The organism is Pseudomonas sp. F8002, from assembly GCF_013385495.1.
In the GTDB taxonomy this organism is placed as follows: Bacteria; Pseudomonadota; Gammaproteobacteria; order Pseudomonadales; family Pseudomonadaceae; genus Aquipseudomonas.
This window is the reverse complement of record NZ_JACAPW010000051.1, coordinates 1-50012: the sequence shown is the minus strand read 5'-3', so window position 1 is coordinate 50012 and position 50012 is coordinate 1. Positions and strand designations below refer to the sequence as shown.

37 protein-coding genes are annotated in these 50012 nt (G+C 61.1%); 28 read left to right on the top strand and 9 right to left on the bottom strand.

All coding sequences use genetic code 11. From position 1 onward, the window contains the following. Window positions 1-160: 160 nt before the first annotated feature. The 5 genes from HX811_RS31075 (at window position 161) to HX811_RS31055 (ending at window position 9793) form a co-directional block, all read left to right on the top strand. Window positions 161-1051, top strand: a complete 891-nt coding sequence (locus tag HX811_RS31075) for a bestrophin family protein (protein WP_087693011.1) — start codon at window positions 161-163, stop codon at window positions 1049-1051. A gap of 75 nt (window positions 1052-1126) precedes the next feature. After that, window positions 1127-2185: a lipopolysaccharide assembly protein LapB gene (locus HX811_RS31070; RefSeq protein WP_003217597.1), complete on the top strand. Its 1059-nt coding sequence runs from the start codon at window positions 1127-1129 to the stop codon at window positions 2183-2185. A 111-nt stretch (window positions 2186-2296) separates the two neighbouring features. Then, complete coding sequence (locus HX811_RS31065; RefSeq protein WP_102369051.1) at window positions 2297-3799, top strand: ATPase domain-containing protein; 1503 nt, start codon at window positions 2297-2299, stop codon at window positions 3797-3799. After that, window positions 3796-5466 (top strand): response regulator, encoded by a 1671-nt coding sequence (locus HX811_RS31060; RefSeq protein ID WP_177048735.1) that lies wholly within the window; start codon window positions 3796-3798, stop codon window positions 5464-5466. The genes HX811_RS31065 and HX811_RS31060 overlap by 4 nt, the downstream gene beginning before the upstream one ends. A 142-nt stretch (window positions 5467-5608) precedes the next feature. Beyond that, window positions 5609-9793, top strand: a complete 4185-nt coding sequence (locus tag HX811_RS31055; protein WP_177048733.1) for a YopT-type cysteine protease domain-containing protein — start codon at window positions 5609-5611, stop codon at window positions 9791-9793. 157 nt (window positions 9794-9950) lie between these two features. On the opposite strand, the gene HX811_RS31050 is transcribed toward HX811_RS31055, so the two are convergent. The 5 genes from HX811_RS31050 to HX811_RS31030 form a co-directional block, all read right to left on the bottom strand. Beyond that, complete coding sequence (locus HX811_RS31050; RefSeq protein ID WP_010171103.1) at window positions 9951-10328, bottom strand: response regulator; 378 nt, start codon at window positions 10326-10328, stop codon at window positions 9951-9953. Between the two features lie 78 nt (window positions 10329-10406). Then, a complete protein-coding gene (locus tag HX811_RS31045; RefSeq protein WP_003217587.1) occupies window positions 10407-11600 on the bottom strand; it encodes a hybrid sensor histidine kinase/response regulator in 1194 nt (397 codons plus the stop codon). Beyond that, complete coding sequence (locus HX811_RS31040) at window positions 11594-12193, bottom strand: chemotaxis protein CheB (protein WP_008431027.1); 600 nt, start codon at window positions 12191-12193, stop codon at window positions 11594-11596. Before HX811_RS31040 ends, HX811_RS31045 begins: the two co-directional genes overlap by 7 nt. Further along, window positions 12190-13005 carry a protein-glutamate O-methyltransferase CheR gene (locus HX811_RS31035; RefSeq protein ID WP_003217583.1) on the bottom strand — a complete coding sequence of 272 codons (816 nt, stop codon included), beginning with the start codon at window positions 13003-13005 and terminating at the stop codon, window positions 12190-12192. The genes HX811_RS31040 and HX811_RS31035 overlap by 4 nt, the downstream gene beginning before the upstream one ends. After that, entirely contained in the window at window positions 13006-16503 is a 3498-nt protein-coding gene (locus HX811_RS31030; protein WP_008431024.1) for a response regulator, read from the bottom strand. It lies immediately after the preceding gene. 280 nt (window positions 16504-16783) lie between these two features. Between HX811_RS31030 and HX811_RS31025 the strand changes: the two genes are divergently transcribed. The 17 genes from HX811_RS31025 (at window position 16784) to HX811_RS30945 (ending at window position 38360) form a co-directional block, all read left to right on the top strand. Continuing rightward, on the top strand, window positions 16784-20347 hold the full coding sequence (locus HX811_RS31025) for a hypothetical protein (protein WP_256344490.1): 3564 nt from the start codon (window positions 16784-16786) through the stop codon (window positions 20345-20347). Between the two features lie 216 nt (window positions 20348-20563). Beyond that, window positions 20564-20929: a response regulator gene (locus HX811_RS31020; protein ID WP_177042100.1), complete on the top strand. Its 366-nt coding sequence runs from the start codon at window positions 20564-20566 to the stop codon at window positions 20927-20929. 237 nt (window positions 20930-21166) lie between these two features. Next, window positions 21167-21958 (top strand): hypothetical protein, encoded by a 792-nt coding sequence (locus HX811_RS31015; protein ID WP_177048731.1) that lies wholly within the window; start codon window positions 21167-21169, stop codon window positions 21956-21958. Between the two features lie 9 nt (window positions 21959-21967). Continuing rightward, window positions 21968-23413, top strand: coding sequence for a DUF1254 domain-containing protein (locus tag HX811_RS31010; protein WP_177048729.1), 1446 nt, complete (start codon window positions 21968-21970; stop codon window positions 23411-23413). Window positions 23414-23425: 12 nt separating this feature from the next. Then, on the top strand, window positions 23426-24826 hold the full coding sequence (locus tag HX811_RS31005; RefSeq protein WP_177042106.1) for a DUF1254 domain-containing protein: 1401 nt from the start codon (window positions 23426-23428) through the stop codon (window positions 24824-24826). 58 nt (window positions 24827-24884) lie between these two features. After that, on the top strand, window positions 24885-25790 hold the full coding sequence (locus tag HX811_RS31000; RefSeq protein WP_177042108.1) for a transporter: 906 nt from the start codon (window positions 24885-24887) through the stop codon (window positions 25788-25790). 32 nt (window positions 25791-25822) lie between these two features. After that, window positions 25823-26572, top strand: a complete 750-nt coding sequence (locus HX811_RS30995; protein ID WP_177042110.1) for a DUF2092 domain-containing protein — start codon at window positions 25823-25825, stop codon at window positions 26570-26572. After that, entirely contained in the window at window positions 26569-27096 is a 528-nt protein-coding gene (locus HX811_RS30990) for a hypothetical protein (RefSeq protein ID WP_177048727.1), read from the top strand. The genes HX811_RS30995 and HX811_RS30990 overlap by 4 nt, the downstream gene beginning before the upstream one ends. Window positions 27097-27120: 24 nt before the next feature. Further along, window positions 27121-28095 (top strand): MoxR family ATPase, encoded by a 975-nt coding sequence (locus HX811_RS30985; protein WP_177048721.1) that lies wholly within the window; start codon window positions 27121-27123, stop codon window positions 28093-28095. Next, complete coding sequence (locus HX811_RS30980; RefSeq protein WP_177048719.1) at window positions 28092-29027, top strand: DUF58 domain-containing protein; 936 nt, start codon at window positions 28092-28094, stop codon at window positions 29025-29027. Before HX811_RS30985 ends, HX811_RS30980 begins: the two co-directional genes overlap by 4 nt. Further along, a complete protein-coding gene (locus tag HX811_RS30975) occupies window positions 29024-29491 on the top strand; it encodes a DUF4381 domain-containing protein (RefSeq protein ID WP_177048717.1) in 468 nt (155 codons plus the stop codon). Before HX811_RS30980 ends, HX811_RS30975 begins: the two co-directional genes overlap by 4 nt. Further along, window positions 29478-30485 carry a VWA domain-containing protein gene (locus HX811_RS30970; protein WP_177048715.1) on the top strand — a complete coding sequence of 336 codons (1008 nt, stop codon included), beginning with the start codon at window positions 29478-29480 and terminating at the stop codon, window positions 30483-30485. Before HX811_RS30975 ends, HX811_RS30970 begins: the two co-directional genes overlap by 14 nt. Further along, a complete protein-coding gene (locus HX811_RS30965; protein WP_177048714.1) occupies window positions 30466-31965 on the top strand; it encodes a VWA domain-containing protein in 1500 nt (499 codons plus the stop codon). The genes HX811_RS30970 and HX811_RS30965 overlap by 20 nt, the downstream gene beginning before the upstream one ends. Further along, window positions 31962-33008, top strand: a complete 1047-nt coding sequence (locus HX811_RS30960) for a BatD family protein (RefSeq protein ID WP_177048711.1) — start codon at window positions 31962-31964, stop codon at window positions 33006-33008. Before HX811_RS30965 ends, HX811_RS30960 begins: the two co-directional genes overlap by 4 nt. Continuing rightward, on the top strand, window positions 33005-34006 hold the full coding sequence (locus HX811_RS30955) for an HAD family phosphatase (protein WP_177048710.1): 1002 nt from the start codon (window positions 33005-33007) through the stop codon (window positions 34004-34006). Before HX811_RS30960 ends, HX811_RS30955 begins: the two co-directional genes overlap by 4 nt. A gap of 76 nt (window positions 34007-34082) precedes the next feature. Then, complete coding sequence (locus HX811_RS30950; RefSeq protein WP_177048707.1) at window positions 34083-35669, top strand: arylsulfatase; 1587 nt, start codon at window positions 34083-34085, stop codon at window positions 35667-35669. Between the two features lie 198 nt (window positions 35670-35867). Next, window positions 35868-38360, top strand: coding sequence for a fused MFS/spermidine synthase (locus HX811_RS30945; RefSeq protein WP_177048705.1), 2493 nt, complete (start codon window positions 35868-35870; stop codon window positions 38358-38360). 45 nt (window positions 38361-38405) lie between these two features. On the opposite strand, the gene HX811_RS30940 is transcribed toward HX811_RS30945, so the two are convergent. Next, on the bottom strand, window positions 38406-39074 hold the full coding sequence (locus tag HX811_RS30940; RefSeq protein ID WP_177042132.1) for a DUF3313 domain-containing protein: 669 nt from the start codon (window positions 39072-39074) through the stop codon (window positions 38406-38408). Between the two features lie 195 nt (window positions 39075-39269). Between HX811_RS30940 and HX811_RS30935 the strand changes: the two genes are divergently transcribed. The 3 genes from HX811_RS30935 to HX811_RS30925 all read left to right on the top strand — a co-directional run bounded on the left by HX811_RS30935 (window position 39270) and on the right by HX811_RS30925 (window position 44276). After that, window positions 39270-41522, top strand: coding sequence for a tetratricopeptide repeat protein (locus HX811_RS30935; RefSeq protein ID WP_177048703.1), 2253 nt, complete (start codon window positions 39270-39272; stop codon window positions 41520-41522). 120 nt (window positions 41523-41642) lie between these two features. Beyond that, the gene (locus HX811_RS30930; protein ID WP_177048701.1) at window positions 41643-43466 is read left to right on the top strand and encodes a serine hydrolase; all 1824 of its coding nucleotides are present in this window, start codon (window positions 41643-41645) and stop codon (window positions 43464-43466) included. A gap of 6 nt (window positions 43467-43472) precedes the next feature. Next, the gene (locus HX811_RS30925) at window positions 43473-44276 is read left to right on the top strand and encodes a MipA/OmpV family protein (RefSeq protein WP_003217565.1); all 804 of its coding nucleotides are present in this window, start codon (window positions 43473-43475) and stop codon (window positions 44274-44276) included. Between the two features lie 135 nt (window positions 44277-44411). Here HX811_RS30925 and HX811_RS30920 read toward each other — a convergent pair whose 3' ends face one another. Then, on the bottom strand, window positions 44412-45689 hold the full coding sequence (locus HX811_RS30920) for an ATP-binding protein (RefSeq protein WP_177048698.1): 1278 nt from the start codon (window positions 45687-45689) through the stop codon (window positions 44412-44414). After that, the gene (locus tag HX811_RS30915; protein WP_003217561.1) at window positions 45690-46397 is read right to left on the bottom strand and encodes a winged helix-turn-helix domain-containing protein; all 708 of its coding nucleotides are present in this window, start codon (window positions 46395-46397) and stop codon (window positions 45690-45692) included. It abuts the gene before it with no gap. A 246-nt stretch (window positions 46398-46643) separates the two neighbouring features. Here HX811_RS30915 and HX811_RS30910 point away from each other — a divergent pair, with 246 nt between their 5' ends. Together HX811_RS30910 and HX811_RS30905 are read left to right on the top strand one after the other, a co-directional pair. Then, the gene (locus HX811_RS30910; protein ID WP_003217559.1) at window positions 46644-47030 is read left to right on the top strand and encodes an ectoine synthase; all 387 of its coding nucleotides are present in this window, start codon (window positions 46644-46646) and stop codon (window positions 47028-47030) included. 31 nt (window positions 47031-47061) lie between these two features. Then, window positions 47062-48261 carry an MFS transporter gene (locus HX811_RS30905; protein WP_177048696.1) on the top strand — a complete coding sequence of 400 codons (1200 nt, stop codon included), beginning with the start codon at window positions 47062-47064 and terminating at the stop codon, window positions 48259-48261. Here HX811_RS30905 and HX811_RS30900 read toward each other — a convergent pair. Next, window positions 48217-48819, bottom strand: a complete 603-nt coding sequence (locus HX811_RS30900; protein WP_008431008.1) for a tRNA-(ms[2]io[6]A)-hydroxylase — start codon at window positions 48817-48819, stop codon at window positions 48217-48219. The genes HX811_RS30905 and HX811_RS30900 overlap by 45 nt on opposite strands. Window positions 48820-48970: 151 nt before the next feature. Here HX811_RS30900 and HX811_RS30895 point away from each other — a divergent pair, with 151 nt between their 5' ends. Then, entirely contained in the window at window positions 48971-49831 is an 861-nt protein-coding gene (locus HX811_RS30895) for a universal stress protein (RefSeq protein ID WP_010171159.1), read from the top strand. Window positions 49832-50012: the final 181 nt, after the last annotated feature.

Below are 50012 nucleotides of genomic sequence, written 5' to 3'. Positions count from 1 at the left end.
TCCCACAGAAAAGCAGATCTGCTTTCGCTCTGGTCACCGAAAAAACGGATATGTACTCAATCCCGATAGACCCCACCAATCACCCAGTCAGCCCAAGCAATTGGACGCAACACAAACATGCTTCTAACCTGACAGCCTGCGCCACCCAAGAAGCCCGCCCATGATCGTCCGTCCCAAACCCAACCTGCTCGGCATCCTGTTCTCCCTCAAGGGCTCGATCGCCAAACGCATTGCGCTGCGCAGCCTGCTGGTCACCCTCCTGGCCTCAGTCATCGTGCTGGTAGAAACCCTGCACCCGGCCTATTTCTCCAAGGTCAACGCCACACCCTTCACACTGCTGGGGCTGTCACTGTCCATCTTCATGAGCTTTCGCAACAACGCCTGCTACGACCGCTGGTGGGAAGGCCGCAAACAACTGGGCCAGATGATCATCGAGATCCGCTCACTGATCCGCGAAACCCAGGTCCTCAACCCTGCCGAACGCAAACACGTCCTGCGCAGCCTGTGCGGTTTCGCCCATGGCCTGATCGCCCGCCTGCGCCTGGAAGACGAAAGCCAGGCGATCAAACCGTGGGCCAACCCAGAACCCGGCCACCCGAACCTGCCCGACAGCATCCTGCAAGACCTCGGCGCCCGCTGCTCGAACCTCGCCGAACAGGGCCACATCAGCGACTGGCGCTACACCCAACTGGAAACCCGGCTGTACGGCCTGAGCCAGGTCCAGGCCTCCTGTGAGCGGATCAAACACACCCCGCTGCCCTTCCCCTACACCTTGCTGCTGCACCGCACCATCTACCTGTTCTGTATCCTGCTGCCCTTCGCCATGGCCGAGCCGCTGGGCTGGCTGACCCCGGTGTTCACCGCCATCGTCAGCTACACCTTCTTCGGCCTGGACGAAATCGGCGACGACCTCGAAGACCCGTTCGGCTTCGACGAAAACGACCTGCCCTGCAACGCCATCGTGCGCACCCTGGAGCGCGAGATTCTCGCCGCCCTCGGCGAAACCACGCTGCCGCCGGCCCTTGAGCCGATTGAGTTCGTGCTGACGTGATGCGGGTTTGACACTCGCGATAACCTGACCGAAGCTGATGGCTTTGCACTAGCTGCCCAGCTTTCGGACGCCTGCATGTCAAAGTCACGCCGTTACTCCATCGTCGGCCTGTGCGCCCTGTTGTTTATTGTGCTGATCACCTGGTATTTCACCCGCACCACGCCGGTGGTGGTGCCCCCGGCCATCGCCCATGGTTACGCCAAGGCCTTGAAACAGGCGCACAACGGTGAACCCGGCGCTGCCCGGGTGCTGTATCAACAGTTGAGCCGCCCGGACCTCTCCGATGTGCGCCGCGCCGCCCTGCATGCCGAACTGCCCAACTACCCCAGCCCCCAGGCCCTCAAGCTGGCGGACAAGGACCTGGCCAACGACGCGCCAATGGTGCGCGAGGCGGCGATTCACAGCATTGTCGGCCTGGTGCCCAGCGGCCAGCGCACGCTGTTGCTCGGGCCACTGCTGGATGACCCGGAGCAAAGCGTCAGGTTTGCCGCGGCCAATGCCTTGCTCGGGCTGTCCCCGGATACCCTGGGCCTGTACTTCGGCCCGTTGCAGCAAGTGCTCGACGAATACGTAAAGCTGCTCAAGGGCCAACCCGAAAGCCCCGAAGGCTGGATCCAGCTGGCACGCCTGTACATTCACAGCGCGCTGCTGCCCGACGCACAAAACGCCCTGGAGCAGGCGATGCGCCTGCAACCGGACAACCTGCAAGCCGTGGTCGCGCAAATTGAACTGCTGGACAAGCAGGGCAAGGTCGACGAGTCCCGCCAACTCCTGGCCAAACAGTTGCAGGCCCACCCCGATTCGGCCTACCTGCAACATGCCCTGGGCATGTGGCTGCTGCACCATGGCGAGCGCGCCTTTGCCCTGCTCAGCCTGTCCCGAGCGGTGGAGCTCGAACCGAACAACCAGGATTACCGCTACGACCTGGCCACCACCCTGCACGCCCAGCAGGAACTGGAGGCCGCCCAGCGCCAGCTGGAAGAAATCATCCAGCGCAACCCGGCCAATCGCAAAGCCAGGGTGCTGCTGGTCAATTACTGGAAGGAAACCGGCCAGTTGCAGAATGTGCAGGTGCTGCTGGCACAGCTTGAACAGCAGAATCCGGACGACCCGGCGCTGCAACAGGGCCTGTAAAAGCGGTATTTGATACAAAACGTTGAACCGCCACACGGCGCCAAGGTCAAGTAAATATGGCGCGCCCCAGACGGCGCTGCCGACTACTTATTTGTGACCCGAGGGCACTTCTTGTCTACATCCAAAGAGCTGTTCACAGCAAAGGCGGCCACCGGTATTGAAGGTCTGGACGACATTCTTGCCGGAGGGCTTTCCCGTAGCCATTTGTTCCTGCTGGAAGGTGAACCCGGCACCGGTAAAACCACCGTGGCCCTGCATTTCCTCCAGGCCGGCGCAAAAAACGGCGAACGATCGCTGTACATCACCCTGTCGGAAACCGAGCGCGAGTTGCGCCAGGGTGCCAAGTCCCATGGTTGGGACCTGGACGAACACATTCACATCTTTGAACTGACTCCCCCCGAAAGCCTGCTCAACGCCGAGCACCAGCAAAGCCTCCTGTATTCCTCGGACCTTGAGCTGGGCGAAGCCACCCGGCAGATTTTCGAAGTGGTGGAACGGGTCAAGCCTACCCGCGTCGTGATCGACAGCCTTTCGGAAATCCGCCTGCTGGCGCAAAGCTCCCTGCGCTATCGTCGGCAGATCCTGGCGATCAAGCACTACTTCGTGCGCTACGACGCCACCGTGCTGCTGCTGGACGACCTGACCACCGAGTCCCTCGACAAGACCGTACACAGCGTGGCCCACGGTGTGATTCGTCTCGAAGAACTGACCCCCAACTACGGTGCCGAGCGCCGCCGCGTGCGGATCGTGAAGTACCGTGGCCAGAAATACCGCGGCGGTTTTCACGACTTCACCATCATGGAAGACGGCGTACATGTGTTCCCGCGCCTGGTGGCAGCCGAGCACCGTGGCGGCTACAACCGCCAGACCCTCACCAGCGGCATCCGCGAGATGGACGCCCTGTTGGGCGGCGGGATCGAGACCGGTTCCAGCACCTTGATCCTGGGCCCGGCCGGTACCGGCAAATCGCTGATCTCGATGATCTTTGCCGCGGCAGCCGTCTCCCGGGGCGAAAAAGCCGCGCTGTTCATTTTTGACGAAGAGCTGGGCCTGCTGTTCGAGCGCATGAAGAACATGGGTATCGACCTGGAGGCCCTGCAAGCCACCGGCAACCTGCTGATCGAACAGGTCGACGCCGCCGAGTTGTCCCCCGGCGAGTTCTCCCATCGGGTGCGCCGCTGTGTGGACGAACGCGGGATCAAGACCGTGGTGATCGACAGCGTCAATGGCTATCAGGCCGCGATGCCGGAAGAGAACGCGTTGATCCTGCACATGCACGAACTGCTGCTGTACCTCAACCGCCGTGGCGCTGCGACCTTCATGACCGTCGCCCAGCACGGGCTGGTGGGGGACATGCAGGCGCCGGTGGACATTACCTATCTGGCCGACACCGTGATCCTGCTGCGTTACTTCGAAGCGCTGGGCAAGGTGCGGCGTGCGATTTCGATCATCAAGAAACGCACCGGCAGCCACGAATCGACCATTCGCGAATACCGCATCGGCAGTCGTGGCATGACCATCGGCGAACCGCTTGATGCGTTCCAGGGTGTATTGCGCGGCGTACCGACCTACATGGGCACCGACAACCCGCTGCTCAAGGATGAAAGCTCATGAGTGGCCTGCCGGCCATTTTCGAACGGGCGATCATTCTGGCGCCCCTGGGTCGCGACAGCTCCCTGGCGTTGATGATGCTCAATGAGGCTGGTTTCAACGGCATCATCGCCAGCCATTTGCAGATGCTCTGCGAGGAGCTGGAGCACGGTGCCGGCTTGCTGGTCATTGCTGCCGAAGCCCTGCGCGGTATCGACCTGGAACCGCTGCTCACGTACCTGCATCAACAACCGGCGTGGTCAGACCTGCCGATTGTGCTGATGACGCACCACGGCGGCAGCGAACAGAATGGCTCGTCGCACCTGAGCACCTTGCTGGGCAACGTGACGTTCCTGGAGCGCCCGTTCCACCCGATCACCCTGATCAGCCTCGTGACCACGGCGCTGCGCGGACGTCGTCGGCAATACGAGGCCCGCGACCGGCTGATCGACCTGAGCCAGAGCGAGCAGCGCCTGCAAAGCACCCTGGAAACCCTTGAGCAACAGGTGGAAGAACGCACGGCGCAGTTGCGCAATAACGAAGAAGCGTTGCGCCAATCGCAGAAAATGGAAGCCGTCGGCCAATTGACCGGCGGCATCGCCCATGACTTCAACAACATGCTGACCGGCATCATCGGCAGCCTGGAACTGCTGCGCAGGCGCGTGGCTCGGGGCCGCACCGAAGACCTCGACAGCCTGATCGACCTGGGTGTCACGTCGGCCAACCGCGCAGCAGCCCTGACCCACCGCCTGCTGGCCTTCTCCCGCCGCCAGTCGCTGGATTCGAAACCGGTGCAGATCAATCAGCTGGTGAGCTCCATGGGTGAGCTGCTGCAACGCAGCCTGAATGAAAGCATTGCCCTGGATATCCGCCTGACCGAGCAACTCTGGACCGCCGAAGCCGACCCCAACCAGCTGGAAAGCGCCCTGCTCAACCTCGCCATCAATGCCCGGGATGCGATGCCCAACGGCGGCAAACTGGTGGTGGAAACCACCAACCGACACTTGGACAGTGTGTTTACCGCAGCCTACGGCACCCTCACCCCTGGCGACTATGTGGAACTGAGCGTCAGCGACACCGGCTGCGGCATGCCCGAGAGCGTGATCAGCCGTGCATTTGACCCGTTCTTCACCACCAAACCCATCGGCCAGGGCACCGGGCTGGGGTTGTCGATGATCTACGGGTTTGCGCGCCAATCCCACGGGCATGTGTCGATCCACAGTGTGGTGGGCCAAGGCACCACCGTCAGCCTGTTCCTGCCGAGGTATGTCGGCGAGGTCATTGCAGATGAACCGCTCAACCCGGCATTGCTGCCGTTCGCCAATGCCGGCGAGACCGTGCTGATCGTCGAGGACGACCCGGCCGTGCGGGTGCTGGTCAGCGCCGTGCTGAGTGAACTGGGCTATGCCTTCGTCGAAGCCGGTGATGCCGACAGTGCCATGCCGATCATCGAGTCCAGCCAGCGCATTGACCTGCTGATCAGCGACGTTGGCCTGCCCGGCATGAACGGCCGGCAACTGGCGGAAATCGGCCGGCAGGTGCGGCCCGAGTTGAAGGTGTTGTTTATTACCGGCTATGCAGAGCATGCGGCTGTACGGGGTGGTTTCCTCGACCCGGGCATGCAGATGATCACCAAGCCGTTTACCTTTGATTTGTTGACAGCGAAGGTACGCGAGATGATCCGGGCGTGAGGCCGGCATAGCAATATACGGCAACCATTTGTTGCTGGTCGCATTGGATCGTGACGGCGGATTTGGGTACGAAGGTCAACGTATGGGGTAGCGAAATTTTCCCCAGGCGTGTCCTACACTTACTCAATGAGCGAGCGATCCAATGTCCCTTGTCACGTCCCGTCTGACTCCCAATTTTCAACTACCCCTGAATTCCGAAGCCCAGCCGCCGTTGTCCCGCCGGACGCGCTCAGCGGAGCATCAGCCGCCGCCGGAACTCGCACACGCCAGCCCACAGGTTAAAGGCGACAGCGAGTTGGCCGGGCTTTTTGCGCAAATACTGCGCACGGCGCAAAGAACCGGCCAGATTGATGACATCGAAAACATTCCCCCCACTTCCACGTTCGGTCAATGGTGGTCACACCTGCACAATGTGATGAAGAACCCGCACTTTGTCAGTTGGGCAAAAAAACAGGGCATTGATCTTTCAAAGCCGATTGAGATCAATCACAGGGATAATTCCATCGCGGCCATGGTCGGCGGCCAACGCAGGGGGTTTTCTGGCTTCAACGAAGGCTATCTCTGGACTTCGATGATGGCGCCGATCATGCAGGCAGCCAAAGCACTGACGTCAGACTCTGCGTATATTCACTCCCCCACCAATACTGAGTCAGCGTCTTACCGGCAAGTCGCCGATTTTTATGGCGAAGGCCGCGGCGGGTTAAACAGAGAAGGCGCAGGGGCTCGAGCGGCGGAGCTTGAACGCTCTAAAACCTTTGACCTTGCACAGCCTGAAGACAAGCGATCCGAAGAGGCCCTGAAGTACCAAAAGTCCAAACTGGGCGAGACTCACGATCACCAACAAGTCGTCTCTCAACTGGTGAACATCATTGTCGAGGCCGAAAACCTCTCAGAAACGCTGACACCTCGTTTGAGCCTGCCTTTGCATGACCATCGTTATCTAACCCCGAGGGCACTCAACATCCAAAAAGAGCAATTCATTCGCAATAAATTGAGCAACGCCACCATCACGCTACATATCGACTCGCCCCACCGGCGGTTACAGGACGATGCCACCATCAGCCTCGTAAAATACCTGGGCGACAACGGTTGGGATATCCCTAATAACCACGATCAGCTGTACAACCTTGCCCGGTTACTGACCACACCTCCACTTTCCCAACCCACCCTGGGCAATCTCGGCGGAGCCTTGTCCTGGCCCACTCCATTGAGCGGTGAAGATCAGCAAGGTATAAAACATGCCCTGAGCCAAAACACCTTGGGTATCGACGGCCTGCAAACTTATGACGAGAGTAAAGGGGTGCTGGACTACCTGACGCGCAATCAACGTTATACATCCTACGAGCGGGACGATCCGCAGCGTTTTATTGAAAACCTTCTGTCTACACCCAAGGCTCAGGCACTGGGCCAGGCGCTGCTGCAACAATTCAACGGGGTGTCGACCCCGGAGAGCATCAACGATTGGACCCTGGGGGCTCTGGGCGCATCCCTTGAGGAAGGATCCGAGGCAGGGACCACCTCGAACCCGATCAGGACAGGCGTCGCCGGCTTTGACCTGGCGCGTTCTGAACACTGGGGCAAACACCCCTCAGCCGTGGCCAAGGGCTTGGCCGACCACCTGATTGCCGAGGGCCGTGCCAACGCCGAAATGGCGCCCATTGCGGCCCACTTGTTGCTGTCACGCCGTGCGCCCGCGTTTTTGGTCAAGAATATCCCCGACGGGGTCACCTACGGCTCTCATACCTGGGTGAGCTTCAGCACTGCCGTGGCACGCCTTGAGGCCCAGGCACCCGGTTCCACCGCGCGCATGAGCTTTGCGCAAGTCATGGAACGGGCCGATCTCGATCCCGTCACGGCCGTGGAACGCCAGGTTGAACAAATGGCTCAACGGGAGGCACTTAAAGATTGGGGGGTTGCCAACGGTATCATCCCGGTGGACCCACAGGATCAATACACCGGTGATCAGATGCGCACTGTCATTAGCGCATTCAATGCTCAGGTTGGCGAGTTGAGCGATGCCTCGCGGGCCCAATCGGCGCCTTTTCCCGACCGCAAGGAGATGGCTCTTCAGGAGCTCAAGCGTGTCTTTGGTGATCGGATTCCATTCGAGGAAAAAAGCATCACCATTGTCCCGGAATTGCGTGATTACCCCGGCCCTTATTCGGTGCTGGATCTTTACCTGGGAGGGTACTTCCATGCCCGGTCAAGTGAAGTCCACGATTGGAGTTCGTCAAGCACCAAGTTCCAGATTCGCGATATTCAGGGCCAAGCCTACCGCCTTCCCGATATCAATGAAAAGTTCAGGACGGAATTTCCCACGTATATTTCCTCTGCGGAAAAAGCGATGGGCACTCAGGTCAAAAACCTGATTGCAAAGCTTCCCCTTGAGGATAGAAAAAACATCGAACAGGGAAAAATCACCACTTTCAAAGAATATAACGTCAGTCAAAGCGGATTCAGCCAAACCGTCACTGAAACCAAAATCAACAATACGCTGTTGGTAAAAACGGAGCTCGACGGTGACTTAAATGTTTATGAAATCGACTTGCAAAAAAACAGCATTCGCAAACGTGATGAACTGAAAGACTATCCTTTGGGGCCACAGGTGTATGCCGATGGCCATAGCCGCCGCGGGACTATGCTGGAAGAAGTAACGCCTGACGGCAGCTACTCACCGGACGTCACCGAGGAAAAAAACCAGGCGGAGACACCAAACAGCTTTGCGAGCGAGAAGACCCGCTACATTGCAGATGCGATGATAAAAAATGTCGACATCGGCGCGCTGGAGGCCGAGGCCAAGGGCATCACGACGTTCGACACCGAAGTGCCTTTCTATAAGACTGCCAGGGAATTCCTGCTCAACCTGATCCCGCTACGCTCGGCCATCCAGAACTTTCAACAGGGCAATATTGCCGAGGGCATCACTGACCTGGCATTCGATGCGTTCGGGTTTGTCGTGGGCCTGGGCGCTGCGGCTCGGGGGACAAGGGCGCTGGCGACCGGTGCATCAGCGCTTTCAAGGGCGGCTCGCGTAGCGAAGATCATTGGACGGGCGGCTATCGGCGCTCTCAATCCAGCGGATGGGGCCACTGATCTCCTGAACGGCATTGCCTCGTTGGGGAAGACCGGAGTCAAAAAGGTCAAAACAACGTTTAAAACTCTGAGCTCCGCCAGTAGCTATGATCTCGTGGGTGCCAGCAAACGTTTCGATTCATCTTCATTGGGCACATTCAAGCAAGGCGGTGACATCGTGCAAGCGCCTGCTGTTCTTCAGAACGGCAAATGGCATCACTACGACCCCGTCTCTGGAAAAGCGTATGGCACTGCGCTGACAGACTTTGTTCCTTCTGCACAAATAGACGCCGAAGAGCTCGGAAAATGGGCCACCGCTGATGGTACTGTCAGGAAAGTGGATGAGGCCACCGTCAGTAACTGGAAAAAAACTGTTAACGCTCATCGAAACGGTCCGCAAAAAGACGCCTTTGAGCACGGTTACTCTTCTGGTGACCCTCAGACGATAAGTGGCTTCTCGGATAATATGAAAGTACCGGACATCATGAAACTTGTCGGTGGCAAGAACCTCACGGCAGAGCAAGTGGGGATGCTGGTCAGAAAATATGACGATCTTGTCTACGAACTGGGTCGGATTGGATCAGCCAGGTTTATCGATAATATCGAACCGCGCTTCGGGGAAGTCATACCGATGCCACAAATCGTCTACTTTTCCCAAACAGCGCAACTGAGTGACGGTCAGTGTGCGGCGCTTGCGCGCGTGATGGCAACTGCCATGGCGGAAGGCAAGGAAAAGATGTTAATCAAGAATATGCTGACCGCAGCAGCATTTCCAGATGACCCGGCCTCCAGGGATTTTATCGTCGGGCTCGCCAGGATCCAAAACCAGACGGGTGCACGAAGCGCCTTTCATGCAGGCCAATGCGTACGGCAGTTATCAGTTAAAAACATGGTCAATGAACTGGCCGATTCCACTGTTTCAAAGTCTGTCATGATTGACTCGCCACGCCACGCAATGGCGGCTGGCGTAAAAATCGATGGTGAAAGCAAAACCTACTATTTTTATGACCCCAACTTTGGTGTTGCCAATTTTTCGAGCGCAGACGCCATGGAAAAGGCGTTGGATAAACTTACCCGCGATAAAAAGCTGGTTCCACAATATAGAACCCACAGCACTGACTCGAACAAGTTGGAGTTCCAGATTTTTGACCATACCGATGATTGGCAGGAAAAGAACAGTGTTTTTGGTCCGGATGTTAAAAAGCTGTATGACGCGCCCATACCTGTCAAATCGACTGGCGCTGCAAGGACCTGACAGGCGGCGGAAAAGTTATTTTTCTGGGAGGAGACTTGACCAGGCCCCCGGTCGGAATAGGCAGTGCCCTGGGCCAAAGTTATAACGACCAAAGGGTACTGACGTATTCGTACTGACTGCACTCTGACGGTCAATCAGCCGCGGCAGAACCCGATGGTCAAGCCAACAGCCGCTGGATATGTTCCTGCAACGTATCCAGGTCAAACGGCTTGGCCAGGATCGGGGCGTTGCGGGTGATCGGGCTGTTGCAGTCGAGAATCTCCTGCGGGTAACCGCTGATGAAGATCACTTTCAATTCCGGTCGCAGCTTGATCGCAGGCTCGGCGATCTGCACCCCGGAAATGCCGCCAGGCAGGCGGTAGTCGGTCACCATCAGGTCCAGGTGCGGCTTGGTGGCCAGGATTTCAAACGCCTGCTCACCGTCAATCGCCTTCAACACCCGATACCCCAGGCCCGACAGGTACTCGCCCAACACAAACATAATCGATTCGTCATCTTCGACGATCAGTACAACATCTTGTGCATCTTCACTCATGGGAAGCCTTTGTCCGGTCAATTGCTGCTGATACGACCATGGGGTCACGCAGAGGTTGCGTCGGATTTGCGATTGATTTCATGCGCCGGCCTCCAGGGGCAGGCAGACGCGGAACAGCGCGCCCTCGCCTATCCGGCTTTCCACTTCAATGGTCCCGCCGTGGGCCGCGATAATCTGCTCGGAGATAAACAACCCCAGGCCCAGGCCCGCCACGGCATGGTTGGCCGACACGCGCTCGAACTGCTGGAAAATACGCTTCTGGTTGTCTTCGCTGATGCCGATCCCGTGGTCACGTACTTCTACCCGTGCTTCGCCATGCTCGGCGTACACCCGAACTTCCACCGGGCTCTTGGCCCCGTAGCGCAAGGCGTTGGTCAACAGGTTGGACACCACCTGTTCGATACGGAATTCATCCCAGTTGCCCACCACCGGCCCTTCCTGGACCCAGGCCACCGAAGACTCTGCCGCCGCTACCTGCGGCGCAAAATTTTCCAGCAGGTTGTGCACCAGTTGCGTGAGGTCAAAGCGACCGGGGCGAATCGACAGCTTGCCCGTGCGAATGCGCGACACGTCGAGCATGTCTTCGATCAGGCGGATCAGGCTCTGGATCTGCCGCTCATCGCGGTCGACCATGGCGTGCATCTTGTCCAGGGTAAACGCCGCGGCGTTGTCCCGGGCAAGGTGCATCTTGCGCAGCTGGGTTTCCAGGATCAGCCCGTTGAGGGGCGTGCGCACTTCGTGGGCGACGATCGACATGAAGTCATCGCGCATGCGCACGGCCTGCTCCAGTTCGGCCTGGGTGGCCTGCAAGCGCGTGAGCAAGGCTTCCTGCTCGCGCCGGCTTTGCTCCAGGGCTTCAACCTGCTGCTTCATCGCCTTGCTCTGGCGGTACAGGTCAACGAATACGTTGACCTTGCTCTTGACCGCGTGGATATCCAGCGGCTTGTGCAGGAAATCCACGGCGCCGCTTTCGTAGCCCTTGAACGCATAGTTGAGCTCACGGCCGGCAGCACTGACAAACACGATGGGAATGTTCTTGGTCTTTTCGGTGCCGCGCATCAGCTCGGCCAGCTCGAAGCCGTTCATGCCCGGCATCTGCACATCGAGAATGGCCATGGCGAACTCGTGCTCCAGCAGCAGCGACAAGGCCTCGTCGGCGCTCAATGCCTTATAGACCTGGCGGTCCTCGCGCTTGATCAGCGCTTCAAGGGCCAGCAGGTTTTCCGGCAGATCGTCGACGATCAGCAGTTTGGCCTGGACAGTACTTAACATGGGGAGGATTCCAGGGAAGCCAGCAAGGTGCCGATGCGGCTCAAGGTGAGGATATGGTCAGGTTCATGCAGCGCCAGGGCGGCCCGGGGCATCACGGCGACGCGGGCCTCCAAAGGGTCCTGCACCACCGTGGTACCGCCGCTCTGCTTGACGTGGGCCAGGCCCCGGGCGCCGTCCTGGTTGGCCCCCGTCAGCAAAATCGCCAGCAACCCCTTGCCGTAGACATCGGCGGCTGAATCAAACAGGTAGTCGATTGCCGGGCGGGAATGGTGCACGCGGTCCTCCTGGCTCAGTGACAGGCTGCGGTCGTGCTCCACCGACAGGTGATAACCGGGGCCGGCAAAATACAGGGTACCGGGCTGGATCACTTCCTTGTCCCGCGCTTCCACCACCTTCATCGATACGCGACGGTCAAACACTTCCGCCAACTGGCTGCGGCGCTCGTCGGGCAAATGCAGCACGGTAATGATCGGCAGGCCGAAGCTCGCCGGCAGCTCGCCAAAAATGCTCAGCAATGCCTCGACACCGCCTGCGGAAGCGCCGATCACAATGGCCTCGATCCCGGATACCGGGCTGGCAGTAGCTTCATTCATAATTTTCGGTAGATCCGTTCTTGCTTGACCAGGGGTTCGAACTGTTTGCTGTAGGCGGAAAAATCCAGGGTTTCCTTGCTGCCCAGCACCAGGAAGCCGCGATGACACAGCGACTCATGGAACAATCCAAACGCTCGATCCTGCAACTTTTTATTGAAGTAAATCAATACGTTGCGACATGAAATTAATTGAGTTTCGGAGAATACGCTGTCGGTCGCCAGGCTGTGATCGGCAAACGTCACGTTCTCCCGCAGGGTCTTGTCGAAGATCGCATGATCGTAAGCCGCCGTGTAGTAATCGGCAAACGAACGCTGGCCACCGGCCTGTTGGTAGTTGTGGGTATAGGCGCGGATGTTCTCGAGGGAAAAAATCCCCTGCTTGGCTTTTTCCAGGGACCGGGGATTGATGTCGGTGGCGTAGATGATGGTGCGTTCCAGCAGGCCTTCCTCACGCAACAGGATGGCCATGGAATACACCTCCTCCCCGGTACTGCAGCCCGCGATCCAGATCTTGATCGACGGGTAGGTCTTGAGCAGCGGCACCACTTCCTTGCGAATCGCCAGGAAGTGCGAGGGGTCGCGAAACATTTCGCTGACCGGAATCGTCAGGAACTGCAGCAACTGCATGAACGCCGTCGGGTCATGCAGCACCCGTTCCTGCAAGGCCGAGATGGTGGCGCAGTCGAACTGACGCAACGCATGAGCCACGCGGCGCTTGACCGAAGCGCCGGAGTAGTCGCGAAAGTCGTAGCTGTACTTGAGGTAAATCGCCTCAATCAACAAGCGCAGTTCGATGTCAGTGCTTCGTTCCAATTAAATCCGTTCCATCTTGGGTAGCCACACGCGAATCAATGAAAACAACCGGTCCAGGTCGATGGGCTTGGCCAGGTAATCGTTGGAGCCTGCCGCCAGGCAGCGCTCCTGATCGTCCTTCATGGCCTTGGCCGTCACCGCGATGATCGGCAGTTTGCGCCAGCGCGGGTCCTGGCGGATCAAGGCGGTGGCCTCGTACCCGTCCATCTCCGGCATCATCACGTCCATCAGTACCAGGTCGATGTCATCGACTTCATTGAGTTTCTCGATCGCCTCGCGGCCATTACGGCCGATCACGACAATCGCGCCCTTGTGCTCCAGGGCACTGGTCAGGGCGAAGATATTGCGTACATCGTCATCCACCAGCAGGATCTTGCGGCCCTCGAACACCTTGTCGCGGCTGCGGGCAGTCCTGAGCATTGTCTGGCGTTCATGGGACAACTGCGATTCGACTTTGTGCAGAAAGAGTGTCACCTCGTCCAGCAGGCGCTCGGGGGAACGCGCGCCCTTGATGATGATCGAGCGCGAATACTTGCGCAGTTCGGCCTCTTCATCGCGGGTCAGGTTGCGCCCGGTGTAGACGATCACCGGCGGGAACGAGCAGATGTCCTCGATGGACATGCGCTTGAGCAGCTCGTTGCCGAGCATGTCCGGCAGCTTGAGATCGATGATCATGCAGTCGTAGATGTGGGTGCGCAGCAGGTCGAGGGCCTCCTGGGCGAAGCCTACGGCGGTGATCTCGATATCATCGTCGCCGATCAGGCGGGCAATGCTGTCTCGCTGAAGGTCATCGTCTTCCACCAGCAGCACACGCTTGACCTTCTGCGTCAGCTTGGCTTCCAGGCGGGCGAACACATCCTTGAGCTCTTCGCGGGTGGTCGGCTTGACCGCATAGCCGACGGCGCCCATGTGCATCGCGGCTTCGACGCGGTCTTCCACGGAAATCACGTGCACCGGGATGTGGCGGGTGCCGGCATGTTCCTTGAGGCGTTGCAGCACCGTCAGCCCGGAATGGTCCGGCAGGCGCATGTCCAGCAGGATCGCGTCGGGAATGTATTGTTCCGCCAGCGCGTAGCCTTCGTCTGCGCCATGGGCCACCAGGCAGTGGTAACCCAGTTCATGGGCGAGGTCGAAGAGGATGCGGGCAAAGTTGGGCTCATCTTCCACCACCAGGATGCAACGCGTGGCGAACGGAGCCTTGTCGCGGTCATCGATAAAGCGCGGTATCTGCGCTTCGTGGGCGATCGGCATCGGCGACACCTTGATCGGCGCCGGTGCAGGCACAGGGACTACCGCGCGCGGCTGTTCCAGCGCCGGGGTGTCTTCGTCACGCTCTACATAGTGCTCGGGCACCACCAGGGTAAAGATACTGCCCTGGCCAGGTTCGCTGGTGACGCTGATATAGCCGCCCAGCAGGTTCGCCAGGTCCCGGGAAATCGACAGGCCCAGGCCGGTGCCGCCGTAACGACGGTTGGTGGTGCCATCGGCCTGGCGGAACGCCTCGAAGATGCTTTCCTGCTGGTCCGGGGCGATGCCAATCCCCGAGTCGCGTACGGTAAAGGCGATGCCCTCCCCCGGTGCCCGGGATACCGACAGGCTGACCTCACCTTTCTCGGTGAACTTGATGGCGTTGGACAGCAGGTTCTTCAGAATCTGCTCCAGGCGCTGGCGGTCGGTGAACAGCATGTGTGGCGAGCCTTCCTGCACCTCCACCTGGAACCCGAGCTTGCGGTCGGCCGCCAGCGGCTCGAACATGCCGCGCAGCCCATCCACCAGGCGCGCAACGCTGGTGTTCTCCGGGCGCATTTCCAGCTTGCCGGCCTCGACCTTGGAAATGTCGAGGATGTCATTGATCAGGTTGAGCAGGTCGTTGCCGGCCGAATAGATCGACTCGGCAAACTTGACCTGTTCGGCGCTGAGGTTTTCCTGGGGGTTCTCCGCCAGCAACTTGGCCAGGATCAACGAACTGTTCAGCGGCGTGCGCAGCTCGTGGGACATGTTGGCGAGGAATTCGGACTTGTACTTGCTGGAGCGCTGCAACTCGTCGGCGCGCTCTTCCAGCTCGATCTGTACGCGGTTGAGCTGGACGTTCTTCTGGTCCATGGCATCGCGCTGCTCGGCCAGGGTCTGGGTCTGTTCGGCGAGTTGCTCGTTGGTCTGTTCCAGTTCCGCCTGCTGGGTTTCCAGGTGGGCCTGGGACTCCTTGAGGATGCGCGACTGTTCTTCCAGCTCTTCGTTGGCCGTCTTGAGCTCTTCCTGCTGCACTTGCAGCTCTTCATTGAGCTGCTGGGTTTCGGCCAGCACTTCTTGCAGGCGCTGGCGATAACGCGCGGCTTCGATGGAGGTGCCGATATTGTCGGCAATCAACTCCAGCAGTTCGACATCACGGTCATCGAGTGCACGCAGGAAACCCAGTTCGATCACCCCGTTGACCCGGCCATCATCGCTGGTCGGTACCACCAGCACGCTGCGGGTCGCACCTTCGCCGAGGCCGGAACTGACCTTGAAGTAATCCACCGGCACATCGTCCAGGCGAATCAGGCGGTCCTGCCGGGCCGATTGGCCGACGATGCCTTCGTCGTTGTAGATCGACTGTTCCTGCTGCTCCTGCTCACGGGAGAAGCCATAGGTCGCCACGCGTGTGAGGCCGCCGTGCTCTTCACGCACGTACAACGCCGCCACCGCCGAGCCCATGTACTGGGCAAAGAACTGCAAAATGTTGCGCCCCAGCAGGTTCAGCGTCAGTTGGCCAAGGACCTGCTCGGCCAGCTCGGTCTGGCCGTTGCGCAACCAGGCTTGCTGCTCGAGGCGCTTGGCGATCCTCTGCTGCGACATCAGGTTTTCGCTGTAACTGTTTGAAAGTTCTAGAAGATTCTTTCGGCCGACATATGCCAGGAAGCCACTCAGGCCGAGCACAAACACCAGGTACAAGGTGACGCTGATGATCGTGGTGCGGGTAACGTCTTCATTGCGGGTGATGCGGAACTGTTGCTCCATCGCCACCGCCCGGTCGTACTCCTTGCGAATCTCGTCCGTCAGGCTCTTGCCACGCCCGGCTTTCACGGCGGTGCGGTAATCGCCGTTTTGCCGTTGCATGTCAATCATCGACTGGGCGTAGGTGTTCCACGCCTGTTGCAACGATTCCAGACGCTTGAGCCGGTCCACCTGCTCCGGATTGTCCGCCACCAGTGCCTGCAAGTTGCGCAAGTCGGAAATGATCCGCGGCTTGGCCACTTCGTACGGGTCGAGGAAATGCTCGTCACCGGTAATCAGGAAGCCGCGCATGCCGGTTTCCAGGTCCACGGTCAGTTTCGAGGTTTCGTTGAGATTGTTGATTACCCGGTCGGTGTGTTCGACCCACTGGATCACCGACAGCAGGTAGGTGATCAGAACGACGAAAAACACCGCGCTGAGCACGCCAACGCCCAACGGCAGTGCCACGTTGCGGCCCAGCAATTTACGGAAGCTTTTCTCATCGACAGACGACGCGGGAGTCATGGGCATGCCTTGGCCAATACGGAAAAACGAGGAGTTTGCCCCAAAGTTGCGCCTGAGCGCTATTTTTCTGCTACCCGTAGCGATATGGATTACATAACCCATTGATAAATAGACGAATGGATGTGTTTTTAACACTCAGCAATTGACTTTCCTTCTTACATGGGCACCGAAGTGAGCCTGGAACGTTGTGTGTGGGCCGCCCCACCCAAAGGGGTGCCGTGGGGAACAGGGAACCTCCTCGGAAAAGGCGCGTATCTCCTAATAAAACAGGTACCCACCGATGCAAAATGTCAGCAACCTCTCCGTGCAACAGCCTGCACCCCAATTCTTTTCCTCCCCTGCTTCCGGGGCATCGTCCCTGAGTCCCCAGCCAGCCACGCCCCCTGCCGTTGCAGCAGCGCCAGCATCAGCCGCCAGCCGCTCCGATGTGCTGAAACAGCCCATGGCCGACCGGCAGAACTGGCAGAACCTGCTGGACGCCATCAACCTCGCTGCCCCGGCCCTGCAAGACTACGACACCGCCTCCTATGTTCAGTCCGTCCTGAAGGTCACACAAATGGCCATTCATCCGGACTCGTCCCATCACAAGACCATGGACATGGGGACCAGGGTCAGCCAAAGCCTGGAGGCATTTCTGAATGCCAACGGGGTGCCTTTGCCAACCTCCAAGGCCGAGTTGCTCAAGCTGAAACTGGAAGCAGCCGTCAGGATCGCCGCCCACCCTTTCGCTGACCTGGGCGGTGCCTTGTCCTGGCCCACGCCGCTGGATCAGAAACAGCAAAATCAGTTGCGGCTGCTTGCGATGAACCACTCCCACCACCTCGGCGATAAGCCTCTGGTCATGCAGACAAAGAGCGTCCTGGACTTTCTCGCCTACCAGAACCCCATTCCTGCGGCTGCCATGAACGACCCGGCGAAGATCCTCGAGTTTCTTTTAAGCTCGCCCGAAGGCCAACTGATGGGCCAGGCCCTGCAGCGCGGCCTCAAGGGGATCGAGACCGAGAACAGCCATTACGACTACCTGCTGGCCGCCATCAGTGCACAGATGGATCACGAGTCAGTCCAGGCGCCTCAACGGAACAAGCTGGCCGGTTTCGACGTGGCCAGTAAAGAACATTGGGGCAAGCCGGCATCCACCATCGTCAACGGGCTGAGCGCACACCTGTCGAGCGAGGGCAGAACGAGCCCCGAGATGGCCCAGGCGGGTGCTTACGTCTTGCTGGCAAGAACAGCCCCGGAGTTCCTGATCAAAGACATCCCGGCCAGCGTGACCTATGGCAGCCCGGCCTGGGTCAACCTGGCGGTTGCGGCGGCGTCGATTGAAGCGCAGTCGCCGGGCTCGGTACCGAACATGACCTTCGCCCAAGTGATGCTCAAGGCCGAAAGCGCTGCACTCGCCGAGCCCGCCGTGACCCAAAGCGCACAGAGGGCAGCGCTGATTGATTGGGCAGTGGCCAACGGCGTTATTGGCAAACAACCCGACGATGCCTACAGTCCCGACCAGCTGGAAGCGATACGCGTCGAGTTCACTCAGCAGGTGGATGAACGCATGAAGGCCTCCACCTTGCTGGAGACCGATATCCCGAGCCGCAAGGCCATTGCACTGGCCCAGCTTAAAGAGCGATTTGGCGATGATGTGCCGTTTGAAAAAAAGGCCCTGACGGTGAAGGACACCCGCCAACAACAGTTTGGCGTACCGCTCTACGACCCAAACCGCGCACCTGCGGGCCTGCATTCGTTGCTGGACATCGCCATGAGTGGCTTGGGAGATTACCCCTGGGAATCCAAGGATCCAGGCATCACCCAGGCACTGGAAGGCAAGTCGCTCAAGTTCGACGTAAACGAGACATTTCAAAAGCAGTTTGAAGCGTCGATCAAGTCGCTGAACGACGGGGTTGCCACCACCGTAAAGCACCTGATTGCCAGGCTGCCGCTGGAAGATCGAAAAAACATCGAGCAGGGCAACCTCACTTTTTACCAGCCCTCTATTTATCAATTGGGCCCAAACCTGGTCACGCCACTTTTCAAACCGATTAAAAATGAGCTGTTGATACAGGTCGAGGGTGGCAAGGAACCCATTACCTATAAGCTGGACATAAAAAAAGGCAGTATCACAAAAGTAACGCCTCAGGGTTTCTCTGCGAGCACCTGGGAACTGGCGATCAAAGAAAACAGAATAAAGAAATTCGACGCTTCCGGCGCCAGCGAGCCCGAGCGTTCAGCCAATACAGGCACGAACCCACTGCCGCCCAACAGCTTTGCCAGCGCCCGCACTCAATACATCGCAGATGCATTTGCTGAAAACCTTGACTTGGGCAACGCGGAGGTTGTGAAGCAAGCCAAAGGTGCCACGACCTTCGACGAGCAAATGGAAACCGAGTGGAAGGTGACCAACTTCTTCCTGGACCTCATTCCCTTTCGGTCAGCGATTGCCAACTTTACCAAGGGTAATTACCTGGAGGGGGCGATTGACCTCCAGCTGGACCTGCTGGGCTTTGTCAGCCTGGGTTCGTCCAAAGCGGCACAGGCTGGCACAAAAGCCCTCAGTGCAGGCGCCAAGGCGCTGAATGTTGCCAAAAAGATCGGTGTCGCCACCATCGGCGCCTTGAACCCGGTGGGCGGCTTGGGCGATTTGCTTGTGGGAGGCGCAGGACTGATTAACCGGGGCGGCAAGTTTGTAGCCGAAAAAAGCATTAACGGGCTAAACAAACTCAAGGGGGCAGCCGGCAGCCATGACCTGTTGAAAGCCGCCGGCAAGGAGCATGGCGTCACGGCTATCGGCACCATCAAGCTGGCGGATCAAACCGTCGAAGCCTCCGCTGTATTGAACAAGGGCGAATGGTACGCGTACGACGCCCTCAAGAACCAACCCTATGGCCCACCGCTGAAGGGGTTCACGCCACAGACCGTGATCCAGGACAACGTTGAGAGCTTCTGGGATTACTTTGTCGGAGGGACGGCCGCCAAGGCAAACAATATCCCCTCCAAGCAATTGTCCGACGACTTCAAGGCCACGCAGGAGGGCGCAAGAAAAGCGGATATCGATGCGTATAAAAATGGCTACGACAAGGGGGTACTGAATGACATCCCGGGTTACTCGGACTCCATGGATATCGTAGACCTCATGGAACTGGCACTGACGCTGAAGGAAAAACCCGAAAAAATTGGCACCCTGGCACGTTCAATAGGCAAAAAACGATCAGAGGTCGGGCTTGAAAACTATGTGTTCTACAAAGCTGAAATTGAAAGCATCCCCGACACCAACCTCAGGGGCATGCCACAGAATTTCTATTTGAGCCAGGTGGATACGGTGACTGGAGGCGAGTGTGGCGTGTTAGCCAACGCAATGGCCTACGCCGCGTCAGTTGGAAAACAGGACGAGTACATCGACAAGCTTTTCATCGCGGCGGCGACCAAGGACACCAACCCAAAATCGGCGAAGTTCATCAAGGACATGAGCGAAGCCCAGGATCACTTCAGAAAGCGACCGCACTCAGCTGAAGTCGTGATTCAAAAGCCCTATCAGGCCATCATCGATGACCTGGCCAACGCGACGACGTCCAAGACACTCATCGTCGCCACGCCTGTCCACGCGGTGACAGCGGGAGTGATCGTGGAAGGCGGCACGCGAAAATGGTTCTATTTCGACCCCAATTTCGGATTGGTCAATTTTCTAACCGAGGACGCCATGAAGAAAGGAATGAAGGAATCGCTGGCCAACAGCAAGACGCCGCTCATCCCGGGAGCGCTTGGGACGCCGACAAACCCGGAATATACGGTCAGCACATTCAAGGCAAGCGAGAACCAGAGCCGGGTTCATGGGTTGGTGTACGGATCCCTTTAACCGATAAAACCGGCAGCTTGAGACCTTGCCCGGGGCCTGCTGGTTGTTCCAGCAAGCCCCGGGCAAGTGAGTGGCGGTGATACGCGACATTTGTAGCCGTTACCGGCACAATGTTTTGCTTATCTGGGGAACTTGCCGGGACCGACAATACTCAGGATGAAAACGGTCTTCCCATTGCCCAAGACCTGCCCCTTCCACTGTTCGGGAACCTCCACTATGTCAGCCGCCCCCTCCACCATCCTTGTAGTCGAAGACGACGCCATCGTGCGCATGTTGATCGTCGATGTCCTCGAAGAGCTGGAGTACCAAGTGCTTGAAGCGGCCGATGCCGAAGAAGCCTTGAAAATTGTTCAAGACACCGACCAGACCATCGACCTGATGATGACCGACGTCGGCCTGCCGGACATGGACGGCAAGCAACTGGCCCTCAAGGCCCGCGAAATACGCCCCGCCCTGCCCATCCTGTTCGCCAGCGGCTATGCCGAAAATATCGATTCGCCAGCCGATATGCAGGTGATCGGCAAGCCGTTCTCGATTGATCAGTTACGTGACAAGGTCAAGTCCATACTGCCCGTCTGCTGAAGCCCTCTATTCCCCAATGCCGTTACACAGTGACGGCATTCCAATGCAGTCTGCGCCCAGCGGACGCCTCCGTGATCGCGACCACACCCAACAACTAATTCTTTCGATTGACTAGCGAGTGCGGAATTTACTGCTAGCGTCAAACGACATGTCCTACACGCAATAGTGAATAAGGACAGCCCCCTAGCCTTCACAAACGCGCTATCGGGAACATCACCAGGGAATTGGGGAGTGGTCATGCTCAAGTCATCGTATATTCCGGCAGTTGTACTGGTGGCTTCAGTGTTGCCTGCAATTTCGGCTCAGGCCGACAATGCCGACACCGCCAACAAAAGTAATAACCCGTTGAACCTCGCACCGGGTGCAAACCTGCAGGACTATTACACCCCGAAGTTATTCGACACTAACGCCCATACCAACGACATGTTGTTGCGCGGCACACTGCCTGTTGCGCCCTCGGACTTCATTGGGGTGCCACAGTTGCTGCGCGCCACGTTGCCCATCAGCACACGCCCCGACCCCCACAGTGGCTACACCACCGGGATCGGCGACCTGAATCTGTTCGATATCTTCCTGCTCAAGACCGATGGCGTGCAGTTGGGCATCGGCCCGCAAATCACCGCACCTACCGCCGAGCACGATGAATTGGGCACCGGCAAGTGGCAGGCCGGACTGGCGGCGGTGGCCATCGACGCCTCGCCCCGCGGCTTGCTCGGCGCACTGGTGCAATACCAAAGCTCGTTTGCCGGGGACAGTGACCGCGCCCATGTCGAAAGCGCGACCTTCCAGCCATTCATCATTCACAACCTGCCCAAGGGCTGGTACCTGCGCTCTACCGGCACCTGGACGTTCGACCTGAAAAACGACACCCATTACATCCCTATCGGGTTCGGTGCCGGCAAAGCCTGGAAATCCGGCAGCAACATCCTCAACGCCTACCTCGAACCGCAATGGACGGTGGCCCGCAAAGGCGATGGCCTGCCGCAGTTCACCCTGTTTGCCGGGATCAACGTCACGTTCGGGAAATAAGGATTTTTTATGCGTGCTCTGATTCGTAGTGCCGGGTTCTGCCTGTTAACCCTGGCTGCCGCTGTACAGGCACAGACCCTCGACACCCGCATCGGTCCGATCACCATGGAAGGTGAACTGCCGGCCCACAGCGAAATCGCCAAGCTGTATGGCGAGCTGGATTTCCAGCAGGCTACCCAGAGTTTTCTCTGGGCCCTGCCGCTGGTGTCCTACGCCCAGTGGCAGGACGAATTCAGCACCAAGCTTGGCGCCCGCAGCGGCGACTTGATGGTACTGACCACCTACGAAGACAAGCTCGGCGTGATCACGGCCAACGCCACCACACCGTATATCCTCGGCTTCGTCGACCTCAACGAGACCGGCCCGCTGGTGATTGAGTTGCCGCCAGGCCCCACGGCCGGCGGGATTGGCGACTTCTGGCAACGGGCGATCATCGACATGGGTCAGACCGGCCCCGACCTGGGCAAGGGCGGCAAATACCTGGTGTTGCCACCCGGCCAGGAGCCACCCGCCGATGCCGGCAAGTATTACCTGGCCAAATCGGAAACCATGAACGTGCTGGTGGGTTTTCGCGTACTCGACCCCGACCCGGCCAAGGGCAAGGCGCTGGTTGAGCAATTCAGGATGTACCCCTACGCCCAGCGCGCCAACCCGGCGAAAACCCGCTTACTGTCTCCCGGCGGCAAGCCCTGGTCCGGCACCCAGCCGCGCGGCATGGCCTACTGGGAACGGCTGCACGGGATTATCCAGAAAGAGCCCGTCAACGAGCGTGACCGCTTCTATATGGCCATGCTGTCCAGCCTGGGCATCGAAAAGGACAAACCCTTCAACCCCAACGAACGCCAACGCCAGGCCCTGGAGCAAGGCGCACAAATGGGCGAGTTGATTGCCAAGGCCAATGCCTTCGCCAAACGCTTCCCCCAGGCCCAGTACTGGAAAGACCGGCAGTGGGACACCGTGCTCAATATCGCCGAACCGTCCCAGCGCGTTACCTACTATGACCAGCTCTGGGAACGCAGCGCCTGGTTCTATGAAGCGGTCACCAACACCAAAGGCATGGTTTCCAAGACCCCCGGCCTGGGCCAGACGTACCTCGGCGCCTATACCGACAACAAGGGCCAATGGCTCGACGGCGGCAAGGCCTACACCCTGCATGTCGGCGCCAACCCGCCGGCCAAACAGTTCTGGTCGATGACCGTGTATGACATCGACAGCCGCTGCCTGATCGACAACCCACAGCGTAAAGCGGACCTGTCTTCACGCCAGGATTTGAAGAAAAATGCCGACGGATCGATAGATCTTTACTTCGGACCGCACGCGCCAAAAGACTTCGAGAGCAACTGGGTGCAAACTCTGCCCGGCAAACACTGGTTCAGCTATTTCCGACTGTACGCGCCGACTGAAGCCTACTTCGATAAAAGCTGGAAACTCGACGATATCCGACTGATTCAGTAAGGACGCAACAACATGATTCGAAAACCGACGCGCCTGCTGTTGGCGAGCCTCTCGATTCTCATGAGTACCGGCGCCTGGGCCGATTTCACCGCTACGCCGAGTGAAGCCAGGGCCATCGCCAAGGAAGCCTACCTTTATGGCTTCCCCGTGGTGGAGATGTACAAGACCCTCTACACCCAGGCCGTCGACAAGACCGGGCCGAACTACAAGGCGCCGTTCAACCATATCGGCAACACCGCGCAGGTGTTCACGCCCAAGGACACTGCGTTCGTTACACCGAATTCGGACACGCCCTACTCCTTCGTCTGGCTCGACCTGCGCGCCGAGCCGGTGGTGCTGACCCTGCCGAAGATCGAGGACAACCGCTACTACTCGGTGCAGTTGATCGACCTCTACACCCAGAACTTCGGCTACCTGGGCACCCGCAGCACCGGCAACAACGGTGGCCACTACATGATCGCCGGCCCCGGCTGGAAAGGTCAGCAGCCCACCAATATCGACCGCGTCGTGTACAGCGAAAGCAACATCGCTTACGCGCTGTACCGCACGCAATTGTTCGATGACAAGGACCTGGCCAAGGTCAAGCAGATCCAGGGCGGCTACAAGGTCCAGACCCTCAGCAACTATGTGAACCAGCCGAAACCGACCAAGCCGCCGAAAATCGCCTGGCCCAAGCCCACCCCGAACATGAGCGACAGCGTGCACCTGTTCCGCTACCTGAACTTCATGCTGGGCTATGCGGCGCCTCAGGACAGCGAGAAAGACGTGCTGGCGCGTTTTGCCAGGATCGGCGTCGAAGCCGGCAAGCCGTTTGACCTCAAGGCCCTCACCGTCGAGCAACGCAAGGCCCTGGAAGACGGCATAGCCGACGGCAAGGCCGAGTTTGCGGCGTTCAAAAAGGACAAGGTCGATACGCACCAGGTTACCAGCGGTGACCTGTTCGGCAGCCGCGATCACCTGCAGAACAATTACCTGTACCGCTACGCCGGCGCCAACATGGGCATCTTCGGCAACTCCACGGATGAAGCCGCCTACCTGAGCTACTTCGTCGACAGCGAGGGCAAACCGGCCAACGGCGCACGCCACAGCTACACCCTGCATTTCGACAAGGGCCAGTTGCCACCCTCCGATGCGTTCTGGTCGCTGACCATGTACGACGCCAAGACCAAGCTGCTGGTGCCGAACCTGAAGAAACGCTACCTGCTCAACTCGCGGATGCTGCCCAACTTCAAGCTCGATGCCGATGGCGGCCTGACGCTGCTGGTGGCCCACCACGAGCCACCAAAAGCCGAACAAAGCAACTGGCTGCCAGCACCGCCCGGCCCGTTCTACGCGGTATTGCGCATTTACCTGCCCAAGCCTGAAGTGGGTAACGGCCAATGGAAGCTGCCACCGCTCACACCGATCAAATAGCGCCTGGTCACGTAGTACCGCTGCACCCTGACATCAGGCATTTACAAGGAGTAGAGCCATGGTTTCACGTAGTCAATTGAGTGCGTTTACCGCCGCCACGCTGGCACTGATGCCAGGGATAGGGTTTGCCGACAATGCCAGGGATTGGCAGAACACCCCGACGGATCTGAACATGGTGTTCGGCTACTACAACCGGGTCGACACCAACACCCCGATCGACACGACATTGCCCATCAACGGCCTGTCGTTGAACGCCGACCTCTACCTGTTCCGCTACGCCCGTTCATTCGGCATCGACGGGCGCAACAGCGCCATCCAGTTTATCCAGCCGTACGCCGACGTTTCGGCGTCGTTCGACAACGCCCAGTTTTTCAGTGGGACCAAGCGCAACGGTGGCATGGGCGACACGCAGATTGTGTTCGCCCATAACATCTTCGGTGGCCCGGCATTGACCGCCGAGGAATTCGCCAGTTGGAAGCCCGAGACGTTCCTCACCGGTGCGCTGTGGATGACCATGCCCACCGGCGACTACGATAAAGACCGCATCATCAACATCGGCTCCAACCGCTGGGTGTTCAAGCCCGAACTGGGCTTCGGCACCCCGATTGGCCCGACCTGGCTCGAAATCAACACCTACGTCTCGCTGTTTGGCGACAACAAGGATTACCACGGCGACAGCAAGCTGGAACAAAAGCCGCTGTATGCCATCGAGGGTCACTACAGCTACACCATCAACCGCGCACTCTGGGTGTCGCTGGACGCCACCTACAACCGCGGCGGCGAAAGCAGGATCGACGGCGACTGGCAAGACAACAAACAGGAAAACGGCCTGCTGGGCGCCAGCCTGGGTTTTATGTTGTCACCCCAGTTTGGCGGCCTGATCGCCTATAACGACACGGTCTCCGAGCGCACCGGTTCACCCGATGTGAACACCTGGACCTTCCGCCTGCAGTACGTCTGGTGAGAGCCACCTTCACGGAATGAACGGAGTGCGCCATGTCCCGTATTCATCTCGCGCGTCTATTGCTGGCAGGCTTGCTGCTCACCCCTCACACCGTTTTGGCCGACGAGCTGGAACCCAAGGCCCTCACCGCCCTGGAGCAGATGGGTGGCTACCTGCGCAGCCTGCAGCAGTTTCGCATCGACGCCCACAGCCACACCGACCAGGTGCTGGAGAACGGCCAGACCATCGAGTTCAGCCACCAGACCCGCCTTGCAGCGATGCAGCCGGACAAGCTGCAAGTCTCGGTGGAAAGCGACGGTGAGCGCCGCAGCCTGTTCTACAACGGCCAGCGCTTCACCCTGTACGACAGCCGCAGCGGCTACTTCGCCAACCAGGCGGCACCGGCGAATATCGGCGGGTTGCTCGACCAGCTGAGTGAACGTTATGGCATCGAGCTGCCCCTGGCCGACCTGTTCCGCTGGCATCCCGGCACCGCCAAGGAGGTGGGCATCAGCAACGCCGTACTGATCGGCAGTGAAACCATCGACGGCCAGACCTGCACCCACTACGCCTACCGCCAGCCGGACATCGACTGGCAATTGTGGATTCGCCAGGGCGCGCAACCGCTGCCCTGCCGATTGGTGATCAGCCGCCGCGACACCGCCGAACACCCTCGGCACAGCGTCAACTACCTGTGGCAGCTCAACAGCCCGCCCAAGCCTGCCGACTTTGAGTTCACCCCGCCGGCCGGCGCCCGCGCGGTGCCCCTGCAACAGTTGGAGCCTCAGGGAGAACAGCCATGAAAAGCATGGCGGCGGTGCTGACCGCGACTTTGCTGCTGACGCTGTTCGATCCGCTGGCGGCCCAGGCCTGGCAACTGCGCGGCGGTGGTGGCGCACGCACGTTTGTGGTGCCCCATGGCGGCGGTGGCGGTTACCGCCCGCCCATGCCGGCGCCGCGCCCGATGCCTGCACCACGGCCGATGCCACCGCACCCGGAGCCCCATCCACAACCAGGACCTCATCCTGAGCCGGGGCCGCATCCGGGGCCCGGGCCACAACCGGGGCCACATCCTTACCCGATGCCACCGCCTCCTCCGCCGCCCCCTCATGGCGATGACTGGTACCACCCATGGGCCACCGCCGCGGTGGTCGGCGCGACCACGGCGACCCTCCTCGCCATCGGTACGCGCGTCACCACGGTGCCGGTGGATTGCGTCTCGGTGGTCGCCAATGGCGTGGCCTACCAGCACTGCGGGCCCACGTGGTACCAGCCGCAATACGTCGGCAGCTCCGTGCAGTACATCGTGGTCGCCGCGCCCTGGTGACCCATCGTTTCAAGGATGATTGTGATGACGACGCTCAACGATTTAACCGCCCTGCAAGCCAGCATCGGCGAAAGCGTGCTGGGTCAGGACCAGGTCATCCGGCAGATCCTCATCGGTCTGCTGGCCAATGGTCACCTGCTGCTGGAGAGCCTGCCGGGGCTGGCCAAGACCCGCACGGTCAAGGCCCTGGCCCGGCACCTGGATGCGAAGATGAGTCGCATCCAGTTCACCCCCGACCTGCTGCCCTCGGACATCACCGGCGCCGAGGTGCTGCACCAGGTGGATGGCCAGAACCAGATCCGTTTCCAGCCAGGCCCGTTGTTCGGCAACCTGATCCTCGCCGATGAAATCAACCGCGCCCCGGCCAAGGTCCAGGCGGCCTTGCTCGAAGCCATGGAAGAACGCCAGATCACCGTAGCCGGCGCCAGCCATCCGCTGCCCGAGCTGTTTATCGTGGTCGCCACCCAAAACCCCATCGAACAGGAAGGCACCTACCCATTGCCGGAAGCGCAGATGGACCGGTTCCTGATGAAAGTCCTGCTGGATTACCCCAGCGCCGACAACGAAAGTCAGGTGCTGCGCCTGCTGCGTGAAGAAGAACAGCATGCCGCCACAGCGGCGACCCGGGGCTTCACCCTCGCCCCCGAAGTGATCTTCGCTGCCCGCAAGGAGGTCAGCGCGATCCAGGTGTCCCCCGCCATCGACCGCTACTTGATCGACCTGGTCAACGCCACCCGCCATCCCGCCGACTACGACGCCGACCTGGCGCGCTGGATCAGCCTCGGCGCCAGCCCCCGTGGCGGCATTGGCCTGGACCGCGCCGCCCGTGCCGACGCCTGGCTGCAAGGCCAGGCCTTCGTCACCCCGGACAACGTGCGCACGGTGGCGCACCCGGTGCTGCGTCACCGCCTGCAATTGAGCTACGACGCGGTGGCCGATGGCGTCACGGCCGACCAGGTGCTGGACCGCCTGCTGGATAAAGTGGCGATCCCGGCATGAACGCCGACGGCCTGGTCTACGTGTCCCTGGGGCAGTTGATGGCCCTGCAGTTCCAGACCCGTGGCCTGAGTTTCGTCGCGCGCCAGCCCCAGGGCAGCATCCTCGCCGGCAACCATGCCTCGCGGCTGCGCGGGCGCGGCTTGAACTTCGATGAACTGCGTCGCTACCAGCCCGGCGATGATCTGCGTCACCTGGACTGGCGCGCCTCCCTGCGTACCGGCAAACCGGTGATCCGCACCTTTACCGAGGAGCGCGACCGCCCAGCGCTCATCGTGGTCGACCAGCGCATGTCGATGTTCTTCGGTTCGGTGCGCAGCTTCAAATCGGCCGTCGCCGCCGAATTGGGCGCGCTGGCGGCATGGATGGTGTTCAACGCCGGCGACCGGGTGGGCGGGCTGGTGTTCAACGATGAGCACATCGACAGTGTGACGCCGTTGCGCAGCCGCAAGCGCGTCGAAGCCTTGTGCAGCCGCATCGTCCAACAGAACGCCGCGTTGAGCGCCGGCAACCCGGACCATGAAGCCGACGGCCAACTCGACAAGGTGCTGCAACGGTGCCTGGCGCTGGCCGGGCATGACCACCTGATCTGCATCGTCAGCGACTTCGCCGGGGCCGGTGACCGCACTCTGCAATTGATGCGGCAGCTGTCGGCCCACAACGATGTGATCGCCCTGCAAGTCTATGACCCGCTGGCGTTGAACGTGCCGGATAGCGGGCACCTGATGGTCACCCAGGGCCAGTTGCAGGTGGAACTCGCCGTACAGAAACGCCAGGTGCGCCAACCCCTGGGGGACTTTCTTGGCGGACGCCTAAGAGACGTCGCCAGCCTGCTGCGCCGCAGCCAGGTGCCGCTGTTGATGATCAGCACGGCGCTGCCTGCTGTTGACCAACTGCGCGATGAGCTGGGCCGGCGCAATGGAGCGCGGCGATGAACGCCAATGTGCCGAGCATCGAACAACTCAAGGAGCTGGGCCTGCCGGCGCCGGTCAGCTACTGGCCGCAGACCTGGGGCTGGTGGGTGCTGCTCTGTTTGCTGGCGATTGCCCTGCTGGTGCTGGGCGTCCGCGCCTGGTTGCGCTGGCGCCGCAATGCCTATCGCCGCGAAGCCCTGGCGCGCCTCAAGGTGATCGAAGACCTGCGCGAACTGCCGGAACTGCTCAAGCGCGTGGCCCTGTCGATGCCCCTTGCGCCCGAAGAACACCAGCGCGTGCCAACCTTGAGCGGGGCCGACTGGCAGGCGTTCCTGCTGCGCCATGGCGGTACGCCGCTGCCGGAGGATTTCAGCCTTCAACTGGCGAGCCTGGCGTATGGGGCAGCCGATATGTCCAGCGCGCAACGTGAACAGTTGTTGGCCCGGTGCAAAGCCTGGGTGGAGCATCACCATGTGGCAGCTTGATTACCCCTGGCTGTTGCTCCTGCTGCCGTTGCCGTGGCTGGCCTACCGTTACCTGCCGGAATACCGCGAAGCCCGCAGCGCCGTGCGTGTGCCGTTTTTTGCCAGCCTCAGCCGGGCCGTAGGCCAGACGCCCGCCGCCAGCGGCATCCGCAGCAATCGCCTGCAATTGCTGCTCAACCTGCTGGTGTGGGCGCTGCTGGTGTTGGCCATTGCCCGCCCGGTGTGGATCGAAAAACCCATCGAACGCCAACAGCCGGTGCGTGACCTGATGCTGGCCATCGACATCTCGCAGTCCATGGAAACCCAGGACTTCACCGACGCCAATGGCCAGAAGATCAACCGCCTGGCCGCCGTCAAACAGGTGGTGCAGGGCTTTATCCAGCGCCGCAAGGACGACCGTATCGGCCTGATCCTGTTTGGCAGCGGTGCCTATCCCCAGGCGCCGTTGACCCTCGATCACGCCAGCCTGTCGCTGCTGCTGGATGACAGCGGCATCGGCATGGCCGGGCCCAATACCGCGATTGGCGATGCCATCGGCCTGAGCCTGAAACTGCTGGACCAGGCCCATGAGCAAGAGAAGGTGCTGATCCTGCTCACCGACGGCAACGAAACCAGCAGCGCGATCCCGCCCGATCACGCGGCCTCGATGGCGGCGGCCAAGGGCGTGGTGATTCACACCATCGGCATTGGCGACCCGGGCGCCTCGGGCGAATCCAAGGTCAACCTGAGCGCCCTGCAACAGATTGCCGAGGCCACCGGCGGGCGCTATTTGCGCGCCGAAAACCGCGACACCCTGGACCAGGTCTACGCCACCCTCGACCAGATCACCCCGCATCAGGTGAACACCCTGAGCCACCAGCCCAAGCGTGATCTGTTCTGGATCCCACTCGCGGCAGCCATCGCCGTGCTGGCGCTGTATCACCTGATCGCCGCTTTGTGGCCGCATCTGGGACTGCGCCATCGGGAGGTCCGCGATGGCGTTCAACCTCAGTGACTTCCACTTCCTGCGCCCGGGCTGGCTGCTGCTGGCGTTGTTCGGCCTGTTGCTGCCGCTGCTGTGGCGCCGCAGCAAGGACCTGCAACGACGCTTGCGGGGCAATATCGCGCCGCACCTGTTGCCACATTTGCTGTTGACGCCGACCGATCGCCATCGCCTGCGGCCGGTGCATCTGGTCAGCGCGCTGCTGATTTTCGGCGCACTGGCCAGTGCCGGCCCCACCTGGGAACAGGACCGCCCCGACTTCCTGGAAAACCGCGCGCCGCTGATCATCGCCCTGGACCTGTCACCGTCGATGGACACCGCCGACGTGCCGCCTACCCGGCTGCAAGCTGCCCAGCACAAGTTGCAGGACCTGGTGCAGCGCCGCCAGGGCGCGCGTACTGCGTTGATGGTGTATGCCGGAAGCGCGCATCTGGTATTGCCGCCGACGGACGACCCGGCATTGCTCGACAGTTTTATCCAGGCCCTGGCCACCGACCTGATCAGCAAGCCCGGACGGGATGTGGCCGGAGTGATCGACCAGTCCAAGCGTTTGCTCGCGGCGGAAAACGCCCCCGGCAGCCTGTTGCTGATCACCGACGGCGCCGACCTCGCGCAGCTGCCGCAGCTCAAACAACACCTCGCGGACAGCCCGTTGCAGGTGCTGGTATTGGCGGTCGGCGTGAACTTCGATGCCGACGCCTTGAAGCAACTGGCCGCGGCCACCGACGCGCCCCTGGGCAGCCTGACCCTCAACGATGACGACCTCGACTGGGTAGAACTGCATGCCCAGCAGCACTTCCAGAACGCCGATGAACAACAGCGCAACCTGCAATGGAAAGATGCTGGCTACTGGCTGTGCTGGCCGCTGCTGCTGTTGGCGTTGTTCAGCGTGCGCCGGGGCTGGAGCCTGAACTGGCTGGCGGTGCTGGTGCTGGGGGCGTTCCTGCAACCTGCGCCCGCCGAGGCCAATGCCCTGACCGACGCGTTCTTCACCCGCGACCAGCAAGGCCGCTGGGCCTTCGAACACCATCACTACCCCGCCGCTGCCGCGCTGTTTGTCGACCCCTACTGGAAGGGCGTCGCCGCCTACAATGCCGCCGACTACGACCTGGCCCTGGCGACCTTCGCCCAACTCGACACCGCACAGGCCGCGTTCTACCGGGGCAATATCCACGTGCGCCGCTTCAAGTTCGACGACGCGATCACCGCCTACCAGCAAGCCTTGCAGCAGCAACCGCAGTTCCCCGAAGCCAGCGCCAACCTGGCGCTGGCGTTGGCCCTGAAGAAAGACACCGAGAACGCCTCGGACAACGCCCCCGAGGTCAAGCCTGATGCGGTCAAGTTCGACAAGGCCGCCGGCAAGGGCAAGAGCAAGGCTATCCAGACCGAACAGGCGAGCAACGACGCGCTGTGGCTGCAGAACCTGACAACTTCCCCGGCGAACTTCCTGCGGCGCAAGTTCAGCCTGCAGGACCAGGGAGCCCAGCCATGAACCGGCTCTGCTGGCTGTTGCTGCTGGTCGCCGCTCCGTTGTGGGCGGCCGAACCGCAATTGAAGGTGCAGGCGCAACTGGTGCCTGGCAACAACGTGGTGGTGGGCGAACAAGTGCAATTGCAGGTCGATGTATTGACCGACACCTGGTTCACCGCCGCCGCCAGCCTGCCGCCGCTGCAGTTGCCCGGCGCGCGGGTGCAGGCGCCGGACAGTGAATCCGAACACGTCAACCAGGTGCTCGAGGGCAAGACCTTCTACGGCATGCGCTACCGCTACCGCATCACCCCGTCCGTGGCCCAGACGTTTAACATCCCGGCCCTGACGGTGCAGGCCCAGCCCGGCCAGGCCAGCGCACCGTTGAATGCGCAAACGGCGGCGCTGTCATTCCAGGCGACCCAGCCGCCGGGGTTCGAACCCGGGGAAACTGTGCTGGTGGCCGATGGTTTGCGCCTGACCCAGGCGGTCACCACTACACCGCTCAAGGTCGGCGACACCCTCACCCGCACCCTCACCCTGCAAGCCGACAACACCCCCGGCCTGTCACTGCCGCCACCTGACCAGGCCCAGGTAAAAGGCTTGCGTCGCTACCCGCAGTCGCCGGTCATCGGCAACCTGGATGATGGCCGCGGCAACATCACCGGCGGCCAACGCATCGACCGGCAGGTGTACCGCGTCGAACAGCCCGGTCACTACCAACTGCCGGCGATCAGCGTGAAATGGTGGGACAGCCGCAACCATCGCCTGCAACTCACGCGGGTGCCCGAGATCAGCATCGAGGCGCAAGCCGCAAGTGCCTACACCCCGACGTTTTCCATCGCCGAGGACCTCAAGCAACTCGGCCAGCACAGCTGGCAACTGTCACGGCACGGCATGGCCTGGAGCGCTGCCCTGGTGGTGCTGGTACTGGCCGCGTACCTCGTGCATGGCCTATGGCCACGATTCCCACCCCTGTGGCGACGTGGCTGCGAGGCGTTGCGCTGGCGCTTTCGTCGACTACGCTTGCTACCACTGAACCCCCGTCGCGAAAAGGATTTCCCATGACGTCCCTGCGTTGCGTCTTGCCCCTTCTGCTGCTGACAAGCCTGCCTGCGCTGGCGGCCGATCCGCTGCCCTCGTGGAGCGAAGGCGCGAACAAACAACACATCATCGAATTCGTCCAGGCCGTGACCACCGAAGGCTCCATGGACTATGTAAAACCCGCCGAACGCATCGCCGTATTCGATAACGACGGCACCCTGTGGACCGAACAGCCGGCCTACTTCGAAGTACTGTTTGCCTTCGACGAAATCAAGCGCCTGGCCCCCCGGCATCCCGAGTGGAAAACCACCCAGCCATTCAAGGCCGTGCTCGACAACGATCACCAGGCCCTGGCCCAAAGCGGCATGGAAGGCCTGCTGAAAATCATCGGCGCGACCCATACCGGGATCACCACCGACGCCTTTATCGACAACGCCAAGACCTGGCTCGCCCAGGCCCGTCACCCGAAAACCGGCAAACCCTACACCGAGATGATCTACCAGCCGATGCTGGAGATGCTCGACTACCTGCGCAGCCAGCAATTCAAGACCTACATCGTTTCCGGCGGGGATACTGCCTTCATGCGTGCCTTCGCCGAAGTGGTCTACGGCGTGCCGCCGGAACAGGTGATCGGCTCCAACTTCGTCACCGCGTTCCAGATCAAGGATGGCGCCCCGCAGGTCCTGCGCACCGCCAAGCTCGCCCACAACGATGACGGCCCGGGCAAGCCGGAAAGCATCGACTCGATCATTGGCCGCCGGCCGATCCTGGCCTTCGGCAACTCCGACGGCGACCTGCAAATGCTCCAGTGGACAGCCGCCGGCCAGGGCAAACGCTTCATGGGCCTGGTGCACCACACCGACGCCACGCGCGAGTGGGCCTATGACCGCAACTCTCACATCGGGCGCCTGGACAAGGCGCTGGATGAAGCCAGGACAAAAGGCTGGACCGTGGTGGACATGGCAACCGAGTGGAAGCGCATCTACCCGTTCGAGCCGGCTGTGCAACAGCAGGTGCAATAAGCAAAGACGTCGCGAAGGACTGTAATAAACGTTGGTCGCAGGCAATGCGACTCAAGCCGAGAAAGGAGCAAGTCATATGACTCGCCTACGCAAGTGGCTGCCGAAACTCGCCCTGGTGGCGGTATCGGTGATGGGGGTCTCGGCATCAGCCTGGGCCGCCGACAAGCCGAATATCCTGGTGATATTCGGCGATGACATTGGGCAAACCAACATCAGCGCCTATTCCATGGGCGTAGTGGGTTACAAAACCCCGAATATCGACCGCATCGCCAAGGAAGGCATGCTGTTCACCGACTACTACGCGGAGAACAGCTGCACCGCCGGGCGCTCATCCTTTATCACAGGCCAGACGCCGTTGCGCACTGGCTTGTCCAAGGTGGGCATTCCCGGTGCGCCGGTGGGCCTGCAAAAACGCGATATCACCATTGCCCAGGCGCTCAAGGGGCTGGGCTACTCCACCGGGCAATTCGGCAAGAACCACTTGGGCGACCGGGATGAATACCTGCCCACCAACCACGGTTTCGATGAGTTCTTCGGCAACCTGTACCACCTCAACGCCGAAGAAGAGCCAGAGCGCCCGTACTGGCCCAAGGACGATGCCGACTTCGTCAAGGCCAACACCCCGCGCGGGGTGATCCACAGTTTTGCCGACGGCAAGATCGAAGACACCGGCGCCCTGACCACCAAACGCATGGAGACCATCGACGACGAAACCACGGCCGCCGCCCAGGCGTTCATCAAGAAACAGGCCGAAGCCCACAAGCCGTTCTTCGTGTGGATGAACACCACGCGCATGCACGTGTTCACCCACGTGCGTGACTCGATGAAGGGCCAGAGCGGCATGCCCGGCAACGAGTACGCCGACGGCATGCTGGAGCATGACGGCGATGTGGGCAAACTCCTGCAAACCCTCGACGACCTGAAGATCGCCGACAACACCATTGTGGTCTACACCACCGACAACGGGCCGAACCAGTTCTCGTGGCCGGATGCGGCAACCACGCCGTTCCGCAACGAGAAAGACTCCAACTGGGAAGGCGCCTACCGGGTGCCGGCGATCATCCGCTGGCCGGGCAAGATCAAGCCTGGTGAAGTTTCCAACGAAATGGTCTCGGGCATGGACTGGTTCCCTACCCTGCTGGCCGCCGCAGGCGATGCGGACGTCAAGGACAAACTGCTCAAGGGCTGGGCTCCGACGGCGGGCGGTACCAACTTCAAGGTGCACCTGGACGGCTACAACCAACTGCCCTACCTGACCGGCCAGCAACCCAAAGGCGCGCGTAACGAGTTCTTCTATTTCAACGATGACGGTGCACTGGTGGCAGTGCGGTTCGACAACTGGAAGGTGGTGTTTGCCGAACAGCGCCAGCCGGGCGGTTTCCGGGTGTGGAGCGAGCCGTTCGTGCAACTGCGGGTGCCGAAAATCTTCAACCTGAGGATGGACCCGTATGAGCGCGCGGATGTGGTGTCTGACCAGTACTACGACTGGAGCACCAAAAACATCTACCTGGGTGCGGTGGCGGTGACCAAATCGGCGAAGTTCCTCGAGACGTTCATCGAGTACCCGCCGAGCCAGAAACCGGCCAGCTTCAGCATCGACCAGATCCGCGAAGCCGTGGACAAGAAGATTGCGGAAAAAATGAAGGCTAACCCGGGGCAATAGCCGTCGGCGCCGCGCTTATGGGCGGCGCCCAACCCGTGGCGAGGGAGCTTGCTCCCGCTGGGCTGCACAGCAGCCCCCATCCAGACAGCGCGGTTTTTCAGGTAAGTCGCGGTGTCTGGCTTTGGGGGCGCTTCGCACCCCAGCGGGAGCAAGCTCCCTCGCCACACTTTGATCGGTATTTCCATAAGGCTATCTGCAATGTCGTCACGCACCGCCAGCAAACCTGCCGCACTGGCTCACACCTCAACCACCCTGATTCCCGCCTTGCTGCTGTTCATCTCCGGCATGGCTGCCCTCGTGTACCAGGTGCTGTGGATCAAGCAACTGTCGCTGGTCGTGGGGGTGGAGGTGTACGCCATCACCACCGGCATCAGCGCGTTTTTTGCCGGGCTGGCATTGGGTGGCTTGCTGTTCGGACGCTGGGCCGATCGCCTGTCACGCCCGCTGCTGCTGTACGCAATCCTCGAAATTCTCGTCGCCGTGCTCGGCTTGGCTGCCACCGTGGCCCTGAGCATGGCCGCCAGCCCGTTTGCCTGGCTGGAACAACAGGTCGGCCTGCTGGCCTGGGTCCTGCCATTTGTGCTGGTGGGCATCCCGGCCCTGCTGATGGGCGGCACCTTGCCGGTGCTGGTGCGCTCGCTGGACATCGACCCCAAGGCCCTGGGCCAGGCCGGTGGCCGCTTGTACGCGGCCAACACCGCCGGGGCAATTGCCGGCACCTTGCTCAGCGCCTTCGTGCTGATCGTCACGTTCGGCGTGCGCGGCAGTGCCCTGGTGGCCGCGATGCTCAACCTGCTGGCCGCCGTCGGCGCGCTGTTGTATGTGCGGCATCACACGCCTGCGCCGACCAGCCACACCCGCAGCGCGCAACCGGCGCGCCTGGCCCTGGTGCTGTACGCCGTCGCCGGTGGCGTGGCCCTGGGTTACGAGGTGGTGTGGTCGCAGTCCATCGTGCAGTTCATGAGCACCCGCACCTATGCGTTTGCCGTGGTACTCGCCACGTATCTGGCCGGGCTGTTTATCGGCAGCCAGTTGATGGCGCGGCGGGTCGAGCGGGTCCGCGACCCATGGGGCATCTTCGGCCTGCTGATCGCCGGTGCCGGGTTGGTGGCCTTGCTGGAGATCGCCCTGCTGGGCCGCTGGCTGGTGCTGCTGCAAACCCAGGCCGAAGCCCTGGTGCTGAGCCTGGGCGGCGCCGAACTGCCGGGCATGAGCGCACGCTTTGCGGTGGCCGCGCTGTGCATCGTGTTTGTGCCAACCCTGTTGCTTGGCGCAGCCTTTCCCCTGGCCCTGCGCTTGAGCGTGGGCAGCGAGCACGTGGGCCGGGATGTGGGCGCGGTGGTGGCATTCAATACCCTCGGCGGGATTGTCGGGGTGATGTTGTGCGGTTTTGTGCTGATTCCCTGGCTTGGGCTGGTGCGTACCCTGGGCTTGCTCGCGGTGATCGCGGGTGCCGTGGGCTATATGGCCGTGCGCCGTGGCCACGGGGTGAAAAAAGGCCGGCGCCAGGCGGTAGTCGCTCTCGGTTTGCTGTCTCTGGCCTTAGCTTTACTGACGCCCGTGGATCGCTTGGCCAAGCTGCTGCCCGGGGCACGCAATGCGAGCCTGGCGTTTTACCAGGAAGGTCGCGGCGCCACCGTCGCCGTGGTCACCCAGGGCCAGGGCGCCCGCAGCTTTCAGCGCCTGTACATCCAGGGCGTGTCCAACACCGGCGACGCCATGCCGTCCCTGCGCTATATGCGGATCCAGGCACTGCTGCCGCTGCTGATCCATAACGGCGAGCCCCGCTCGGCGCTGGTGATCGGCTTTGGCACCGGGATTACCGCCGGGGCCTTGCTGCGTTATCCCGGGCTCGAGCACCGGGTAGTCGCCGAGTTGCTGCCATCGGTGATCCAGGCGGCGCCGCTGTTCAAGGGCAATTTCAACGCTGCCAGTGATCCGGGAGTGGACGTGCGTCTGCGGGACGGTCGCCAGGAACTGCTGCGCAACCCGCAGGCGTACGACCTGATCACCCTCGAACCACCGCCACCGTCGGCGGCTGGCGTGGTCAACCTGTATTCCCGCGACTTCTACCAATTGGCTGCCCGGCGCCTGGAGAAAAACGGCCTGCTGGCCCAATGGCTGCCCCTGCCGACGCAAAACATCGAGGATTCACAGTCCCTGGTGCGCAGCTTCCTCGACGTGTTTCCGTACGCGACGCTGTGGACCAGCGAATTCCACGAAATGCTGCTGGTGGGCTCCATGGAGCCCATCGAACTGGACGCCACGCGGATTCGCCAGCGCTTTGAGCAACCGACCGTCAGCAGCGCCCTGAGTGATGTAGGCATAGATTCCGCGGCAACCCTGCTCGCCACCTGGGTCACCGATCGCCAGGGCCTGGAGCGTTTTGCGGGCACTGCGCTGCCGGTCACCGATGACCAGCCGCGTATCGAATACGCACCGTGGGTACGCAGCAAAGAGATCGCCCGGGTGCTCCCGGCGCTGCTGGATCTGCGGGTGCCTGCGCCATTGCTGAATGCGGACCCGGCGTTCACCCGTACCCTGGCCGGCGAACAGCAGCGCCTGATGCAGTTCTATCGCGCCAGCCTGCATGCCTATGACGGCGATCGCACCGCCTGGGGCCGGGATATCCAGGCGGTGTTGCAACAAGACAGCGCCAACCCTTATTACCGCTGGTTCATCGGCCAGTAATCGGGGGCTCATGCGGCCCGGGGCGCGAACCCCGGGCCTGACACATCAGCGTTTCAGCTTCAGATACGACTGGTGCAGGTCCGACGCCCAACCGTCGATCACGCTTTTCACGTCATCGGCCTTCATCACCTGGGAGTCGTTCGACAACGGCTTGCCGGTGCCTTTACGCACGACCTGGGCGATTACCTTGCCGCTGTCGCCATCGAGGAACTGGGCCTCGGTGCCCAGGGTGGTTTCCTGGTCACGAATCCCGGTACCGGTGCTGACCGCAGCGGCCACCAGCGCGACAGGAATGTACTCATACGGCTTGAGGCTTTCGGTCTTGCTGCTGACGGCCGTGATGGCCGCCCGTACGACAATCACGCCCGGGCCAGGCCCGTTGGCCAGTGGCAGGGACTTTTCCAGCTCGCGCTTCAGCGCCTGGTTGTAGTAGGTGTTGATGCCCTGCAAGGTGCTTTCAGGAATCCTGGTGGTGGCTTGTGGCTTGGGGTAGAACTGGGTGGGCTCGATATACACGCCGGTATAACGGCTCAGGTTCAGGTTGGGGTCCACCCAGCGCATCACGTCAGCGCCTGAGGGGGACTTGGCTTCCTTCAGGTTGCTGTAGTCGGAGAGAAACCCGGAATACTCGTCCGGCTGCGTCACCTTGCTGGAACACCCCATCACCCCGATCGAGGCAATGCACACCGTGCCGATCATTAGTCCTAGCTTCATCGTCGAACTCCCTGGCTGTCATCGAAGGAACGTTGAGCTGTAGGTATAGCCAACTCTGGGAAAATAACCCGGCAGACAACACAGGTTGTGGGGTATTTCACAGCGACTATTTGACAGGCAAGCGCCCAACGTCAAAGCTGCACAGAGCTTAAGCGCGCCACCAGAGCGTCAATGCATCGGACATCGGAAGTCGTAATGCCCAAGCCTGACAATAAAGCCGTACCTCGCCGTGATTCCCCCAGTCGTTACCTGTATCCCGTACTGATCGCCCTGCTGCTGTTGGCCATGGCCGGAATCTGGTTTTTCCTCCAGGCCAGCACGCCTCGGCTGCCGGTGGCGGCGCCTGCCCCCGTGGTCAAGCCGGTGGCCGTTCTGCCGCCTGCAAAAATGGTCGATGAGCAGCAGTGCCAGGGTTGTCACCAGGCACAGGTCAAGGACTGGCAAGGCTCGCACCACCAGTTGGCGATGCAGGTCGCCACCGCCGAGACGGTACTGGCCGACTTCAACGATGTGTCCTTCAGCAGCGAGGGTGAGACCACCCGGTTCTCGCGCCGGGGCGATGAGTTCTGGGTCAACACGCCCGGCGCCGACGGCAAGGCGGCGGATTTCAAGGTCGCCTATACCTTCGGCATCGCGCCATTGCAGCAGTATTTGATCGAGGTTGGCGAGGGGCGCTTGCAGGCCCTGGGCGTGGCGTGGGATACGCAAAAGAACCGCTGGTTTCACCTCTACCCCGGCCAGGGCGTGAACTTCAAGAACCCGCTGCATTGGAGCAAGCCCAGCCAGAACGCCAACTTCATGTGCGTGGAGTGCCACACCACCGGCTACAAGCGCAATTTCGATGCCGTCAAAAACAGCTTCGACAGCCAGTGGAACAGCCTGGGCGTCGGCTGCCAGGCGTGCCATGGCCCGGCGTCGAACCATGTGGAGTGGGCGGCGAAAAAAGGCGATCTGCTGCACGCGGGCTTTGCCGTGGACTTGAAAGACAAGGACGCCACCGTCGAGATCGAAACCTGCGCCCGCTGCCACGCCCGCCGCGCGCCACTGGGGGACGGCTATACCGTCGGCAAACGCCTGATGGACGATTACCTGCCCAGCGTGCTGACCCGCGAGCTGTATGCGCTGGACGGCAAGATCAAGGATGAAGTGTTCGAACACGGCTCGTTCGCCCAAAGCAAAATGGCCGACAAGGGCGTGCGCTGCAGTGACTGCCACAACCCCCACAGCGCCGAACTGAAAGCACCGGGCAATGGCCTGTGCCTGCAATGCCACAACACTGCGGGCAAAACCGCCGTGGCCACGGTGGATGGTCGCGGGTTGCAGGCCAAGAACTACGACTCCCCCGAACACACCCGCCACGCGGCCGGCGAGCCCGGTTCGTTCTGCGTCGATTGCCACATGCCCGGGAAGTTCTACATGGGCAATGACTTCCGGCACGACCACAGTTTCAGCATTCCCCGGCCCGGGGATAAGGTCAGCGAACAGTTCAAGCTCTGGAGTGCCAGCGAGCCCGAGCATGCACCGCGTTACGCCGAAAGTATGCTGCTGATCCGTGGTGGCCAGCCAGGCGCGGCGCAAGCGCTGTATGACCAGTTGGCACGCAACAACCTGCCGGCAATCCAGCGCGCGACGCTGCTGGCTGAACTGCCGAACTACCCGAGTGAACAGGCGTTGAAACTGGCGACCAGGGACCTTGGCAACCCGGCGCCGCAAGTACGTGAGAGCGCGGTGCGGGCGATCAGTGCATTCCTTCCGCCGCCTGAGCGGGTAGCGTTGTATGGGCCGTTGCTGCGGGACCCGGTGCTGGCGGTGCGGATCATTGCCGCCCGTGACCTGCTGAGCGCCTCGGGCCAGGGCCTTGGGCCGGACTGGGACAAGGCGATCGCCGAATACGAAAATGTACAGTCGAGCTTGCTGGAGCGGGCCGAAGCCAATCTCAACCTGGCGATGCTGTACCAGGCCAGCGGTCGCGGCGACAAGGTAGAAGCGCAGCTGCGCACCGCGTTGCTGCGGGACCCGGATTTCTTCCCGGCGCTGGTGACCCTGGCGCAATGGCTGGAGGCCAACGGTCGTGCCGAGGAGGCACGGACGCTGGTGGCGGACAACCTCAAGCAGCACCCCGAGGCGGGACTGTTGCAGCACACCCAGGGGTTGATGCTGATTCGCGCCGGGAATTCGGCCAAAGCCATGCCGCACCTGCGTGAAGCGGCGCGACTGGAGCCCGCAAATCCGCAGTACAACTATGTACTGGCGGTGGCGCTGCATGACAGCGGGCACGTGGAGCAGGCCTGTGAACAGCTGGAAAAGCTGCTGGCATTGCAGCCGTATAACCGCAATGCGCGGCTGTCGTTGATCCAGTACTACCTGGAAAACGGAAAAGAGCCCAAGGCGCAGGTGGTGATGCAGTCGTGGAAGAAGCTCAACCCAGGAGATCCGGCGTTGAAATAAACCGGCCTGGCGCGGCAGCCGATTAACAGTCTTTGACAGTTTCCCGACAAAGCTCACAAAGACTCATCGACGGCCCGCCCCTAGCATTCGAGCATCCAAACCACCCCTCGGGTGCTCATCATGTTTCGCACATTGCGCAGTATTCCGCTGCTGGGTTGCCTGCTGGGCAGCCTCGGCTGCCACGGCCAGCCGCCGGCCCCGCCGCCCATTCCCAAGGGCGACTACAGCGCAATCATCCGCTACCTGCAAAAACGCATTCCCAGCGAAATGGCCAGGCAAAACATACCCGGCCTGTCCATCGCCCTGGTCAACGGCCAGGAACTGATCTGGGCCCAGGGCTTTGGCCTGGCCGACAAGGCCCTGGGCAAACCCGTCACCCCCAACACCGCGTTCCGCGCCGGCGCCCTCTCCAAACTGCTGACCGCCACCGCCGCCCTGCAACTGGTGGAGCAACAGCGCCTGGCCCTCGACGCCCCGATCCAGGACACGCTGCGGGAGTTCTACGTACGCTCGCGCTTTCATTCCGACCAGGCTGCCGCCGACCGCGACATCACCCTGCGCCGCCTGCTCAGCCACCAGTCCGGCCTGCCCAGCGAACACCTGCGGGACGTGCGCAACACCTTCGCCATGGGCCAGATGCCGATGCGTATTTCAGGGGTTTGGCTGAGCACGCCACCGGGGACCCAGGTGGCCTATTCCAACCTCGGCTACGCCCTGGTCGGCGCCGCCATCGAACGCAGCAGTCGGCAGGATTTCGAAACCCGACTGCAAAGCAGCCTGCTCAAGCCCCTGGAGATGAACCAGTCGAGCTTCGTCGGCACCGGCGCGCAACCGGGCTTTCGCGCCCGGGGTTATGCAGACGGCACCGTCAGCGCCGACGCCCAGGTGCGCGACCTCGCGGCCGGTGGCTTGTGGAGCAGCCCCAAGGACCTCAGCCACTACGTGCGCATGCTCTTCGCCCGGGGCCTCTATAAAGACAGACAGGTACTGGGCAGCCAGTCGATTGACGAGATGTTCACCCAGCAAAACACCGGCAACGCTCTGGACTTCGACTGCCAGATGGGCCTGGGGTGGTTTCTCGCCCCTTGCGGCGATGAGCCGGTGGGCCCCGGCATTCGCACCTTCCAGCACAGCGGTGGCGGGGATGATTTCGCGGCGCAACTGACGATGCTGCCGGACCAGCAACTGGCCGTGATCGTGATGGCCAACGACAGCAACGCCGAAGAGATGGTGGTGTCCCTGACCACCGACACCCTGCGCCTGATGCTCCAGGCCCAGACCGGCGACCCGGTGTGTGCCGACAACTGCCAGGCGCCCGCCCATGGCCTGAAAATCCGCCAGGTGCCCGCCGCGATCGACCGCAGGCGCCTGGCGGGTTTCTACGCCACGGCCTGGGGTGTCTTCCGTATCAAGGACGAAAACGGCCAGCTGTATGGCGAGTTGGCCGACACCCGTTTCGAACTGCTGCGCGACGGCCAGGGCTGGCTGCGGGCACAACAGAAATTCCTTGGCTTCTGGCTCAAGGACCTCGGCGAACTGGGCCGTGTGCAGCTGGATGTGGTAACGGTGCAAGGGCGCCAGATGCTCACCGCCCGCAGCCACGGCCAACGCGTCCCGGTGGGCGAACGCATCGAACCGACCCCGCTGAGCAATGCCTGGGCCGACACCATCGGTACCTATCAAGTGCTCAACACCCATGAGCCCGACGCGCCCCTGAGCGGCATCAGCGTGCGCCTGGAGAACGGCTTCCTGGTGATCCGCGGCCAACTGCACGACGAGCCGCTGACCGACTACATCCTGCTGCCCGTGGACAACGCCCACGCGGTGCTGGCCGGCAACGGCTATGGCCTGGGCGACACCGTGAGTCGTCAGGTCAACGGCCTGAGCGCCTCCGGCTACCACTTCAAACGTACCGATTCTCCCCACAACCCCTTGAGTCTCTGACCTCACATGAAGACCATCATGCGTTCAAAACACCTGTGCCTGTCCCTGACGTCGCTGTGCCTGCTGGCCAGCGCCGACACCCTGCTGGCCGACGACTGGGAATACACCCTCAAGGCCGGCGTGGCCAACCTGCCCCGCTACAGCGGCAGCGACGAGCGAGTCACCGCGCCGGTGCTGGGGGCGGCCATCGTCAGCCCGTGGGGGATTTTCCTCGACACCGACAAGGGCCTGGGCTGGGGTTATGACGGCGGCGGTGCGAGCTTCAGCGCCTACGTCGGCGCCAGCGGCTCACGCAAGGACGAAAGCAAGACCGGGCGCCCGGGCTCGAAGAAACTCAAGGGCATGGGCGAGATCAAGACTCGCCCCCAGGTGGGTGTCAGTGGCAGCTATAACCTGGGCGGAGTGATTCTCGGCGCAACCCTGGAGCATGCGCTTGAGGAAGATGATCACAAGGATTCCGGCAAGGCGTTCACCCACCTGGAGCTGAGCCTGGGCACCAACCTGTACGACGGCGACTACGGTTCGCTGGATGCCAGCCTCAGCAGCCATTTTGGCGACAGCAACTACCTGCAGACCTGGTACGGTGTCACCACCGGCCAGGCCGCACAGAGTCGCTTCAAGGCCTACAAGGCCAGCGGCGGCAACATCAGCAACGGGATGAATCTGGTGTGGAGCTTGCCGATCAGCGAGCACACACAGTTTTCGACGCTGCTGGATGTGCAGTACCTGGCGGACAAGGCAGGCCAGAGCCCGATTGTGGAGCGGCGGTTGCAGACGTCGGTGATGGGGATGGTCGAGTACACGTTCTAACGTTGGTAACCCAATCAAAATGTGGGAGCGGGCTTGCTCGCGAAGGCGGTGTTTCAGTCAATGTATCCGGCGACTGATTCACCGCCTTCGCGAGCAAGCCCGCTCCCACATTTGATCTCCATGGCTCCTGGATGATTACTCGGCATACGCCCAGGTCATCCGAAACGATGCCCCGCCCCACTCCGAATCCAGCACTTCAACCTGCCCGCCATGCCATTGGCACACCCGCCGCACCAGCGCCAGGCCGAGGCCGAAGCCACCGGTGCGGCGGTCACGGCTGGCGTCCAGGCGCAGGAACGGCTCGAAAATCTTCCCTCGCCCTTCCACCGGCACACCGGGCCCGTCGTCATTGACCCGTACTTCATAGCCGGTGCCAAACTTCACCAGCGACACTTCCACGCGCCGGTCGGCATAGCGAATTGCATTGCGCAACAGGTTGATCACCGCCCGTGCCATAAAGCGCGGCTCGATACGGATGTAATCGACTTCACAGGTGCGCAGCAGCAACTGCACGCCTGCCGCCTCGGCCTCCAGGGCGACGCTGCCGATCACACTGTCGAGCCAGCTGTGGGCCTCGATGCTTTCCCGGGTGATCTGCGTGGCGCCGCGTTCCAGGCTGGCGTAGGTCAACAGTTCCGAGACCATTTCTTCCAGCTCGCCGAGGTCGGCATACATGTCGGCGATCAGTGCGCGGCTCTCCCGTGGATCGGCCTGTTGCTTGAGCTGGTCGAGCTCAAACGACAGCCGCGCAATCGGCGTACGCAGCTCGTGGGACACGGCGTTGGTCAACTCGCGCTGGTTGGCGATCAGGCTTTCAATGCGCTCGGCCATCTGGTTGAAGTGCCCCGCCAACTCGCGCACGGTAGAACGGCGCGGCAGCAGGATGCGCGAGCCGAGATCGTTGTCACCGAAACGTTGCGCGGCCAGGCGGATATGCTCCAGGTCACGCCAATGGGGCCGAACCCAGAAGTACAGGACAATCGCCAGGCACAGGCCGAGGAAGCCATAGGCCCACATGTACAGCCACTTGGGCTCTTCCGGCAGTTTGATTTCCAGCAGTTGGTGGCCGCCGTCGATGTTGGAGATGAACTCCATGAAATCCCCACGCACCACCAACTCGCCACTGGCCAGCAGCTGCTGCTCACGCTCGGTCAGTTTCAGCCTGTCCCGCTGCACCAGCGCCAGGCGCAGCCCATAGTGCGGTTGCAACTCGGCCAGGCGGGCTGCGCGGGCTTCCCCCGTCACCGGCCGCAATTGTTCCACCAGCCCATACGCCGGGCCGCGCAGGGCTTCGCGGTTGTAGGTTTCGTTGGCTTCCGGCAACAGCTCATCGAAGGTGTAGTTCACCAGCCAGATCGCCCCGGCCAAGCCAATGGCCAGGATGATATACAGACGCAGAAACAGCCTTAACATCTAGACCTCCCAGGCGAACGGATTGAACAGGTAGCCCTTGCCCCAGATGGTCTTGATGCACACCGGTTCCCGGGGGTTGTCATTGAGCTTGCCGCGCAGCTTGCTGATGTACACGTCGACGCTGCGGTTGAGCCCGTCAAAGGCAATGCCGCGCATGCGGTTGAGGATGTCATCGCGGGAGAGGATTTTCCCGGCGGCGCTGGCCAGCAACCACAGCAGTTCGAATTCCATGGTGGTCAGGTCGATCTTCTCCCCGCCCAGGCTCACCACCCGGCAACTGCGGTCGATGGCCAGGCGGCCGAACTCAAGGGCGCCGCGCACCGTGGGTTCCGGCGCCTGGCGACGTTGCAGGGCGCGCAGGCGAGCCAGCAGCACAGGCGGCTTGATCGGCTTGATCACATAATCATCGGCGCCGGACTCCAGGCCGAGGATGTGGTCGAGGTCGTCTTCCTTGGCGGTGAGGATCACGATGGGCGTGTCGGACACGTTGCGAATTTCACGGCACACATGCAGGCCGCTCTGGCCGGGCAGCATCAGGTCGAGCACGACGATCTTCGGCTTGAACTCCAGGAACGCCGCCAGCGCCAGATCGCCGCGGTGCACGGCCAGCACCTCGAAGCCATGCTGGGACAGGAAATGGGCGATCAGCCCTGCCAGCTTCTCATCGTCCTCCACGAGCAAGACCTTGCCGAGACCCAAGTTATCCATAAATTTCCAGTGCACGCGCGGATTGAAGTGTGCGCATTATAGGTGGCAAGCCGGCAGACTAAAGCAGCTGGCCATCACTGGCCGACGAAGCTTCATGCTTTTAAGAGTTTTTAACAGTTTCACCGCAGTCTTTAACTCGGTACCGTCTGCCAGATGCGCCCCACACGCTTTTCGGAAGTGTCGCTGATGACAACACCACAAACACAAGAGAATCATGGCCCTCTACCTACATAGCGGGAGAAAACCATGTTCGTTCGTCACAAATCAGACATTGAAAACACCGCGCACTTTGTCGAATGGGGCGCTGGCACCAGCCATCGGTTGCTGACGGAAAAGGACGGGATGGGTTATACCGTCTGCCACACCGTCGTGCGTGCCGGCACCGAGTCACTGCTGCAATACCGTAATCATCTGGAGGCTTGCTACTGCATCGCCGGTGAGGGTGAAGTCGAAGATATGGACGGTAACGTCTACCCGATCCGCCCCGGTGATATTTATGCGCTGGACCAACACGACTGCCATTATCTAAGAGGCGGAAAGGAGCAGGACCTGGTGCTGGTCAGCGTATTCAACCCGCCGCTCAAGGGCGACGAGCGCCACAATCTCACGGATAAATCCGGCTCCGGCTACTGACGACGATTTGACTCACGGACACGAGCACACCATGCGCAAGGATTACCTGGCTTTCTTCATTTCGTTGTTTCTGTCACGCCTGGCCGACCAGATTCTGTTGTTCATCGTGCCGCTGATCGTGTTCCAGACCACCAACAGCGTGTCCTGGGCGGGCCTGGCGTTTTTTGTCGAATCCTTGCCGCGGTACCTGTCGTTCCCGGTGTGCGGGGCGTTGTGCGACAAATATCCCGCCGTGCGCGTCCTGCATATCAGCCAGGTGTACCGGGCGCTGGCGTGTGTGGCGGCGGTGCTGCTGTATGGAATGTTCGACGGGATTTACTGGATTGTCATGCTTTCGGCGCTGTGCGGCGTGTTGACCACCCAGGGCATCATGGCCCGGGAGGTGCTGCTGCCGCATATCTTCAAGCATTACACCTACGCCAAGACCTTGTCCTACTCGCAGATTGCCGACCAGACCGGGCTGGTGCTGGGCCCGCTGGTGGCGGCGCTGATGTTGGGCGTCTGGGCCTGGCACTGGGTCGTGCTGGGGGTTGCCGGGCTGTTCCTGCTGGCGGACCTGGCGATGCGCATCTGGCAACGCCACACCACGGTCAATCTTGAAACTTTCGAGCAGCACAACGACATCTGGTTGCAACCGTTGCGCGTTGCCTTCGGGCATATCCGCGACCTGCCGGAGCTGAAAAGGATTATCGCCCTGGCGGTGGGTGTGAACCTGATCATCGGCGTCACCCTCGCCACTTCCGCCGCGATGGTCATTGGCCAATACGCCGCCGGCAAGGACACCTACGCCGGGTTGCAGGCGGCCGGCGCGCTGGTGACCATCGCCATCCTGTTTTTCCTGGCGCGCGCTTCCCTGCCGCTCAAGGTGCTGGGCGGTTTGTCGTATTCGATGATTGCCGTGGGAGCGTTGATCACGGCCATCAGCCCGAATGTGTGGGCTTATGCCGTGGGTTTCCTGCTGCTGACCGGTTTCGACAAGATGTTCAACGTGTACATCCGCAGCGTCCGACAACGGGTAATCCCGGCCCGGGACTTTGGCAAGACGGTGGGCGTGCTGACCTTGCTCAACAACCTCTCGCAGCCGCTGGCCGGGTTGCTGATCGCACTGCTGGCGGCGCCGCTGGGGACGCAGACGGTGATCCTGATACTGGCCGGGATCACCGCGTTGCTCGGTGCAGCGGTTGCGTCAGGCTGGCACGCCGCTGTGAAAGCGGAACTCGACGTCCGGTGACTCGATCAGTTCCTGCTCGGCGGCGCGTACACGGTCGATGACCTGGGCGATGTCCTTGGCGTCGCCGTACTGGTAAGCCAGTTTCAGGTAACCCTGGAAATGCCGGGCCTCGCTTTTCAGCAGGCCGAAATAGAACTTGCCGAGTTCTTCGTCCAAATGCGGCACCAGTGCTTCGAAACGCTCGCAACTGCGGGCTTCGATAAACGCGCCGACCACCAGGGTATCCACCAGTTTGACCGGTTCATGGCTGCGCACCACCTTGCGCAAACCCGAAGCGTAGCGGCCGGCGGACAGCTGGCGCAGCTCGATCTTGCGCTTCTTCATCAGGCGCATGACTTGCTCATGGTGCACCAGTTCTTCCCGGGCCAGGCGTGACATCAGGTTGATCAGGTCGACGTGGGAATGGTACTTGGCGATCAGGCTCAAGGCGGTGCTGGCGGCCTTGAACTCACAGTTCTTGTGGTCGATCAGCAGGGTTTCCTGGTCGGCCAACGCGGCCTGGACCCAGCCGTCGGGGGTGCGGCAACCGAGGAATTCGTGGATTTCTGGCAGGTTCATCGGGCTCACGGGCAAAGATTCACAAAAGGCCGGCGATTATACCGACCGCGCCGCAGACCGCCAGCTACCGGGCTTGATGTGCATCAACATGACGTGTGCCGGGCAGCAACTATAGTTGTTCCACGCCCACCCTTTTTTGGAGAACCCGACCATGCAAGCCATACGCAGCATCCTGGTGGTCATCGAGCCTGAGCATTCGGAAAGCCTGGCCCTCAAGCGCGCCAAGCTGATTGCCGGCGTCACCGGGGCACATTTGCATTTGTTGGTGTGTGACAAGAAGCACGAGCATTCGGCGATGTTGAGCCTGCTGAAGGCCGGTTTGCAGGAGGATGGCTACAGCGTCACCACCGAACAGGCGTGGAATGACAGCCTGCATGAAACCATCATCGATGTGCAGCAGGCAGAGGGGTGTGGGTTGGTGGTCAAGCAGCATTTCGCTGACAGCCCGCTGAAAAAGGCGCTGTTGACGCCGGCCGACTGGAAGTTGATGCGTTACTGCCCTACTCCGGTGCTGTTGGTGAAGACGTCCAGGCCTTGGGCTGGCGGGGTGATTCTGGCGGCGATTGATGTGGGGAACTCTGATGCGGAGCACCAGGCGCTGCATAACTCGATCATTGATCATGGTTTTGATATCGCGAGTTTGGCGAAGGCGCAGTTGCATGTGATCAGTGCGCATCCGTCGCCGATGCTGTCGGCGGCGGATCCGGTGTTTCAGCTCAAGGAGACGATCGAGGCACGCTATCGTGAGCAGTGCAAGGCGTTCCAGGCGGAGTTTGATATTGACGACACTCATCTGCATATCGAGGAAGGGCCGGCGGATGTGTTGATTCCTCACGCGGCGCATAAGTGGCAGGCGGCGGTGACCATCATTGGTACGGTGGCGCGCACCGGGATTTCCGGGGCGTTGATCGGGAATACGGCGGAGGTAGTGCTGGATGCGGTGGACAGTGATGTGTTGGTGCTTAAGCCGCAGGAGTTGATGGATCATCTGGAAGAGCTGGCTAATGGGTGATGCTTCTTTTTGGGGGCATATCCGTTTTTGGGTGATGGCTTGTATTGGTTCCGCTCTTACAGCGGGTCACTTTTGAAAGGAGCCCAAAAGTAACCAAAAGGCTCTTGCCCCACCACTCGGCACCTCGCCTAGGCTCGGTGTGCCCTCACTCCGGCTTTGGACCGTGGGCCGCCGTCATGGG

Bases quoted from the DNA above. Each gene is read 5' to 3' on its own strand.
- HX811_RS30970 (WP_177048715.1), top strand. From the start codon at position 29,478: ATGTGGCAGCTTGATTACCCCTGGCTGTTGCTCCTGCTGCCGTTGCCG.
- HX811_RS30985 (WP_177048721.1), top strand. From the start codon at position 27,121: ATGACGACGCTCAACGATTTAACCGCCCTGCAAGCCAGCATCGGCGAA.
- HX811_RS30965 (WP_177048714.1), top strand. From the start codon at position 30,466: ATGGCGTTCAACCTCAGTGACTTCCACTTCCTGCGCCCGGGCTGGCTG.
- HX811_RS30920 (WP_177048698.1), bottom strand. From the start codon at position 45,689: ATGTTAAGGCTGTTTCTGCGTCTGTATATCATCCTGGCCATTGGCTTG.
- HX811_RS30925 (WP_003217565.1), top strand. From the start codon at position 43,473: ATGAAGACCATCATGCGTTCAAAACACCTGTGCCTGTCCCTGACGTCG.
- HX811_RS31025 (WP_256344490.1), top strand. From the start codon at position 16,784: ATGCAAAATGTCAGCAACCTCTCCGTGCAACAGCCTGCACCCCAATTC.
- HX811_RS31040 (WP_008431027.1), bottom strand. From the start codon at position 12,193: ATGAATGAAGCTACTGCCAGCCCGGTATCCGGGATCGAGGCCATTGTG.
- HX811_RS31055 (WP_177048733.1), top strand. From the start codon at position 5,609: ATGTCCCTTGTCACGTCCCGTCTGACTCCCAATTTTCAACTACCCCTG.
- HX811_RS30995 (WP_177042110.1), top strand. From the start codon at position 25,823: ATGTCCCGTATTCATCTCGCGCGTCTATTGCTGGCAGGCTTGCTGCTC.
- HX811_RS30975 (WP_177048717.1), top strand. From the start codon at position 29,024: ATGAACGCCAATGTGCCGAGCATCGAACAACTCAAGGAGCTGGGCCTG.
- HX811_RS30900 (WP_008431008.1), bottom strand. From the start codon at position 48,819: ATGAACCTGCCAGAAATCCACGAATTCCTCGGTTGCCGCACCCCCGAC.
- HX811_RS31060 (WP_177048735.1), top strand. From the start codon at position 3,796: ATGAGTGGCCTGCCGGCCATTTTCGAACGGGCGATCATTCTGGCGCCC.
- HX811_RS31020 (WP_177042100.1), top strand. From the start codon at position 20,564: ATGTCAGCCGCCCCCTCCACCATCCTTGTAGTCGAAGACGACGCCATC.
- HX811_RS31050 (WP_010171103.1), bottom strand. From the start codon at position 10,328: ATGAGTGAAGATGCACAAGATGTTGTACTGATCGTCGAAGATGACGAA.
- HX811_RS31030 (WP_008431024.1), bottom strand. From the start codon at position 16,503: ATGACTCCCGCGTCGTCTGTCGATGAGAAAAGCTTCCGTAAATTGCTG.
- HX811_RS31045 (WP_003217587.1), bottom strand. From the start codon at position 11,600: ATGTTAAGTACTGTCCAGGCCAAACTGCTGATCGTCGACGATCTGCCG.
- HX811_RS31015 (WP_177048731.1), top strand. From the start codon at position 21,167: ATGCTCAAGTCATCGTATATTCCGGCAGTTGTACTGGTGGCTTCAGTG.
- HX811_RS30895 (WP_010171159.1), top strand. From the start codon at position 48,971: ATGCAAGCCATACGCAGCATCCTGGTGGTCATCGAGCCTGAGCATTCG.
- HX811_RS30905 (WP_177048696.1), top strand. From the start codon at position 47,062: ATGCGCAAGGATTACCTGGCTTTCTTCATTTCGTTGTTTCTGTCACGC.
- HX811_RS31075 (WP_087693011.1), top strand. From the start codon at position 161: ATGATCGTCCGTCCCAAACCCAACCTGCTCGGCATCCTGTTCTCCCTC.
- HX811_RS30955 (WP_177048710.1), top strand. From the start codon at position 33,005: ATGACGTCCCTGCGTTGCGTCTTGCCCCTTCTGCTGCTGACAAGCCTG.
- HX811_RS30990 (WP_177048727.1), top strand. From the start codon at position 26,569: ATGAAAAGCATGGCGGCGGTGCTGACCGCGACTTTGCTGCTGACGCTG.
- HX811_RS31000 (WP_177042108.1), top strand. From the start codon at position 24,885: ATGGTTTCACGTAGTCAATTGAGTGCGTTTACCGCCGCCACGCTGGCA.
- HX811_RS30950 (WP_177048707.1), top strand. From the start codon at position 34,083: ATGACTCGCCTACGCAAGTGGCTGCCGAAACTCGCCCTGGTGGCGGTA.
- HX811_RS30940 (WP_177042132.1), bottom strand. From the start codon at position 39,074: ATGAAGCTAGGACTAATGATCGGCACGGTGTGCATTGCCTCGATCGGG.
- HX811_RS31005 (WP_177042106.1), top strand. From the start codon at position 23,426: ATGATTCGAAAACCGACGCGCCTGCTGTTGGCGAGCCTCTCGATTCTC.
- HX811_RS30935 (WP_177048703.1), top strand. From the start codon at position 39,270: ATGCCCAAGCCTGACAATAAAGCCGTACCTCGCCGTGATTCCCCCAGT.
- HX811_RS30915 (WP_003217561.1), bottom strand. From the start codon at position 46,397: ATGGATAACTTGGGTCTCGGCAAGGTCTTGCTCGTGGAGGACGATGAG.
- HX811_RS30945 (WP_177048705.1), top strand. From the start codon at position 35,868: ATGTCGTCACGCACCGCCAGCAAACCTGCCGCACTGGCTCACACCTCA.
- HX811_RS31010 (WP_177048729.1), top strand. From the start codon at position 21,968: ATGCGTGCTCTGATTCGTAGTGCCGGGTTCTGCCTGTTAACCCTGGCT.
- HX811_RS30960 (WP_177048711.1), top strand. From the start codon at position 31,962: ATGAACCGGCTCTGCTGGCTGTTGCTGCTGGTCGCCGCTCCGTTGTGG.
- HX811_RS30980 (WP_177048719.1), top strand. From the start codon at position 28,092: ATGAACGCCGACGGCCTGGTCTACGTGTCCCTGGGGCAGTTGATGGCC.
- HX811_RS30930 (WP_177048701.1), top strand. From the start codon at position 41,643: ATGTTTCGCACATTGCGCAGTATTCCGCTGCTGGGTTGCCTGCTGGGC.
- HX811_RS30910 (WP_003217559.1), top strand. From the start codon at position 46,644: ATGTTCGTTCGTCACAAATCAGACATTGAAAACACCGCGCACTTTGTC.
- HX811_RS31070 (WP_003217597.1), top strand. From the start codon at position 1,127: ATGTCAAAGTCACGCCGTTACTCCATCGTCGGCCTGTGCGCCCTGTTG.